Consider the following 57,020-nt stretch of genomic DNA (forward strand, 5'->3'; position numbering starts at 1 on the left):
CCAGCCGAACGCGGACCTGATCGTCGCGGAGATCGGCGACCGCTACCGGCTGGAATGGGTCGACATCCCCGATCCCGACCTCGACACCGTCGCCGCGCCGACGGGCTTCCCGGACATCGGCGATGGCGAAACGCTCAGCGGCCCGTTCGCCCAGGCCTGGGCCGAGGGTGGCCTGCGCATGAGCCGCGGCGAGGGCATCTGGTACGCCCATGGCAAGATGTTCATCGTCGACACCGCTACCGGCGTGGACGGGCAGGGCCGGCCGGGTCGCGGCAAGGGGGCTGTCTGGGTCCTCGACCTGTACAGCCAGCAGCTGACGGCCTTGTACGTCAGCGGCAACCAGTTGGCCGGCAACAACGCCGACAACATCACCGTAAGTCCGCGCGGGGGCGTGGTGCTGTGCGAGGACGGCGGCGAGAGCCCGGACGCATACGGACCGGGCGCGCGCCTGCTCGGCCTGACCCGTCGCGGCGAGGCCTTCTACCTGTGCAAGAACAACGTGGAACTCAGCGATACGCAGATCGCCGGCGCCGGCAAGGTGATCCCGGAAGGCGATTACCGCGGCAGCGAGTTCTGCGGAGCGTGTTGGGACCCGATCGGACGCACCCTGTTCGTCAACATCCAGACCCCGGGCATCACCTTCGCCATCCAGGGACCCTGGTGGTGGGGCGGTCTCTGAAGCCCCCCGGGGCGGCGGGGTATACGCCCCGTCGACCCGTCGATACGGATCGGCGCCCCTGGGGCGCCGTATCCGTCCATGTCCCCGGCAGCGAAGGCTAGTCGTCGTGCGTTGCGTCCGGCTCATCCGCGGCATCACCGGGCGGCTGGTCGCCGACCGTCCACAGCCGCTCGAGGGCATAGAACTCGCGTACGCGTGGCAGCATGACGTGGACGATGACGTCGCCGAGGTCCACCAGCACCCATTCCGCTTCGCGCTCACCCTCGACGCCCAGCGGCATCACGCCAAGCGCCTTGGCGAACTTCACCACCTCGTCCGCGATGGACTTGACGTGGCGCGTGGAGGTGCCCGATACCACCACCATGTAATCCGTGACGCTGCTCTTGCCGCGCACGTCGATCTCGACACTTTCCTTGCCCTTCAGTTCATCGATGCCGGATCTGACGGCATCGAGCAGATGCTCGACGGCGGGCGGCGGATCGGGAAGGCGGGTCTTGATGACGGTGGTGGGGTTGCTCAAGGGCGCGACCTGGGCGTACGTGGAGGGATGCGTGATTATACCCGTGGATCGAGCCGGATCCGGGCCCGCCACGCCCCCGGTTCAGGCGGCCGCACCGTACAGGCCACGCTCGAGGATGTAGCGGGCGACGGCCGGCGGCACGCGCGCCTGCCACGGACGCCCGGCCGCGATATCCGCCCGGATGGCACTGGCGGATTCAGGGTGCGGCGGCTGGTTGAGGCGCAGCACGCGGCCCGCCGGCGCGTTCAGCAGATCTTCTGGACTCGCGGTCCATCGACCGTGCAGGGCCGCCGACAGTTCCGGCGGGAGCATCGCGTCCAAGGGACTGCCGGGCCGGTCGGCCACGACGAAATGCACGCTCTCCAGCAATGCCCGCCACTCGTGCCAGTTCGCCAGGCCGACAAAACTGTCGGCACCCACCAGCAGCGCCAAGGGATGCGCGGCCCCCAGTACCTGGCGCAGCGCCGCGACCGTATCGATGCTGTAGCTGGGACCGTCGCGGTCGAGCTCCCGACGGTCGACCGACAGGCCCGGCTCGCCGGCAATCCCCAGCGCCAGCATGTGCGCACGATGTTCGGCGCTGGCCCCCGGCGCCGCCCGGTGCGGCGGATCGGCCGCCGGCATCAGGCTCACCCCGGTGTCGAGCGCATCCCGTGCGATCCGGGCCATGGCCAGGTGGCCGTTGTGGAACGGGTCGAAGGTGCCGCCGTAGACGAGCCGCAGTGCCACCCGGATCAGGTCGCGGCCGTAGCGAGCAGGCGCACCGCCTTCGGATCGGCTATCGCCAGCAACAGGCGCTCCAGGCCCAACCACGGATCCCCTGCCTCGCGCCCCTTGACCATGCGGTCGACCCGGCCCGCGACGCCGATGAAGGCTTCCCAGCGGGCGGGGGGATGACGCTGCAGGGCGCGGCGATACACCGACTGCTTGGCATCCCAGATCCGTTGCGCCTTGAACTCGGCGCCGAGATTGCCGCCCCGTCCCTGGACCCGCGCGAGCGCCGCCGCTCGCTGCAGCTCCATCACCAGCATGCCCATCAGGGCCGGCACCGCGTTGCCCTCGGCGCGCAGGCCGGCCAGCATCCGCGACACCTGTGCGGGCTCGCCGTTCAGGGCGGCGTCCGTCAGGCGGAACACGTCGAAGCGGGCGGCATCGGCCACCAGCGTTTCCATCCGCGCCGCATCCAGCGGCGGGGCGCCGTCCCCAGCCAGCAGGGCCAGCTTCTCGATCTCCTGGGCCGCCGCCAGGAGGTTGCCCTCCACGCGGTCCACCAGCAACTGCACGGCGTCGCGATCCGCCACCAGGCGATGCTTGCGGAGCCGGCGCTCGACCCACTCGGACAGCTCGTGGGGTTTGATGGGCCAGGCCACTGCCACTTCGCCAACCCGGGCGATGGCCTCGCTCCACTTGCCGGCATGGCGCTTGCTCCATTCGTTGCAGGTCACCAGCAGCACCACGTCCGGGGGGGGCTGTCCACAGAACCTCTGCAGCAGTTCGGATCCCGACTTGATCGGCTTTCCCGAAGGCAGCCGGACTTCCAGCAGGCGCCGGCTGGCGAACAGGCCCGGCGCGGCGAAGGACGCTTCAAGCGCGTCCCAGTCCGCGTCGGACTGCTTGCCTTCGATCTCGAACACCTCGCGCTCACCGATGCCCTGCGCACGCGCCGCCGTCCTCACCGCGTCCGCGGCTTCGAGCACCCGCAGGGTCTCGGCGCCCGCGATCAGGTACGCAGGCTTGAGCGGCCCATCTTCAACGCGTGCAGCCAGCTGCTCCGGCTTCAGCTCCATCGATCACTGGTCATCCACGTCTTCGACGAAGACCGGCTCGCTGTCCGCGTCCGCGGGTACCCCGTCTGTGGCAGGCGTCGCCCCGGCGGGCGGCGCCTCGAGGGCCAGGGCGGCCTGGCGGCGGGTCACCGCATCCAACCGGCGAAGGATGGAGCTGGTCATCTCGCGCCGCAGCTCCTTGACCAGGATCTCGCGCTCGCCCTCGGTGCCGATCGAGTTGGTCGGCACCGAGATGTAATCGCGCGACAGTTCGATCGCCTGCCGGGGCACCATCACCGTGCCGTCCGCGGCGCGCATCTCGAAGATCGTCGCGTAGCGGAGGCTGTATTCCTGCGCGCGCCCCTGGGCATCGACGCTGATCGGCGTGTCGCCCCAGCGCTCCGCCACCAGGTCCAGCACCGCGACATCCGTGGCAGCCGCGGGCGCGATCGCCACGCCGGCCCGCGCGATCGACTGGGAGAGGTTCTCCGCCAACGGGCTGTAGCGGTCCGCCGAGACCACCTTGACCGCGCCAAGGTCCGGCGGCAGTTCCAGGGCATTGCGCAGGTGGAAGCCACAGCCCGGGAGGGCCAGCACGAGGAGGACGGCGAACAGGCGTGTGCGCATGGGCGAAGTCTGGACGAGGCGGTGGACGGCGGCAAGCCGCGGGGTTCAGCGGAGGTTGGCGACCCCCGCCGTCAGCCCACGACGATGTTGACGATCTTGCCCGGCACGACGATCACCTTGCGCACCGTCTTGCCTTCGAGGTGCGGGACGACATGCGGTTCGGACAGCGCGAGGCGCTCGGCTTCCTCCTTAGAGGCACTGGCGGGCAGCTCGATGGTGCCGCGCAGCTTGCCGTTGACCTGCACCGCCAGCGTGACCGAGTCGCGGACCAGCGCCGAGGCATCCACCGACGGGAACGGCACGTCCTCCAGCAGCGTCTCCGGATGCCCCAGCGCCTGCCACAGGGCGTGGCTGACGTGCGGGGTGACCGGATTGAGCATCAGCACCATCGCCTGCAGCACTTCGTGGCGCACCGCACGGCCCTGGTCGCTCATGTCGTCGAACTTCGCGACGTGGTTGAGCAGCTCCATCAGCGCGGCGATCGCGGTGTTGAAGCTGTGGCGGCGGCCATAGTCGTCACCGACCTTCTGGATCGTCTCGTGCAGTTGCCGGCGCAGGGCCTTCTGGCCGGCGTCCAGCGTGGCCACGTCGACCTCCGGATGGTCCGGCTGGGCGACATGGGTCAGGACTTCGCGCCAGAAGCGGCGCAGGAAGCGCGCCATGCCCTCGACGCCCGCCTCGTTCCATTCCAGCGACTGCTCCGGCGGCGCCGCGAACATCGAGAACAGGCGCACCGTGTCGGCGCCGTACTTGCCGACCATCTCGCGCGGGTCGACGCCGTTGTTCTTCGACTTCGACATCTTTTCGGTGCCGCCGACCTCGACCGGGTGGCCATCGGCCTTCAGCGTCGCACCGGTCACCCGGCCCTTGTCGTCGCGCACGACCTCGACGTCGGCGGGGTTGATCCAGTCCTTGCTGCCGTCGGGATTGGCACGGAAGTAGGTATCGGCGATCACCATGCCCTGGGTGAGCAGGTTGCGCACCGGCTCGTCGCTGTCGACCAGGCCCTGGTCGCGCATGAGCCGGTGGTAGAAGCGGAAGTACAGCAGGTGCAGGATCGCGTGCTCGATGCCACCGATGTACTGGTCGATCGGCATCCAGTAGTTCGCGCGCGCGTCCACCATGTCCGGGGCGCCCGGGCTGGTGTAGCGGTGCATGTACCAGCTCGACTCCATGAAGGTGTCGAAGGTGTCGGTCTCGCGCTCGGCCGCGCCGCCACAGGACGGGCAGGTGGTCCGGCGCCATTCCGGGTCTGACTTGATCGGCGAAGCGACGCCACTGAATTCGACATCCTCGGGCAGCAGCACCGGCAGCTGGTCCTCGGGCACCGGCACGTCGCCGCAGGACGGGCACAGGATCACCGGGATCGGGCAGCCCCAGTAGCGCTGGCGGCTGACGCCCCAGTCGCGCAGGCGGTAATTGACGCGGCGGCGGCCGATGCCGGCCGCCTCGAAGCGGCTCGCCAGCGCGTCGAGCGCCTGGTCGAAGTCCAGGCCATCGAACTCGCCGGAATTCACCAGCCAGCCACGCTCTGTGTAGGCACCTTCTTCCTGGATCGCGCGGACGAAGTCCTGCACGACCTGCACCGCGGCGCCGGTGTCGTAGACGTCTATGGCGGTGCCGCTGCCCAGCGCGGCGGCCATGGCGTCGTCGTGCTTTTCGATGTGGCGCGCGATCTCCTCCAGCGCGTCCCGCACGGCGGCCGACGCGATCACCGGGCGGATCGGCAGGCGGTAGCGCGTGGCGAACTCCCAGTCGCGCTGGTCGTGGCCCGGCACCGCCATCACCGCACCGGTGCCGTAACCCATCAGCACGAAGTTGGCGACATAGACCGGCACTTCCTCGCCGGTGACCGGGTGCACGGCGCGCAGGCCGGTGTACATGCCGCGCTTTTCCTGGGTCTCCAGCTCCGCCTCGGAGACACCCCCCTGGCGCAGCTCGGCGATGAAGTCCGCCAGCGCGGGGTTGCCCGCGGCGGCGTGCGTGGCCAGCGGATGCTCGGCGGCGACCGACAGGAAAGTCACGCCCATCAGCGTGTCCGGGCGCGTGGTGTACACCTCCACGGGCGCCACCGGCGTGCCGTCCTCGTCGACCACGTCGAAGCGGATCTCCAGGCCTTCGCTGCGGCCGATCCAGTTGCGCTGCATGGTCTTGACCGCCTCGGGCCAGCCGTCGAGCGTGTCCAGCCCGTCCAGCAGTTCCTGCGCGTAGCCGGTGATCTTCAGGAACCACTGCGGGATCTCGCGCTTCTCCACCAGCGCGCCGGTGCGCCAGCCACGGCCGTCGATCACCTGCTCGTTGGCCAGCACGGTCTGGTCGACCGGGTCCCAGTTGACGACGGAATTCCTGCGGTAGGCCAGGCCCTGCTTCATCAGGCGGACGAACATGCGCTGCTCGTGCACGTAGTAGTCCGGCTGGCAGGTGGCGAACTCGCGCGACCAGTCGATCGCGTAGCCCATCTGCTGCAGCTGCGCTTTCATGTGCGCGATGTTGGCGTAGGTCCACTTCGCCGGCGCGGTGCGGTTCTTGATCGCCGCATTTTCAGCCGGCAGGCCGAAGGCGTCCCAGCCCATCGGCTGCAGCACGTTGTGCCCGGTCATGCGCTTGTAGCGGCTGATGACGTCGCTGATGGTGTAGTTGCGGACATGGCCCATGTGCAGCGCACCCGACGGGTACGGCAGCATCGACAGGCAGTAGTACTTCGGCTTGCCGGAGGCCTCGTCGACCTCGAAGGCACGGGTTCCGGTCCAGTAGTCGCGGGCGGCGGCCTCGATGGACCCGGGCTCGTAGGGACGGATTTCGCGGACGGCTTCGCTGGACACGGTACGGACATCTGGCAGGGGACCGGAAAGCCTACCGCAGCGCCGCAGGGCCCGCCATCGCAAGGCCTCCACGGGCGACGCCTCCGCACGCCGGGAGGGCGCCCGCCCACGCCCGGACCGGCAGGCCATGGCGCCCAGGGCGGTGGGGTCCCGCTCACCGCCAGGAACTCGTGCCTCGCGGCGGCCTTCGCCAGCGCATCTGGACTTCGGGCCGGCGGCAGGGCCATGCTGCGGCGGGCCCGGCCGGAACGATCGGTGGCGGGCGAATGCCATCCATCACCGGGGAACCTGACACGATGAGACTGCCTGCCCTGCTGGCCCTGTTACCGGCGGCCCTCGCGGCGCCTGCCCTCGCGGCTGTCCCCCCTGCCGATCCAGTCGCCCTGCATTGCGGCAAGCTGTTCGACGCCCGCGGCGGCACGCTGCTGGGTCCGCATACGGTGGTCGTACGCGATGGCCGTATCGAGCGAGTCGCCGGGGGCCACGAGGACGTACCCGGGCTCGCGTCCGTGGATCTGCGCGGGCATACCTGCAGCCCGGGCTGGACCGACCTGCACGTCCACCTGGGCAGCGAATCCAGCCCCCAGAGCTATTCGGAAGGCTTCCGTCTCGATGACGTGGACTACGCCTTCCGCGCGGTCGGCTATGCCCGCAAGACCCTGATGGCAGGCTTCACCAGCGTGCGCGACCTCGGCGGCGACGTCGCCCCCCACCTTCGCGACGCGATCAACCAGGGGCGGGTGGACGGTCCGCGCATCTGGGCTGCCGGCAAGTCGATCGCGACCACCGGCGGCCACGGGGACCCGTCGAACGGATTCAACGACGCACTGTCGCATCTCATCGGGCCGCCCGGACCGACGGAGGGCGTCATCAACTCCATCGACGATGCCCGGCAGGCCGTGCGCCAGCGCTACAAGGATGGCAGCGACCTCATCAAGATCACCGCCACCGGCGGCGTGTTGTCCTACGCCGCCTCGGGCGACGCCCCGCAGTTCACCGTCGACGAAGTGCGCGCGGTGGTGGAAACCGCGAAGGACTATGGCTACCGCGTCGCCGCGCACGCCCACGGTGAGGAAGGCATGTACCGCGCCGTCGAAGGCGGCGTGACCACGATCGAACATGGCACCTACATGAGCGACCGGGTCATGTCGCTGATGAAGCAACGCGGCACCTGGTACGTGCCGACCATCGCGGCCGGACGCTTCGTCGCCGACAAGGCCAAGGTCGACGGGTACTTCCCCGAGATCGTCCGGCCCAAGGCGGCGCGGATCGGCGCACTGATCCAGGAGACGGCGGCACGCGCCTACGACAACGGCGTGAAGATCGCCTTCGGCACCGACAGTGGGGTCGGGCCGCACGGCGAGAATGCCCGCGAGTTCGTCTACATGGTCGAAGCCGGTATCCCCGCCTCCGTCGCCCTGCAGTCGGCCACGGTCCGCGCCGCCGAGGTTCTGGGCATCGCGGACCAGGGCGTGTTGGCCGCCGGCACGCGCGCCGACGTGATCGCCATGCCCGGCGACCCCCTGGAGGACATCAATGCGGTGCTGCAGGTGGATTTCGTGATGAAGGATGGCCGCATCCACCGGCGCCCCGGCGACGGCGTGGAGGGCTGACCGGATGGCCGTCCACGGCGAGTGGTTCGGCTACGCGGCGGCGACCCTGACCACGGTCGCCTTCGTCCCGCAGGCCATCAAGACGATCCGCAGCCGTGACACCTCGGGGCTGTCGCTGGGCATGTACGTGGTGTTCACCGTCGGCATCGGCTTCTGGCTGGCGTATGGCCTCCACCTGCAGTCATGGCCGATGATCCTCTGCAACACGATCACCCTCGGCCTGGCCGGCACGATCCTGGCGCTGAAGCTCCGCTACGGCTGAACGCCGGCGCGCCGGGCGACGCCCACCCAGGCCAGCCCCCAGACCAGGCATGCCAGGCTTTGTGCCAGCCCTACCGGGAGCCACCCCGCCCCCCACAACAGCAGCAGCGGCATCAGCACGCAGGCCAGCAGCAGGGCTGGCCGCCACGGACCGCGTGTCCGCGCACCGAGCGCCACGAGCAAGGCGGCGGGCGCGAAGGCGATCCACCACAGCGACCAGGCCACTGCATGCAGGCGGTGCCCCGGTCCGGGCGCACCGGAAGCATCGAGCGGGAACACACCAAGCGCCGCGTACGCCAGCGCGGACAGCAGGCCCAGCGTGATGCCGATCCGCGCCGTCCAGCCCTCGCCCACCATCCTTCCGCGCACCCCCCAGAGCGCGACGGCCAACACCAGGCCCGGCACCAAAAAGCCGAACAGGTTGAAGCCGGCGGCATGGGGCATCCCCTCCGCGCCGAGCCACGCCACGGGGTGGCGAAGGCCATCGTGCCCGCCAGAGGCCAGGCCAGCCCCCAGGCGGGCCATCACACCGCACGCCAGCGCGGCGAGCGCGAACAGGAAAGGACGGTTCCGCATGGCGTGCTCCAGCTCCGGGCGAACATTGAACCGCGTCGCTGCCGCGGATGCGAGCTGGCATCGCTTGGAAACGCCGTATCCGCCACCATAGTCGTCTGCATCGTCCACGGGAGTCCCCCATGACCGCCGCCAGCCCCCACGCCTTCGACGCCACCGCCGCGAACTTCGAGACCGAGGTCCTGCAGAAGTCGCTGCAGACCCCCGTCCTCATCGACTTCTGGGCCGAATGGTGCGGTCCGTGCAAGACGCTCGGCCCGGTGCTCGAGAAGCTCGCGTCGGACTACAACGGTGCGTTCCTGCTGGCGAAGGTCGACGTCGACAAGGAGCAGGAACTGGGCGCGGCGTTCCAGGTCCGTTCGATCCCGAGCCTGTTCCTGGTCAAGGGGGGCCAGGTCGTCGACGCCGTGCCCGGCGCACTCACCGAAGGCCAGATGCGTGAGTTCCTGGCGCACCATGGCATCCAGCCGGCGACCGCGCTGGAAGGCATCCCGGATGCCGGGGGCGAGGCTCCGGCGGAGGCCATGCCGCCCGTGGACCCGCATGCCGAGGTGATGCGACTGCGGGGTGAAGTCGCCGCCCAGCCCGACAACGCGGAACTCAAGCTCGACCTTGCACTCGCGCTGCTGAAGACCGGGGCCACCGCCGAAGCCTCGACCCTGCTCGACGGCCTGCCGGCCAACCTCGCCACCGACGACCGCACCATCAAGGCGCGCGCACGGCTCGACTTCGCCGCCCTGTTGAAGGACGCACCGCCAGCCGACGTGCTGATGCAGGCCATCGACGCGGAACCGGGCGACCTGCGCGCCCGCCACCTGCTGGGCACGCACCATCTGGTCGCCGGCGACTCGGAGGCCGCACTCGAGCAGTTCATCGAGATGTTGCGCCGGGACCGCGACTTCGACGACGGCCTGCCGCGCAAGGCACTGATCGATGCGTTCCGCGTCGTGGAGGACAGCGCGCTGGTCGGCCGCTACCGCAGGAAGATGTCCTCGCTGCTGTTCTGATCCAGCCGGGGCGCCTCCCCGCCTTGACTGTACGCATGCGTATGGCAAGCTGGCCCCCCCCTGCCGCATGCCACGTCCGATGAAGGCCCGCACTCTCCGCCACATCCTCAACTGGTGGCCGCCGTTCCTGTTCAGTGGCATCCACGTCACCCGCATCGACGAGGACTATCGCCACGCGCGGGTGGAGATGCGGCTGCGCCCCTGGAACCGCAATTACGTCGGCACCTTGTTCGGGGGCAACCTGTTCGCGATGACCGACCCGTTCTGGATGCTGCTGGCGATGCAGGCCCTGGGCAAGGACTACATCGTCTGGGACAAGGCCGGCGGCATCGAGTTCGTCAAACCGGGACGCAGCACGGTGCATGCGTGCTTCGACCTGGACGACACCCTGCTGGACGAGCTTCGTGAAGCCGCCGCCGACGGCGGGAAGGTCCTGCGGTGGTTCGAGACCGACGTCCTCGACCGCGACGGCGAAGTGGTCGCCCGCGTGCGCAAGCAGCTCTACGTGCGACGGAAACCCCGTGCGCGTCCGCAGCCCGCGACCCGCCCCTGACACCGGCCGTTCCGGGGCGCCGCCTGGCGCGCCGGCCCACTGCAGCGTCGCCGCACAGACATGACCACCATCGCAGTTTGACGTTTGACACCCGTATCGCTGAACAGGGCAACGTCCCGGTGACGCCCGATGCGCCGCGTTGACGGTATGCTCAAGGGCTCGCAACAGGGGGCGGGACATGACGTCGAAGCCATCCAGCACCACCGACAACGAGATCAGCTCGGTGCCCTACCCGGAAATCGACGGGTACGAGCTGGTGCGCGTGCTCAACCACGGCTCCGCGTCAACCGTCTACCTGGGCGAGCAGGCTTCCCTGTCGCGCGAGGTCGCGATCAAGGTGATGCTGCCGCAGGCCCTGAGCGATGAGATCAGCCGCCGCCGCTTCGAGAACGAAGTGCGCACCATCGCCCGCCTGGAACACCCGCACATCGTCAGCATCCACGAGGTCGGCCGCACCCTGGGCGGATTGCCCTATTACGCCATGCCGTACCTGCCGCGCGGCCATCTCGGGCAGCGGAGTTTCCGCAAGCAGGTCGCGGTCGGCGACGAAACCCGCGTGCTCGATATCGTCCGCGCGCTGATGTCGGCACTGGAGTACGCGCATGCGAGCGGGGTGGTGCACCGCGACGTCAAGGCCGAGAACGTCCTCTTCGACGAGACCGACAGGCCGCTGCTCGCCGACTTCGGCATCGCGCTCAGGCGCGGCTATGGCCCCCGGGTGACGGCCACCGGCATGGCGGTTGGCAGCACCGCGTACATGGCCCCGGAGCAGGCCCGTGGCGAGGAAGTCGATGGCCGCGCCGACCTCTACAGCCTGGGCGTGCTGATCTGGGAGATGCTGACCGGGGAGTTGCCGTACCAGGCCAGCGACGCGCTCTCCATGGCCGTGATGCACGCCAAGGATCCGATCCCCAAGCTGCCTTTGCGGCTCCGCCACTGGCAGCGTTTCATGAACCGGGCCCTTGCCAAGGCACCGTCGGCACGTTTCCAAGACATCGCCCAGATGCGCGAGGCGATCGAACGCCTGAACCAGCGTGGCGGCCTGCCGGGATCCGCGGGGCTGCAGGCCGCCGGCGCCTGGCTGGGCCGGCACCGCACCGCCCTGCTCACGGGCCTGGGTGGCCTCGCCGCGCTGTTGCTGGTGGTGGCCTTCCTTCGCGATGACGACGAAGGCTTCTTCACCGTTGCACCGGAAGCCCAAGCGCCGGCACCCGTCGCCGACCCCACCGAATCGATGCTGCGGCCGCTTCCGGAGGCTCCGTTGCAGGTGGCGCTGGAGAACGCGCGCCGGCAACTGGACGCGCGCAACCTGACCGCACCGGAAGGCGACAATGCACAAGCCAGCCTGCTGGCTGCGTGGCGCCTTGAGCCGGACAACGAGAACGTGCTCGCGCTGCGGAAGGAACTGGATGCGGCCCTGTCGAGCGAACTGCTGACCCATCTGCGCGCGGGACGCTTCGATCGCGCGCTGGATTACCAGCGGAGCCTGGACACGCTGGCCGCCGAAACCGGCATGCCCGGAACGGCATCGCGCGAACGCGCATCCGACGTCGTGGCAACGCTGCAGTCGCATGTCGATACCGCCGTGGCCCGCAACGACCGCGCCACGGCCCGCCGCGTCGCCGCGCTGGCCCCGGACTTCGGCATTGCCAGCGCGACGGCGAACCAGCTGGCAGCCGCGGCGGAGAGCGCGACGGTCGCCGATGCCGCCACGCCACGGGCGGCGCCTCCTCGGCTTTCGCACGAGCCGGTCAGCGTCAGCGAGTACAGCCGCTTCGCCCAGGCCACCGGACGCGAACCCAGCCTGTGCCGCGAACGCGCCTCGCTGCTTCGCGTGCTCAATCCCCGCGACTACCGCGACCCCGGCTTCAGCCAGCCCGGCAACGCGCCGGTGGTGTGCGTGTCCGTCAACGATGCCCAGGCCTATGCGATGTGGCTGGGCCAACAGGACGGGCACCGCTACCGCCTCCCCACCGCCAGCGAGTCCGCAAACCGGGCCGCGGCCCTCCCCGGCGACCGCGCGCTCTCGCTGTGGCAGCGCGATTGCGGCACGGACTGCAACCAGCGCGAGGTGCGCGGGGGCTCCTGGCGCAGCGAAGAGGCGACCCGGCTGCTGCCGTCCAATCGCGGTTACGACGACGTCGGTTTCCGGTTGATCCGCGAAGACTGAAACCCGCGCCCCGCCGTACAATCCGCGGATGCGCACCGCCTCCCTGCAACGGCTGTTCCTGACCGGACTGCTGACCCTCCTGCCGCTGTGGCTGACCTGGGTCGTGCTCCGCTTCGTGTTCGTCCTGCTCTCGGACGTCAGCCGGCCCTTCGTCGAACCCATCCTCGAACAGGCCGCGGCCAGTGCGCCGCGCACGCTCGGCTGGCTGGACGACCCGTGGGTCACCACCGCGCTCGCCATCCTCGCCACCATCGGCGTCATCCTGCTGTCGGGCCTGATGGCACGGCGGGTGGTCGGCCAGCGCCTGCTGCGCTGGCTGGAGTCCCTCATCCAGCGCGTGCCGTTCGCCAGCACGGTGTATGGCAGCGCGCGCAAGTTGCTGGACATCCTCCAGACGAAGCCCGATGGGACCCAACGCGTGGTGCTGGTGGACTTCCCGCACACGGAAATGAAGTCGATCGGCTTCGTCACCCGGACCCTGAAGGAGCACGGCACCGGCCGCGAGCTCGCCGCCGTCTACGTGCCGACGACGCCCAACCCGACCTCCGGCTACCTGGAGATCGTACCGGTCGAGAAGATCACGCCGACCGACTGGAGCGTCGACCAGGCCATGAGCTTCATCATCTCCGGCGGCGCGGTGTCGCCCGAGTCGATCCCTTTCAGCGTGCCACGCAAGGTGCCCTGACTCCGCGCCAGGGCATGACGTTAGGCCCATGCCGGCACCGGGGCATGCGACGATGCTGGGGCATTCATCCGCCCATGCACGGACGCGGGGTACCACCATCGACTCGAACCGTTCTGCTGGGAGCCCGTCATGACCCCGTCGCATCCTGCCTGCTCGCCCCTTGCCGCGGCACTCGCCTCCGCGATCCTCCTCACCGGGCTCACGTTCGCCACGCCGGCCACCGCCTCACATCCGACTGCCCTGCCGACCAGTGCCTCGATGGCGTCGGACAGCGCCAAGGCTGCGCGGCTCGACGCGCTTTACGAGCAGTACTGGGAGGAGATGCTGGAAATGAACCCCCTGGCCGCCACCTACCAGGGCGATCCGCGCTACAACGACCGCCTGCCGAACTTCCTGTCGGAGGACTACCGCGAGAAGTCGCGCGCCTTCACTGCGCGCTGGCTCGAAACCGTCGAAGGCATCGGGGCCGAAGGCCTGGAAGGCCAGGACCTGCTGAGCTACCAGATCTTCGTCCATGACGCCCGTCAGGAACTCGAAGGCGAGCAGTTCCCGGGATGGCAGCAGCCGATCAACCAGTTCTACAACCTCGCCTCCACCGTGGTGCAGCTCGGCTCGGGCACCGGTGCGCAGCCCTTCAAGACGGTCGAGGACTACGACAACTGGGTGAAGCGCGCGTCGCAGGTTCCGGTCGTGTTCGACCAGGCGATCGCCAACATGAAGGTCGGCGTTCAGAACGGGGTCGTCCAGCCGCGTGCGCTGATGGAGAAGGTGGTCCCGCAGCTCGACGCCCTGATCAAGGACGACCCGACCCAGACCCTGTTCTGGGGCCCCATCAAGAACATGCCCGAGTCCTTCTCCGAGGCCGACCGCGCGCGCCTCACCGCCGACTACACCGCCTTGATCAACGACGCACTGATGCCGGCCTACAGCGAGCTGCGGGCGTACATCGTCGACGACTACATGCCGCATGCGCGCGCCACGCCGGGCATGGACGGATTGCCGAACGGCGATGCCTGGTATGCCTACCGCGTGCGCGGCTCCACCACCACCGAGCTCAGCCCCGCGCAGATCCACCAGATCGGCCTCGACGAGGTCGCGCGCATCCACGGCGAGATCCGCGGGATCATGGCCGAGGTCGGCTTCGAGGGTTCGCTGCAGGACTTCTTCGCCTTCATGCAGGACGACCCGCGCTTCAGCTTCGAGTCCGAGGAGGCGCTGCTGACCTATTACCGTGGCCTCGAGGACAAGGTCGACGCGCACGTACCCAAGCTGTTCTCGCTGACGCCGAAGGCACCGTTCGAGATCCGCCCGGTCGAGCCGTTCCGCGCGCAATCCGCCGCCGGCGGCTCCTACATGAGCCCGAGCGAGGACGGCACGCGCCCCGGCATCTTCTACGTGAACACCTATGACCTGCCGACCCGCAAGACCTGGGACGCCGAGGACCTGTACCTGCACGAGGCCATCCCGGGCCATCACTTCCAGCTGGCCCTGCAGCAGGAGCTGACCGGCCTGCCGAAGTTCCGCCGCTTCGGCGGGCAGACGGCCTTCACCGAGGGCTGGGGGCTGTACGCCGAGTCGCTGGGCAAGGACCTGGGCCTTTACACCGATCCCTACAACTACTTCGGCTACCTGCAGAACGAGCTGTGGCGCGCGATCCGCCTGGTGGTCGACACCGGCCTGCACAGCAAGGGGTGGACCCGCGAGCAGGTGATCGCCTACATGCTGGAGAACTCGGCGGAGAGCGAGACCCAGTCGACCGCGGAGGCCGAGCGCTACATGGCGATCCCGGGCCAGGCGCTGGCGTACAAGATCGGCGAGCTCAAGATCATGGAGCTGCGCAAGCGCGCCGAGGACGCGCTGGGCAGCGACTTCGACATCCGCGAGTTCCATGCCGAGGTCCTGAAGGACGGCTCGGTCCCGCTGGACATCCTCGAGGGCAAGATCGACCGCTGGATCGCCGGGCAGAAAGCCTGATCAGACCTCCAGGCGGCACACCGCGAAAGGGCCGGCAATGCCGGCCCTTCTGCTTCGTCGATCAGCCATCCGACCTGCCGCGGTTACGGCTGCCGCCGCCTCCGCGCCGATTGCCGCCGTTGCGCTTCTTCGGACCCGCATGGGCGTGGCTCGCCGCCGGCTTGCCGTGCGGACGATGTCCCGGCCGCGGCCCGCCGCCCCCCCGCTTCGAACGGGGATTCGGCAGCGGCACGTCCAGACGCAGGGGCCGACTGGGGGCGTAGCCCGCCACCTCGACCAGCTCCACGTCGTTCTTGAGCACGCGCTGGATCTGCCGCAGCAGCCCGCCTTCCTCGTGCGAGACCAGCGAAAGCGCCTCGCCGCTCGCCCCATTGCGTCCCGTCCGGCCGATGCGGTGCACGTAGTCTTCGGCGACCATCGGCAGCTCATAGTTGATGACCAGCGGCAGGTTGGGGATGTCCAGGCCGCGCGCTGCGACATCGGTTGCCACCAGCACCCGGGCCTTCCCGGCCTTGAACGCATTGAGCGCCTTTTGCCGCTGCGCCTGGCTCTTGTTGCCATGGATGGCGACAGCGTGGATGCCCGACTTGTCGATCTGCTCGGCAAGGCGGTTGCAGCCGTGCTTGGTCCGGCCGAACACGATGACCTGGTCGGTGTGCCGCGACGCGAGGATATCGATCAACAGGTCGCGCTTGCGCTCCGCATCCACCGGATGCGCGCGGTGGGCGATGGTATCGGCGATGGTGTTGTTCGCCGCGATCTGCACCTGCCTCGGGTCGCGCATGAACTCCAGCGCGAGCGCCTTCAGCTGGGCTTCGAAGGTGGCGGAGAACAGCAGCGTCTGGCGCTGGCGGGGCAGCTTGGCGAGGATGCGCTTGATCGCCGGCAGGAAGCCCATGTCCAGCATGCGGTCGGCTTCGTCCATGACCAGCACGTCGACGCCGTCGAGGCGGGCGTTGCCCTGTTCGAGGTGGTCGATCAGGCGGCCCGGGGTCGCGATCAGCACGTCGACGCCGCGCTTGAGCGCGTCGACCTGCGGGCCCATGCCCACACCGCCGAAGATCGTGCAGCTGGCCACGCGCATGTGCCGACCGTAGCCGCGCAGGTTGTCGTGCACCTGGACCGCCAGTTCGCGGGTCGGCACCAGCACCAGCACCTTGGGCGAACGGGTGCCGCGCTGCGGTGCATGCCCGGCGAGGCGGTGCAGCAGGGGGAGGCAGAACGCCGCGGTCTTGCCGGTACCGGTCTGGGCACCGCCCAGGAGGTCGTGGCCGGCCATGACGAGCGGAATCGCTTCGGCCTGGATGGGGGTGGGCGTGGCATAGCCGTGTTCGGCAAGCGCACGCAACAACGCGGGCGCGAGCCCGAGGGATTCAAAGGACATCAATGGCTCCAATGGTGGGGCCCTGCCTCTCGGCAGGCGTAAACCCGGAGCTTTCCCTGTAGCCGCGCTGCGAGTGGGGGCGGACCGGGAGTCCCGGCCAGCGTCTGCGCGCCGGAAGATGTGCGGACCAGGCCTGCAGGCCGGTCACGGACCGGGCTGCGGCATGCATCGGGGAAACATGCCCTTGCGGGCGGCGTCCGGGCGCCGGACCGCGCGCACTTTACGCGAATGCCCGGCGCGGCGCCAGCCGGTCGCGCCCGCCCGGTTCAGCTATCGCGCTGGGTCGCGGTGCAGGCCCTGACCTGGTCCAGGACCGCGATCGCGTGGCCGAGCGCACGACGTTCCTCGGCATCCAGCCCGGGATGCCAGATATCCATGATGAGCACCGTGCGCGGGTGCTCTCCACGGTTCCACGCGCTGTGCAGGAAGGAGTCGTCGAACACGAGGAAGTCCCCGGCCTGCCAGGTCCGCGTCTCGCCATCCACGACGATGCCACAGCCCGGGGGCAGGTCCACCGGCAGGTGCGCGGTCAGCTTGATGTTCGACAATCCGTGGTGCGGCGGGAGTTCCGTGCCCGGCAACAGCCGGGACACGAACGCCTCCGGCGCATGCGGCGGGTAGTGCGCCAACGGGGCCTCGGCAAGGAACGCGGCGGTCACCGGCAGACGGGCCTTCAGCGCGTCGTCCCACAGGCCCCGGCGCACCAGGTGGCGCGCGGACCACTGCAGGCTGTCGGCAAGTCCGCGCCACCGTCCGTCCCGCTCCGCCGCCTTCTCCACGTACGGCACGAATCCCGGCGCCTCGGCCAGGAGACCCAGCAATTCATCGCGCACGGCGGCAATACCGCCCTGCAGCGGCGCCAGCTCCGGCAGTTCCCCGGTGTCGAACCAGGCCTGTGGCGCCAGTGGCGGGTAATACAGGAAGTTCGGCCGCTGGCCCGGTGCCCGGAACGCGGCCCGCCGACGGCCGAAGTACACGTCCAGCCACGCCCGGAACGCCGGATGGGTCGATACCGCCCGGAGATGCATGTACAGGGCTTCCGCCATCGCGGCGGGGAAGCCCGGGCTGCGCGGCCCACCCGCAGCCAGCAGCGTCTCGACGGATCTTGCGACGCTCGCCGTATCGGGTGCGCTGGCGAGGGCGTCGAGGAACTGCTGCTCATGCGGTGTCATGCGCCCTATTGTGGCGCGACCTGCGCGGCCGGCACACCCCGCGGCAGGCATGACCTTCTGCACCCTCACGCGACCTCCAACGGGTCTATGGTGGGCTGGCCGCCCTGTGGGCGCACCGCGCGCCATCGGAACGCCAGCCGCGCCGCCGCCGGGCAACGCGGACTTTTTCAGTAGATACGGAGCCAAGCGACCGTGAACAAACCCCAGATCCTCCTCCTTTCCCTTGCCATCGCAGCCGGCCTCGCCGCATGCGCGAAGCAGGACGACGCGCCCGCGTCGGCGAGCGCCCCCGCGGACGCGGCGGCCCCCGGTGGCATCCACCTGGACGAGTCCGCCCTGCCCCCGATGAACCGCTTCGTCTCCGCGGACCTGGATCCGTCGAAGGATGCCTGCACGGACTTCGGTGGCTACGTCAATGGCAAGTGGCTGGCAGCCAACGAGATCCCGGGCGACCGCACCTCGTGGGGCGCGTTCGAGATGCTGGCGGAGCGCTCGCTCGCGGTGCAGCGCCAGATCGCGGAGCAGGCCGCCGCGGACAGTGCCGCCACCGGCGTGGAGAAGATCGTCGGCGACTTCTGGGCAACGGGCATGGACGCGGACACGATCAACGCGCAGGGGATCGAACCGCTGAAGGGCACCCTGGCCGAGATCGACGCGCTCGACAGCCAGGACAAGATCGCCGATTACCTGCGCAGCAGTGCCGCCAAGGGCCAGTTCATCGTGTTCGGCTTCGGCCCCGAGGCTGATTTCAAGAACTCGGAAATGAACATCGCCTACGCGATGCAGGGCGGGCTCGGCCTGCCGGACAAGGGCTATTACGAAGATGCCGACAAGGCCGACAAGCTGGAGGCCTACGAGCAGCACGTCGCCAAGGTGCTCGAACTCGGCGGCGCCACCGTCGAGGATGCCGCTGCCCAGGCCGCGGACGTGGTGGCATTCGAGAAGCGGCTCGCGCGCGTCTCCAAGTCGAGCGAGGAAATGTCGCGCGACGTGTCGATCTACTACAACCCGGTGTCGCCGGCCGAGGCCGATGCGCTCGCGCCGAACTTCCCCTGGACCCGCTTCTTCGAGTCGCAGGGCCTGGAAGCGCCGGAGATGTTCTCGCTGGCGATGCCGGACTTCCACAAGGAAGTCAGCGCGATGCTGGCCGACGTACCGGCGGACCAGTGGCGTAGCTACCTGCGCTTCCACACCATCGACAGCGCGTCGCCCTACCTCTCGGATGCCTTCGTCGAAGAGAACTTCAATTTCTACAACAAGACCCTGCGCGGCCAGAAGGAACTGAAGGAGCGCGGCAAGCGTGTGCTGGGCACCCTCGAGGGTTCGGCCGGCGAAGCGCTCGGACAGCTGTACGTGGACGTCGCGTTCTCGCCCGAGTCCAAGACCCGGATGGAGACCCTGGTCAAGAACCTGAGCGACGCCCTCAAGGTCCGCATCGAGAACCTTGAGTGGATGACCGACGAGACCAAGTCCAAGGCGATGGAGAAGTGGGCGGCGTTCACGCCCAAGATCGGCTACCCGGACAAGTGGCGCGACTGGAGCGGCCTGCAGACCAACCGCGAGAGCTATATCCACAACGTGCTCGAAGCCATCGAGTTCAACTACAAGTGGGAGTTGTCGAAGATCGGCAAGCCGGTCGACAAGACCGAGTGGGGGATGAGCCCGCAGACCGTCAACGCCTACTACAACCCGCTGGCGAACGAGATCGTGTTCCCCGCCGCGATCCTGCAGCCGCCGTTCTTCGACCCTGATGCCGACGCGCCGCTCAACTATGGCGGCATCGGCGCCGTGATCGGCCACGAAATGACCCATGGCTACGATGACCAGGGCAGCCGTTTCGGGGCCGACGGCAACTTCGACAACTGGTGGAGCGAAGCGGACGCCAAGGGCTTTTCCGGCTTGACGGACAAGCTCGTCAACCAGTTCAACGGCTACAAGGCGAACGACGACGAACACGTCAACGGCACGCTGACGCTGGGCGAGAACATCGCCGACCTCGGTGGCCTGGCCACCGCCTACGACGCGATGAAGGCGGCGACGGCGGGCACCGAGGACCCGATGATCGACGGCATGACCCGCGACCAGCGCTTCTTCGCCAACTGGGCCACCGTGTGGCGCCGCAACTTCACGCCGGAAGAGCTGAAGGTGCGCCTGACCACCGACCCGCACGCGCCGGCGAACTTCCGCGCGATCGGCGCGCCGTCGAACCTGCCGGCCTTCGCCGCCGCGTTCGAGTGCACGCCGGGCCAGCCGATGGTGCGGCAGGGCGACGACCAGGTCATCATCTGGTAAGTCTCCAGCGGCCTCCAACCGCACCCGGGGCCCGGCTTGTCCGGGCCCTTTTTGTTACGTCCCCGGCCCGTCGGCACCTGTCCCATGCAGGTGGGTCGCGGTTTGACATGGCCTGCACGTGGGCGGCCCGGACCCGTTGCTACACTCGCGGCCATCCCCCGGAAGGCCTCCTCCATGCGCTCCAGAAAGCCGACGCCCCGCCCCACCGCCCTGGTCCTGTCCCTGCTCGCGGTGCTGGCCCTGCCACCCGCGTACGCCCGTGCACCCGTGGCCTGCGCCGATTTCCATGGGAACACCAACGCGGCATGGCTCGAAACGCACCCCCTCGCCCCGGGCACCGCCCAGGTGTCGGCGCTGGGCGAGTTGCAGGCGCGTGCGCGCCAGCAGCAGATCGACCTGCTGGAGGCCGCGCGGAACGCGCCGGGCGACGACGTGCAGAAGCTGCTCGGCGACTTCTGGGCGAGCGGCCTCGATGAAGCCGCGGTCGAGCGCGACGGCGCCAATGCGATCGCGCCGTTGCTCGAGCGGATCGGTGCGATCCGTCGCGACCGGGACGTCGCCCCCGCCATCGCCGCGCTCCACCAGGTCGGGATCCCTGTCGCCTTCAACTTCAGCGCGGACGTCGACCTGGCCGACCTCACGCGCCACGTCGGTTACTTCAGCCAGGGCGGCCTGGGCCTGCCGGATCCCGCCTATTACACCCGTTCCGATGCCGACACCCAGGCCCTGCTCGGACGCTATCGCGCCTACGTCGAGCAGATCCTCGCGTTGACCGGCACCCCCGCGGATGCGCTGTCGGAGCAGTCCGCACTGGTCGTCGACCTCGAAACGCGCATTGCCCGCGCGTCCCGCTCCCCGGCCGACCTGCGCGACCCGCGCAGCCGCTACGCTCTGGTGCCGGTCGACGGATTCGGCAAGCAGTACAAGAAGCTCCAGCTGGAGGATTTCCTCGAGGCCCAGGGCGTGCAGGCCCAACAGGTGTCGATGGCGGACCAGGCCCTCTTCCAGACCCTCGAGACGCTCGTCGACGACCTGCCGGTCGCTCAATGGCGCGCCTACCTGCAGTGGCGCGTGGGTGATGCCATGGCACCCTACCTCGCCCGGCCATTCCGCGACGCCAGCTTCGAGTTCCGGGGGCGCGTGCTGGAAGGGCTGACCGCGCCGCCCTCCCGGGAGCAGCAGGTGCTCGACGCGATCAACCTCGCGGCCGGCCCCATGCTCGGCCACCAGTACACGCTGCGCTACCTGGACGACGCGACCGCGGCGCGCGCCAAGGCCGTCGCATCGCAGGTGAGGGCTGTGCTGGGTGAAGCCCTTGACGCCGACACGCGCATGGGCGCGGACGCCAAGGCGGTGGCCCGCTCAAAACTGGCCGGCCTGCAGATCGAGATCGGCCGCCCCCAGCGCGACCTGGACTACAGCCTGCAACCGATGGGCCGCGGCAGCTTCGGCGGCAACATGCTGATCGCATCCACCTGGCGCCATGCCTCGGAGATGAGGCGCATCGGCCAGGCCAATGCCGGTCGCCGCTGGAGCGTACTGCCCCAGACCCCTGCCCTCGCCTACGACATCAGCCAGAACCGCCTGGTGGTCACCGCGGCGATGCTGCAGTCCCCGGTGCTCGCCCCGGGCGACAGTGAAGCGTCCGCGTACGGCGCCTATGGCGCGCTGGTCGGGCACGAGCTCACCCACGCCTTCGATGCGCGCGGCCGCTACGTGGATGACCGGCTGGAACTGCGCGACTGGTGGAGTGCAGCGGATGTCACGGCATGGAACGGCATGGCCGAGCGGATCGCACGCCAGTACAGTGCCCTCGCATGGCCGGGCCTGGAGGGCATCCAGGTCAACGGCATGCAGACGCGCGATGAGAACGTGGCCGACGTCGCGGGCGTGGAACTGGCGTGGCGGGCGTTCGGCAAGGCCCAGCCCGATGCCGCCAAGGCCGAAAAACAGGCGTTCTTCGAAGCCTGGGCCCGGCTCTGGGCGGAAAATGCCGCGCCGGCGGAAGCGACGCGCCGGGCCTCGATCGGGGTCCATGCACCCGGCCAGTGGCGCGCCAACCAGCCCCTCGCCAACCTCGACGATTTCGGTGGCCTGTATGGATGCCGGGTCGGCGCGGTGATGCGCAACAAGCCCGAAGACCGCATCAGCGTCTGGCCGGGCCTGACACCCTCGGAATAGCGGTCAAGCTCCGGCGGGTACACGGACGCCCTCGCGGGCACGCCATCCGGTACCGGCGTGGCCCGGTGCCCTTCGCGGCGAAATCAAGGAGGAGGCCGCAGGCCGGGGGACATTCGTCGCGAAGGGCACCGGGTCGCGCCGGTGCCACCCGAACGCATCGAAGGCGAGTGGACTCGAAGGCTAACGAACGATCCTCGGCCCCGGCGGCTTGCGGCCACCTCCAAACGGAGGCTGGCCGCGCCAGTAGCGGATCATCAGCCAGCCGAACAGCATGCCCCCCAGGTGCGCGAAGTGTGCGACGCCCGGCTGCTGGCCGCTGATACCCAGCAACAGTTCGATCACGCCATAGACGATCACAAGGGTGCGCGCCTTCATCGGGATCGGCGGGATCAGCAGCATCACGCGCTGGTTCGGGAACAGCATGCCGTAGGCGAGCAGCAGGCCGAACACGCCCCCCGATGCGCCCACGGTCGGATACGGCGGCGAACCGTTCGACATCGCCCAGATACCCACGCCGATCTGGCACACCGCCGCGCCCACGATGCAGACGAGGTAGTAGTTCAGGAAGCGACGATTGCCCCAGACGTGCTCCAGCGGCGCGCCGAACATCAGCAACGCGAGCATGTTGAAGAACAGGTGCGCGAGGCTCCCGTGCATGAAACCGTAGGTCAACACCTGCCAGGGCATGAAGCCGCCCATGCCACCGTAGGCACCATCACTGCCCGGCGGCCACAGCATGAAACTGCCGAACATCCGGTCGCCAAGCAGCATCTCGAGCAGGAACACCGCGCCGTTGGCGATCAACAGCGCCTTGGTGACGGGGGGAAGATTGGAAAACATCGCGGCTCCTTTCAGGAGCGCACATGGTACCGGCTGTCGCGTGCAGGCGCCCTGCACGCCATGTCCCGTCAGCCCCAGAGCTGTTCGTCGAGACTGGCCGCCGGCCGCAGTCCACGCACCCGCCCGCCCTCGACGCGCACGCCCTCCGCACGCAGCCGCTGGCACTGTTCGTCGAAGCCCTGGGACCCGGCTGGCAGCGCGATCCGTCCGTCCGATCGCACGATGCGATGCCAGGGCAGGGCCGGGTCCGCACTCCGGCCCAGCACCCGTGCCACCAGCCTCGCCCTGCCAGGCAGGCCGGCGCGGCGCGCCACTTCGCCATAGCCGGCCACTTCGCCCCGCGGGATCGCCCGGATCGCGTCCAGGATGCGCTTCACGTCCGCCTCGCCGCCCATCGCGCTAGCATAGCGACTGGACGCACGCCCCGACCGGACACTCCATGCGCAATTTCGACGCGATCCTCCGCCACCTCAAGGCCACGGGCTACCGGTTGACCGAGCACGACGTCGACGTGGTCTGCATCGAGCTTTCGCTCGCCCAGGGGCAGCGCCACCAGGCGATCTTCCTGTCCGAGCTGGACGATGACGATGGACGTCCCTACCTGCGGGTCAGCACCGCGGTCGCGCCGATCACCGGCGTCGACATGCGAAAAGCGCTGGACTTCAACTGGCACAGCCGCGTCGGCTACCTGGCGGTGGGCGACATGGAAGGCGTCCCCCACCTCCAGTTCTGCGAGAACCGGCCATACGACGGCCTGGAGCCGGCCGAAGTGGACCGTCTGGTCCTCGAGATCGGCGGCATCGGCGACCGCATGGAGCGCATGCTTTCGGCAGGCGGCGACCTGTACTGAGCCCGGAGCCACCCGCCGGCACGGGAGGCGATGCCTATGGCTGCCTGCGAGGGCAGGCCCCTTCCGCCGCGACGCGCGTCCTCAGGCCCAGCCCATCATCCGCATCAGCTCGAACAGCAGATAGGCGATCCCTCCGGCCGCCGGGATCGTCAGGATCCACGCCCAGATCATCTTCTCGACCACGGTCCACTTGATCGCGTTGAGCCGCTTGGCCGTGCCCACGCCCATGATCGCCGAGGAGATGTTGTGGGTGGTCGACACCGGGATGCCCAGCGAGGACGCCGCCAGGATCACCGAGGCCGCACTGGTCTCGGCCGCGAAGCCGTGGATCGGGTGCAGCTTGACCAGCTTGTGGCCCAGCGTCTTGATGATCCGCCAGCCACCGGCCGCGGTGCCGGCCGCCATCACTACCGCGCAGGTGATCTTGATCCACAGGTCGATGTCCTGGGTCGCCATTGCGTTGTCGGACGGATGCAGGAACCCCAGCCAGGCCGGCAGGTTGTCCAGCGTGCCCACGGACTGCGCACTGAACAGCGTCAGGGCGATGATGCCCATGGTCTTCTGCGCATCGTTCATGCCGTGCGCGAAGCCCATGCCCGCGGCGCTGACCAGCTGCGCCTTGCCGAAGAAGCTGTTGACCCAGCGCGGCCGCGCCAGGCGCGCCAGCCAGCCGCCGCTGCGGGCCATCATCGAGATGATGAAGAACAGCACGCCCATGACCAGGAAGCCCGCGGCGAAGCCCAGCACCGGTGACGACACCATCGGCACGATGACCTTCCACAGCACGCCGGCGCTCTTGTAGATGGGGTCGGCCGGCTCGGACCAGATGATCGCGTCGAAGTTGTTGGACGCCGCCGCCAGCGCCGCGCCGCACAGGCCGCCGATCAGCGCATGGGACGACGACGACGGCAGGCCCAGCCACCAGGTGATCAGGTTCCAGACGATGCCGCCCAGCAGGGCGCACAGGATCAGCTGCGACCCGACCTCGACCACGCCGACATCGATCAGGCCCGACGCGATGGTCTTGGCCACCGCGGTGCCCGCCAGCGCGCCGATCAGGTTCATGCCCGCGGCGAGGCCCACCGCCTGCATCGGCGACAGGACCTTGGTCGCGACCACGGTGGCGATCGAGTTCGCCGTGTCGTGGAAGCCGTTGATGTACTCGAAGATGAGCGCCGCCAGCACGACGACGATGACGAGCGTGAGCATCGTCGAGCCCCCTTACGAATTCTTCAGGACGATCTGGTAGGCGACCACGCCCGCCTCGCGGCAGCGGTCGATCGCCTTCTCGAGGATCTCGAAGAACTCCTTCAGCAGGAACATCTGCAGGTGGTCGAGCTTGCCGGAGTAGATGTCCCGGTACAGCTCCAGCATCAGCCGGTCGGCGTCGTTCTCCAGCGCGCGCAACTCGTCGCTCAGGGCCTTCATAGGCTCGAGCTTGAGGTTGCGCAGCTGGCGGACCATCTTGACCACCACCGAGGCGGCCTGCTCCAGCATCGCCGCGCGCGGCGCGAAGTCGATGTGCTCCAGGTGCTGGGTGGCCAGCGCGTAGCGGTCCGCGAACTTCTCGATCTGCTTGGGGATCTTGTGCAGGGCCGAGGCCAGCGACTCGATGTCCTCGCGCTCGATCGGGGTGATGAAGCTGTCGACCAGCTCCTGGCTGAGCTTCAGCGACACCTCGCGCTCGCGTTGCCGGGCCAGCTTGAAGGCATCAAGGGCGGGCTGGCGGTCGGCTTCGCGCAGCATTGCATGCAGGGCCTTGGCGCTGTCGTAGGCGGCGTCCGCGGCCTCCTCCAGCAGGGTGTAGAACTGGTTGCCTTGGCCGAAGATGGTTTGCAGGGAGAACATTGCGCGCTGAGCCTCGTCTGGGGTGGACCGGGTCCGCCGGGGTGCGGGCGGCATTATGACGGTTTCGAGACAGCCGCGCAGTCGGGGGCCCTTGCGGGCCGGCCCGCCCGTCCCCACGTGGTGTCGGCAGGCGGCCTGCTACCATCGGGCCGCAGTCCCGACCCCCGGGACGCTCCCCTTCCCTGAAACCGCTGACCGATGGACGACGACCCGGACCCTTCCAGTCCTGAACGGCCCTGCCGCCGACCCCGCCCCCACGCCCTCCCAGCACCGGAGGCGCCGCCGTGCTGGAACTGACGATCGTCCTCGCCCTGATCGCGTTGAACGGCTTCTTCGCGATGTCGGAGATGGCCCTGGTCACCTCGCGCAAGCTGCGCCTGAAGCAGATGGCGGACCAGCCCGGACGTACCCGGCGGGGCGCCGAGGTCGCGCTGGCGCTGGCCGAACACCCCGACAACCTGCTCTCCACGGTCCAGGTCGGCATCACCCTGATCGGCGTGCTCACCGGCCTGCTCGGCGGCGAGGCCATCGGCGTGATGATCGCCGACGCGCTGCGTGGGGTTTGGCCGGGCGCTGCGGAATATGCGCGCACCATCGGCATCGGCACCGCGGTCGGCCTGATCACCGCCAGCCAGGTGATCTTCGGCGAACTGATTCCCAAGCGGCTTGCGCTGACCAATCCGGAGGCCATCGCCAGCATCGTCGCGATCCCGCTCGACCTGCTGTCCCGGTTCGCCCGTCCCGTGGTCGCGACGCTCGGCTCGATCAACCGGGGCGTGCTCCGGCTGCTGGGCATCCGCGACGACGCCCGCAGCGCGATCAGCGAGGAGGAAATCCGCCTGCTGGTCAGCGAAAGCCACGAACAGGGCGTCATCGACGCCGACGAGCGCAAGATGGTCTACCGGGTCCTCAACCTGGGCGACCGTACCGCCGAGAGCCTCATGACGCCGCGCACGCGGGTCACCTGGCTGGATACCGAGCTCTCCTTCGACGAGAACATGGCCGTGATGCGCGAGACCCCGTTCTCCCGCTATCCGGTCTACAAGGGCGACGACAACGAAGTGGTGGGCATCCTGGAAGCCAAGTCGCTGCTGGACGGGTTGGGCGTGCCGGGCGCGCCGCGGATCTTCGACCGGCTGCGCGACGCGCTGTTCGTGTCCGAGTCCACCCATGCGTTCAAGCTGCTGGAGATCTTCCGGGAAGAGCAGCAGTCGATCGCGCTGGTGGTCGACGAGTACGGTGACGTGACCGGCCTGATCACCGTCAACGACCTGCTCGGCGCGGTGATCGGCCGCGTCCAGACCGCGGAGTCCGACGACGAGGCGGCACCGGTGGTGCAACGCGCCGACGGCTCCTGGCTGCTGGACGGCAGCCTGCCGCTGGAGGACCTGCGCGACCTGATCGACGGCGGCCGCCTGCCGGTCGAGGACGAGCCCGACTTCCACACCGCGGCGGGCATGGTCATCAACCATTTCGGCCGGATCCCGCACGTGGGCGAGCACCTGGACTGGGAGCAGTGGCGGATCGAGGTGGTGGACCTGGACGGACCGCGCATCGACAAACTGCTCCTGCAGGCGCTGCCGGACCCGGACAGCGGCAGCGATGAGCTCACCGCCTGATCCACCGCCCCGCCGACCCGTCGAGGAAGCGGGCACGCGCGCGCTCCTCGATGCGTTCGCGATGGGCGACCCGGACGACACCTTGCGGCTGGGCGACGTGTTCGCCGGCCTGGGCAAGCGCTCGTTCGGGATGCTGCTGTTCATCGCCACCCTGCCGTCCTTCATCCCGATACCGGGGATGGGCGGTGCCATCAGCGGCCCTCTGGTCATCCTGATCGGGGCGCAGCTGCTGGTCGGCTTGCGCACGCCCTGGCTGCCGGCCTTCGTCGCGCGGCGAGGCCCCAGCCGGGCCCTGATGGTGCGGTTCCGCAACCTGCTGTCGCCCTGGCTGGGGCGACTCGAGCGCGTGGTCAGGCCGCGCGCCGCCGGGGTACTCGACCACCGCCTCGCCAGCGCGTTCACGGGCCTGTTGCTGGTGCTGCTCGGCGTCCTGCTCTCGCTGCCGATCCCCTTCACCAATTTCCTGTTCGGCGCGCTGATGCTGCTGTTCGCGTTCGCCCTCCTCGAACGCGATGGCCGGCTCATGCTGGTCGCATGGGCCGCGGCGCTACTGGCCATGGGGGCGGTCGGCGGCCTGTCCGGGGGAATCGCGGCGCTGGTCGCCGAGACCCTGGCGCGCTTCCGGAGCTAGCGCCCCTCTTCCTTCAGAAGGGCCAGGAACTCCGGGCCGGGCATCGGTGAGCCCAGCCAGTAGCCCTGGGCCTGGTCGCAGCCACGCTCCCTCAACAAGGCGTACTGGCCGGCCTTCTCCACGCCTTCCGCGATCACCGTGATGCCCAGCGAATGGGCCATCGCGATGATGGCGCTGGTCAGGGCGAGGTCGTCGGGGTCGCGGAGGATGTCCGCGATGAAGCTGCGATCGATCTTGACCCCGTCCACCGGCACCCGGCGCAGGTGGCTCAGGCCCGAGAAGCCTGTGCCGAAGTCGTCCAGCAACACCTTGACGCCGGTTTCGCGCAGGCGCGCCAGTTCCTCGCCCACGTGGGCTTCGTCGCCGATGACCGCGGTTTCGGTGAGTTCAAGGTGCAGCCGCCCGGCCTCCAGGCCGGTCTCCTTCAGGCAGGAAGCGACCACCTCGGCGAGCGCCCCGCCCCCGCGCAACTGCCGGGGAGACACATTGACCGCCACGGTCAGGGGCTCGCGGCCGGGCAGCATCTGCTGCCACCGCACCGCCTCCGAGCACGCGGCGTGCAGCACCCGCGGGCCCAGCGACTCGATCAGCCCGCTCTGCTCCGCCACGTCGATGAACACCGAAGGCGCCACCTGGCCGTGCTTGGGGTGGTTCCAGCGCAACAACGCCTCGGCGCCGACCATGGTGCGGTCGGACAGGCGGTAGACCGGCTGGTAGACCAGGCTGAGCTCGCCCCGCTCCCAGGCACCCCGCAGCTCGTGCTCGAGGTTGACGCGACGCTCCACCGCCAGGTCCATCGCACGGCTGTAGAAACGGAAGCAGTTCTTCCCGGCAACCTTGGCCTGGTACATCGCGATGTCGCCGTTCTTCATCAGCGACGCCGCCGTGGAGGCATCATCCGGGAACAGCGTGATGCCGATCGACGTCCCGAGGAACACCTGGCGATCCTGCACGATCAGGGGCTGTCCGAGTTCGACGACCAGCCGCTCGGCGAGCTGGGTCGCGATCTCGCGCACCCCAGGTCCGTCGTCGCGCGGCAGCGCGCGTACGAGGATCACGAACTCGTCGCCACCGAAACGCGCGAGCAGGGCGTCGTCCCCGGCCTCGCGCGCGATCACGTCGCGGATGCGCGCGGAACACTGCACCAGCACGTCATCGCCGGCATCGTGGCCCAGGGTGTCGTTGACGCGCTTGAAATCATCGATGTCAGCGAACAGCAGGGCCAGTTGCTGGCCCTCGCCGCGCATCTGCAGCAGCTGCTCGTCGAGCGCCTCCCGGAACGCCAGGCGGTTGGACAGCCCCGTCAACGCATCGGTGTAGGCCATCCGGCGGATGTCGCGATCGTGCCGGGCCACGCTTTCGCTCATGCGGCTGAACGCACGCAACAGTTCGCCGACCTCGTCGCGCCTCCGGCTGGTCGGGAGGTCCAGGTCGAAGCGACCGGCTTCGATCTGCCGGGCGGAGTCGGCGAGGTGGCGGATGGGACGCACCAGCCAGCGCTGCACCAGCCAGAGCATGCCGATCCCCATCAGCAGCAGGCAGCCCGCCACCAGGCCCACCCCGACCACCTGCCGATGCCCGAGCACCGCCAGGCGCTCGCGCATGTCCTGCACGGCACGTTCCTGGAAGCCCTGCGAGACCTCGAGGTCGAAGCCCATCCGCACGCCCCCGAGGCGCTCGTCGCCGATCATGATCGGTGTCGAGACATCCATCAGGCTGTCGTCGAAGAGCGTGAGGAGTCCATCCGACATGATCACGTCGTTCGCGAAGCCATCGTCCATCCGCTTGCCGTAGCTGGAGATCGCTTCGCTGCCATCGTGGATGATCACCCCGTCCTCGTCGTACACCAGCACGTACCGGGCATCGGGTTGCCGCAGCGCCGACGCGGTCAGCTCGCCCATCGCATCGAGGTCGAAGTAATAGAGCGGGTTGGTCAGCGATTCGGCGAGCTGGTTGACCATGCCTTCGCCACGCCGGTTCAGGCTGTTGTCGATCACCCCCGCCATCGCGTCCCGGGTGATCTCCACCACTTCGCCCTGCATCTGCTCCTGCCGCTTGAGCATCAACGCCATCGTCAGCAGCAGCACCACGAGCGCCAGCGTCATCAGCAGCAGGAACTTGGTGCGCAGGCCACTGCGAAGCTTCATTCGACCTCCGCCTTGACCCGCAGCACGCCCTGCCCGACCTTGTCCAGCGCGTGCAGGGATGTTTCGTCCACGGGCAGGAAGCGCGTGGTGCCGAAGAACTCGTCCAGCGCGGGGCCCGCATCCGGGTCGTTGCCGGCTTCGATCAGCACCGCCTCCAGTCGCTCGCGCACGCGGGGGTCCAGGCCCGGCCGCACGAGCTCCAGGGCGCGCGGGAACTCGGGGGTCTCGGCGATGATGGCCATGTCGGGCTTGAAGGCCAGCGGCATCCGCCTCGGATTGTCCCAGTCGAGGTTGCTCATCACGCCGACGTCGACGAGGCCCTTGTGGACCCAGGTGGCGATGTTGAGTTCGGAGCGCGCGAACAGGTAGCCGACCGTGTCGCCGGCGGGCCGGTCCATCGGCGAGAGCAGCACGTCCAGCTGCACCCCCTGCGCCAGCAGCATCGAAGCCGGTACGAAGTACGCGCTCGTGGAAGACGGGCGCTGGAACGCGACACTGTGGCCCAGGATGCCGGCAAGATCGGTGATGCCGCTGTCTTTCCGGGCGAAGAACACGGTGTGGTAATGGCTGACCCCGTTACGCTCGGTCAGCAGCAGGGGCACGGCCCCCGCCCGCTCCCGCATGAGCAGCGCCGTCCCCGTGGTTTCGGTGATCCAGTCGACCCGCCCCCTGCGCAGGTAACTGGCCATCTGCTGGGAGTCCTTGGCCATCAGGATGCGGCCTTCGCGGATGCCGACGTCCGCCAGGCGCGGGACCACGTAGTCGAGCAGCGGCTTGAGCTGCTCGTAATGGGACTTCGGGTCATCGCTGATGCGGCCGAGGACCAGCACGTGCGCGTCGTCGCCGGGCGGCGGATTGGCCCCCTGCGCACACGCATCCCCGGCGATCGCCAGGCCGAACACGAGCGTGGATATGACGAAACGGCGCAGGCACGCGATCAAGGGATGGGGTCGCTCCGGGGTTCCCGCCATCCAGACTAATCTAAAGCCCGCAGGCCGGCCATCGGTCCGCATCCGCGGTCATTCGGCCCCGCGACCGCCACGGCCGCCGCGTTCGGCGGCGATCGAGGCGATGCGCTGCATGTCGGCCAGCACGCCGCGCAGCAGGCGCACCTCGCGGGTGTCCAGGTCGGCCTTCAGGAACAGCCGGCGGAACTTGCGCAACGCCGACTCCGGGGTACGCCCCTTGTGGAAGTCGATGGCGTCGAGGGTGTCGCCGAGCTGTCCGAAGAAGCCCTCCAGCTCCGCGTGGGACGCCGGCGACCCGGTGCCCGGCGGCGCGGGCGCAGGCGCGGGGACGGCCTCGCCCCCGCTGGCGAGCACGGCCAACCGCAGCTCGTAAGCCAGCACCTGCACGGCCGCGGCGAGGTTGAGGGAGCTGTACTCCGGGTTGGCCGGGATGTGGACGGCCGCGTGGCACAGTTGCAGCTCCTCGTTGTCCAGCCCGGTACGCTCGCGCCCGAAGACCAGCGCCACCTCGCCTCCTTGCGCGGCGCTCTCCAGTGCACGCGTGGCCGCGCTTCGCGGCGAAAGCTCCTCCAGTGCGATCCGGCGGCTCCTGGCGGTGCAGCCCAGCACCAGCCGGCAGTCGGCCACGGCCTCGGCCAGGGTGTCGTGGAACGTCGCACCCGCGAGCAGGTCGTCCGCCCCCGCGGCCAGCGCCTCCGAGTCGCGGTCCGGCCGTTTCTCCGGCGCGACCAGGACCAGCCGGGCCAGGCCCATGGTCTTCATGGCGCGCGCGGCCGAGCCGATGTTGCCGGGGTGCTGCGTACCCACCAGCACGATGCGCAGGCGGTTGGCGGTCGATTCAGTCTGGGAATGGGTGGTCATCGTCGCCAATGGTAAACTCCGCGCCCCGGCCTGTGCGCCGGCATGTTCTTTCACCTTCCGCCATCCGCGCCGGCCCCAGGGGACCGGTCCGTGTCCGCCCGAGGCCGCCCGCATGCAGAAACCCGCCGTCACCCTCATGGTCAAGGCCGCCCGCGCCGCCGGCAACGTGCTGCTGCGGCACATGCACCGCCTGGATGCCCTGAACGTGGTCGAGAAGGACCGCCAGGACTATGCCAGCGAAGTCGACGAGGAGGCCGAGAAGGTGGTGATCCGCGAGCTCAGGCGCGCGCACCCGGACTACGGTTTCCTGGGCGAGGAAAGCGGCGCCGCCGCAGGCACGGGCCGCGACCAGCGCTTCACCTGGGTGATCGACCCGCTCGACGGGACCAGCAACTACCTGCGCGGCTTCCCTCACTTCTGTGTTTCGATCGGCCTGGTCGAGAACGGCGAGCCGATCCATGGCGTCATCTTCGACCCCCTGCGCAACGATCTGTTCACCGCCAGCAAGGGCAGCGGGGCGCAGCTCAACGGCAAGCGCATCCGCGTGGCCGACCGCAAGGACCTGACCGGCACCGTCGTCGTCACCGGCTTCCCGCCGCGCGAGCGCAGCCGCGCCAGCGCCCAGCTGAAGACCCTCGACAACCTGCTGCTCGACGCGGAGGACATCCGCCGTACCGGCTCCGCCGCGCTCGACCTGGCCTACGTGGCCAGCGGCCGTGCCGACGCCTACTTCGAGGCAGGGGTGAAGCCCTGGGACATCGCCGCGGGCGTGCTGATGGTGCGCGAGGCCGGCGGCAAGGTCTGCGACTTCCAGGGTCGCTCGACGGGTCCGATGGACGTGCGTGGGGTCGATCCGCGTCCGCTGGTGGCCGCCAACCTCAAGGTCTGCGAACTCCTGCAGAAGCGCATCGTCGAGACCGGCTACGCGGCGGCCTTCAAGTAACCGCGCGCCCCGGCGCCGGCGCCGGCGTACCCGCCACGACGAAAAAGGCCGCGCTCTTCCGGGCGCGGCCTTTTTCGTGCCTGATGCCGTGGATCAGGGGCGTCGGGCGAGTGCCTCCTCGTCGCGCGCCTTCGGCATCAGGTCCTGCTTGGTGACCTTCAGCGGCCCGATCGTCAGCAGCGTGCTGGCGACGAAGATCGACGAGAGCGTGCCGATCACCGCACCGATCAGCATCGACTCGGCAAGGCCCCGCAGCGACCCACCGCCGTACAGGTACAGCGCCAGCATGGTCAGGATCGCCACGAACGAGGTGATCACCGTACGCGACAGGGTCTGGTTGATCGCCGCGTTGATGATCGAGATCGGGTCGCCGCGCATCGAACGGAAATTCTCGCGGATGCGGTCGAAGACGACGATCGTGTCATTGATGGAGAAACCCATGACCGACAGGATGCCCGCCAGTACCGTCAGGTCGAACTCGTGCCCGGTCAGCGCGAACCAGCCGGTGACCACCACCACGTCGTGCAGGGTGGTCAGCGTGGCGGCAACGGCGAACTTCTTCTCGAACCGGAACGAGATGTAGATCATGAAGCCGACGACGACGAAGATCAGCGCCCAGATGCCGTTGACGGCGATTTCCTTGCCGACCTGGGGCCCGACGTAATCGCTCTTCAGCACCGTACCCGGGTTGCCTTCGAAGGCCAGCGCCTGCTGGATCTCGCGGGCGGTGTTCTGGTCCGCGCCGCCCTCGGACCCGTCGGTCTTCGGCTGGACGCGGATCAGCAGGTCGTTGCCGTTGCCGAACGTCTGCACCTGCGCGTTGCCGTAACCGGCGCTGGACATGCGTGCGCGGACGTCGTCCACGTCGACGGGTTGTTCGAAGCGGATCTCGGTGACCGTGCCTCCGGTGAAATCCAGCGCGAAGTTGAAGCCCTTGACGGCCATCGCGCCGACGGATGCGACCAGCAGCAGGGCCGCGATCGCCAGCGAGACCCAGCGCAGGCGCATGAAATCGATGCGGCTGTCATAGGGGAACAGGTTGAAAGGTTTCATGGCGTTCTATCCGTTCCGCGGGTCAGATGGCGATGGACTTGAGCTTGCGACGCCCGCCGTAGATCAGCGTGGCGACCGCGCGCGAAGCCGAGACCGCGGTGTACATGGACGTGGCGATGCCGACGATCAGGGCAACGGCGAAGCCCTTGACCGGACCGGTGCCGAAGGCGAACAGCGCCAGTCCGGCGAGCACGGCGGTGATGTTGGCGTCGGCGATCGTCCCGACGGCGCGGTCGTAGCCGGCGGCGATCGCCGCCTTGGCGGGCATGCCCGCCCGCAGTTCCTCTCGTATTCGTTCGTTGATGAGGACGTTCGCGTCGACGGAGAAACCCACGGTCAATGCGATACCGGCCATGCCAGGCAGGGTCATCGTGGCACCGAACAGCGACATCACCGCGACCAGCATCAGCAGGTTCAGCAGCAGTGCGATGCAGGTGATCACGCCGAACATGCGGTAGTAGAAGAGGAAGAACAGCAGGATGAAGCCGAAGGAGTACGTGATCGCCGTCATGCCGCGCTCGACGTTCTCGCGCCCGAGGCTGGGGCCCACGATGCGCTCTTCGATGAAGTCCATCGGCGCGGCGAGCGAGCCGGAACGCAGCAGCAGGGCCAGGTCCGCCGCTTCCTTCGGGCTGTCGAGGCCGGTGGTCTGGAACTCCTTGCCGAACACGCCCTGGATCGTGGCGACCGAGATGATCTCTTCGTCGATCCGCGTGCTGCGGACCTCCTCGCCGTCCACCACGCGGACCTCGGGCACACGTTCGATGTACACCACGGCCATCGGCTTGCCGACGTTCTCGCTGGTGAAGTCGAACATGCGCTGGCCGCCGGCACCGTTCAGGCGCACGTTGACCGACGGGGTGCCCGACTGCGGGTCGCGGCCCGAGGACGCGGTCACCATCTGGTCGCCCGAGGCGATCACGCGCTTGCTGAGGATGTAAGGAATCGGCTCGCCATCGATGCCCACGTCCTTGCTGTAGTAGAGCTTGCCTTCCGGCGGCACGATGCCGGTGTCGCGGGCGCTATAGGCATCGGCGTCAAGCACGGCGCGCCACTCGAGGGTGGCGGTAGCGCCCAGCACCCGCTTCGCCTGAGCCGTGTCCTGCACGCCCGGCAACTGGACCACGATGCGGTCATCGCCCTGGCGCTGGATGATCGGCTCGGCCACGCCCAGTGCGTTGACGCGGTTGCGCAGCGTGCCGATGTTCTGGTCGATCGCGTCTACGGCGAGGCGCCGCAGCTCGTCGTCGCTCATGCGGACGGTAACGCGGCTGCCATCGGTGCTGACCTGCAGCGTCGGCTGGGAAATGATGATCGCGTCGCGCGCCGCATCCGCCGCCGCCTCGTCGGGCAGCTGGGCCACGACGGTATTGCCCGGACGGCGCTCCACCGACTGGTAGCGGATCCGCTTGTCGCGCAGCAGCACGCGGACGTCCTCGGCAGTCGCCTCCAGCCGCTTCTCGAGCGCCGCGGCCTGGTCGACCTGCATGGTGAAGTGGACGCCACCCTGCAGGTCGAGGCCGAGCAGCATCGCCTTGCCGCCCAGTTCCTCAAGCCACTCCGGCACCGTGGACGCGAGGTTCAGCGCAACGATGTAGTCACTGCCCAGCTCGGGACGCAGCGCGTCGGCGGCCTTGACCTGGGCGTCCGGGTCGGAGAGCCGGACCAGCAGGTTGTCGCCCTCGACCGCCACGGAGCGGGGTTGGATGCCGGCCTCCTCCAGCTCACCCTCCACCCGCCCCTTCAGGCCTTCGTCGACGGTCGCGCCACGGTTGGCGCTGACCTGGACGGAGGGGTCCTGCGGGAAGATGTTGGGCAGGGCATAGAGGGTGCTGAACACGAGGATCAGCAGCAGGACGACATATTTCCAGCGGGCGTAGGTGAGCATCGAAAGCTTCCTGCGGCAGCTCCCCGGCCGCCGTGACTAGCGTGTGTGGCGGCGGATCAGGCCGACTTCAAGGTGCCCTTGGGCAGGACATTGGCGATGGCGCCCTTCTGCACGCGGACCTGGACGGTGTCGGCGATCTGGACCGTGATGAAGCTCTCGCCCACCTCGGTGATGGTGCCGGCGATGCCGCCGTTGGTGACGACCTCGTCGCCCTTGCCGAGCTTCTCGATCATGGCCCGATGCTCCTTCTGCCGCTTCATCTGCGGGCGGATCATCAGGAAGTACATGATGGCGATCAGGGCGATCGGGAAGAGCAGCTGCATGCCCATGCCGGGGGCGGCCGGCGCGGCGGCCACGGTGGCGTGGGCGGGGGCGATCAGGAGGTCGAGCAGGTTCATCGGGATGTCCTGGGGCGAAATAACGGGGGATTATGCCATCTTTCCGGGGGCGGCCCCGGGGGCTGGACGGTTGGAGTGCGGCTCGGCGCTGGAGTTCCCCCCCTCCCCCGACAGGACCTGATCAGTGGGCGCATCTCGGCCCGGCGCCGGGGCTACGGGGGCTTGGCTCTACCCTCGGTCGGGGCTTTCCTGCCCCGACTCGGGCGCGCGCCATCCATGGCGCGCTCGGACGCCAAGCCCCCGCATCCCCGTCACCTCGGCGATGTCACTGGAGCTTGATTCGCTGGTTGGCGCAACACGGCCATCTCGCCGGAGAGCGCTTTCCAGACCGATACGGTGTCAGAGGAAGCGGACCGGCCGGGGTCCCGCGGCAGAGCCGGCCATGGATGGCCGGCGCCCGAGTCAGGGCAGGAAAGCCCTGACCGAGGGAAGAGCGGGATACCGGCCGGGCCGATTCCGGTCCGATCGGGCTGCGGGGATTCCTCAGCCCGGGGCCCCGGCGCCGGGCCGACGTAGCACCGGCAGGGCCGCGCAGATTCTCCGCCCCACGGCCCTGATACAAGGCCGACGTAGCACCGGAAATTGCCCCTCGGCGGAGAGTGCGGCTGGATCAGCCCGCCCGCTTCGCGTGGAACGCCTCGCGGAATGACGCGAAGGTGCCGGCCTCGATCGCCGCGCGCATTTCGGCCATCAGGCGCTGGTAGTAGCGCAGGTTATGCAGCGTCCCCAGCATCGGCGCGAGCATCTCGTTGCAGCGGTCCAGATGGCGCAGGTAGGCGCGGCTGAAGCCATTGGCGCAGGCGTGGCAGTCGCAGCCCTCCTCGATCGGACGCAAATCGTGCTCGAACTTCGCGTTGCGCACTCGGATGGTGCCGGTCGAGGTGAAATAGTGGCCGTTGCGCGCGTTGCGGGTCGGCATCACGCAGTCGAACATGTCCACGCCCCGTGCCACCGCCTCGACCAGGTCCTCCGGCCGGCCCACGCCCATCAGGTAGCGCGGCCGGTCGCCCGGCAGCTGCGGGCAGGTGTGGTCGAGCATGGCGTTGCGCTCGTGCTCGGTCTCGCCGACGGCCAAGCCGCCGATCGCGTAGCCGTCGAAGCCGATCGCCTTCAGGCCCTCGGCCGAACGCGTCCGCAGGTCGTGGTGGACGCCGCCCTGCACGATGCCGAACAGCGCGGCGTCGTTGCCCTCATGCGCCCGCTTCGAACGCTCGGCCCAGCGCAGCGACAGCTCCATCGAACGCCGAATCACCTCCGGCGCGACCGGCTGCCCATCCACGTGCACCGGCGGGCACTCGTCGAAGATCATGACGATGTCCGAGCTCAGCACCTTCTGGATGTGCATGCTCTCTTCCGGCCCGAGGAACACCTTGCGGCCGTCGGTCGGTGCAGCGAAGTGCACGCCGGCCTCGGTGATCTTGCGTTTGTGCGCGAGCGAGAACACCTGGAACCCGCCGGAGTCGGTCAGGATCGGGCCGTCCCAGCGCGCGAAACCGTGCAGCCCGCCGTGCTCGCCGATGACCTCGAGCCCGGGCCGCAGGAACAGGTGGAAGGTATTGCCGAGGATGATCTCGGCCCCGAACTCGCGGATCTGGTGCGGCAGCACGCCCTTGACCGTGCCATAGGTGCCCACCGGCATGAACGCCGGGGTCTCGATGGTGCCGCGCGGGAACGTGATCCGGCCGCGGCGGGCTCCGCCGTCTTCGCCAAGCAGATCGAAGGCCATCCGGCTCATGCGCCCGCTCCCGGCCACAACAGCATCGCGTCGCCATAGCTGAAGAAACGATAGCGCTCGCGGATCGCGTGGGCGTAGGCCTCGAACACGCGGTCCTTGCCCGCGAACGCCGAGATCATCATCAGCAGCGTGCTCTCGGGGAGGTGGAAATTGGTGATGAGCGCATCGACCGACCGGATCCGGTAGCCCGGCAGGATGAACAGGCGCGTCTCGCCGGCAAAGGGCCGCAGCTCGCGCCCGCCCTCGCCGTCGTCGCGCATCGCCGACTCCAGGGCGCGCACGACCGTGGTACCGACGCCGATCACGCGGCCACCCGCGGCGCGCGTGCGCCGCACCTGTTCGACCAGCTCGGCACCGACGTTGAGCCATTCGCTGTGCATCACGTGCTGGTCCAGGTGTTCGACCCGGACCGGCTGGAACGTGCCGGCGCCGACATGCAGGGTGACGTGGCCGGTGGACACACCACGCGCCGCGAGCGCATCGAGCAGTCCTTGGTCGAAATGCAGGCCCGCCGTCGGGGCGGCGACCGCTCCCGTCTGGCGTGCGAATACGGTCTGGTAGCGTTCGGCGTCCTCGGCGCCCGGTTCGCGGTCGATGTAGGGCGGCAGCGGCAGGCGGCCGGCCTTGACCAGCCAGCTCTCGAGCGCCTCGCCGACATGGAAGCGCAGGCGGTAGAACTCGCCATCGCGGCCCAGCACCTCGGCCTCGCCCCCGGCATCGAGCGCGATGACCGCGCCCGGCTTCGGCGACTTGCTGACTCCGAGCTGCGCGCGCACCTCGGCACCGCCGAGCAGGCGCTCGATCAGCACCTCCACGCGGCCACCGGTCGCTTTCTGTCCGAACAGCCGCGCCGGGATCACCCGGGTGTCGTTGAACACCAGCAGATCACCCGGCTGCAGCAGGTCGGGCAACTCGCGGAACGCGCGATCGCCAAGCTCGGCGGGCGCCGGCGGGACCAGCAGCAGCCGGCTCGCGGACCGCTCGGCCAGTGGCGCCTGGGCGATCAGCTCCGGTGGCAGGTCGTAATGGAAATCGGATTTCTTCAAGGACGGGCGGCACGTCGACGGCCGTCCATTGTAGGGTTTCAGCGCTCGAACCGGGTCGAAAGGACGATCGACGACGTCGTGCGCTCCACGCCCTCGAGGGCGCCGATGCGGTCGGTCAATTCATCCATCTCGACCACCGTCGGCACCATGCCCATCGCGACCAGGTCGAAGGGCCCGCTGACCGAGTGCAGGGATCGCACCTCCGGCATCGCGCGCAGGGCCTCGACCACGGCCTGCATCTGCTTCGGCAACACGGTGATCATGATGTGCGCGCGGATGTGGCCGTGCTCCACCTGGTCATGAACCCGGACGGTATAGCCTGCGATGATGCCGTTGCGCTCCAGGCGCTCGATCCGGCTCTGCACGGTGGTGCGCGACAGCCTCAGCCGCCGTGCGATGTCGGCCACTGAAGCGCGCGCGTCTTCGCGCAGGAGCGAAAGCAGTTGCTGGTCCGAGGCAGTGATCTTCACTTCGAGATCCCTTTGTCGTCATTTAGACGAAAACATGTTCAATTTCGTCTGAAGTTACACTATCTATCGACGAAATTATCCACATAATGAGGCATTCGCGTCCAGGAAAGGAGGAAACATGAGCATCATCGACACCCTTGCCCCGCTCCGAGCCCATGGCGGCACGCGCCGTACGGTCGGCCTGGACGACGCCACCCTGCAACGTTTCGAAACGGCCCATCCGTCTCTGGTTGAAGCCGTCGAAGCGGCCGCCTCCGAGCATGCACGCCTGAAGGCCGAGTTCCCCGAGGTCCTCGACATGGACGAGGACGCGCAGGTCCACGCCGTGCAGGGCGCCTACATCAATTTCTACCCCGACGACGCGGTCAACCCGTACGTCGCCCTCGCCGCCCGCGGCCCATGGATCGTCACCCTGAAGGGTGCGGTGCTGCACGACTCCGGCGGCTACGGGATGCTCGGTTTCGGCCATGCACCGCAGAAGGTCATCGACGCGATGGCCCGTCCGCAGGCCATGGCCAACATCATGACGCCGAACCTGTCGCAGCTGCGCTTCGAGCGCCGCCTGCGCGACGCAGTCGGGCTCGGCCGCGAGTGCCCCTATGCGCGCTTCATGTGCCTCAACTCCGGTTCGGAGTCGGTGACCCTGGCCGCCCGCATCGCGGACGCGAATGCCAAGTCGCTCACCGATGCCGGTGCACGCCACGCCGGGCGCTCAATCAAGCGCGTGGTGGTCAAGGGCGCATTCCACGGCCGCACCGACCGTCCGGCGCTCTATTCGGACTCCAGCCGCAAGACCTACGTACAGCACCTTGCGAGTTACCGCGGCGAGGACTCGGTGATCGCCATCGCGCCCTACGACATCGACGCGCTGGAGCAGGTCTTCGCCGATGCCGATGCGAACGGCTGGTTCATCGAGGCGATGTTCCTCGAGCCGGTGATGGGCGAAGGCGACCCGGGCCGCAGCGTGCCGGTCGACTTCTACCGCGCTGCCCGCGCCCTGACGAAAGCACACGGCGCGCTGCTGCTGGTGGACTCGATCCAGGCAGGCCTGCGTGCCCATGGCGTGCTGTCGATCGTCGACTACCCCGGATTCGAGGGCGAGGAAGCGCCCGACATGGAGACCTACTCCAAGGCGCTCAATGCCGGCCAGTACCCGCTGTCGGTTCTGGCGGTGAACGAACGCGCGGCCGGCCTCTACCGCAAGGGCCTGTACGGCAACACCATGACCACCAATCCGCGCGCGCTGGACGTCGCCAGCACGGTGCTGTCGATGGTCACGCCGGAGCTGCGCGACAACATCCGCGCGCGGGGCCGCGAAGCGCTGGAGAAGCTCGAGGCGCTCCGTTCGCGCAGCGGCGGCGCGATCACCAAGGTGCAGGGCACCGGGCTGCTGTTCTCCTGCGAACTGTCGACGGACTACAAGTGCTATGGGGCCGGTTCCACCGAGGAGTGGCTGCGCGAACATGGCATCGGCGTGATCCACGGCGGGGTCAATTCGCTGCGCTTCACCCCGACCTTCGGCATCGAAAGCGACGAGATCGACCTGCTCGTCGGGATGATCGCCCGCGCCCTGGAGGAAGGCCCGCGCGCCAGCAAGGCCGCGGCGGCCTGATCCGCCGGCGGCCCCTGCAGCCAGTCGAGAAGGCGGCCTCAGGGCCGCCTTCTCCGTCCCGGGTCAGCCGCCGGCCCTGCGTTCGAAACCCTGCATGGCCTCCATGATCCGCTCGCGTGCTTCCGCCGCGCTCCCGAAGCCCTGGAGTTCGACGGCCGCCTCGCCTGCCGGCAGGTCCTTGTAGATGCGGAAGAACGCCTCGATGCGCTGGCGTTCGACCGCCGGCAGGTCCTCGATCCCCTGCACGCCCGACCAGGCAGGATCGAGGCGATCGGTCGGCACGCCGATGATCTTCTCGTCGGCTTCGCCGCGGTCGGTCATGCGCAGGACCCCGATCGGCCGGACGCCACCAGCACCCCGGGATGCAGGGGTTCGCGGGTCAGCACCAGCGAGTCCAGCGGATCCCCGTCGCCCGCCAACGTGCGAGGCATCGAGCCATAGTTCGCGGGGTAGGCCACCGGCATCGACAGGAAGCGGTCGACCCGCGGCAGGCCATCCTCGCCAATTTCGTACTTGGTGAAGCTCCCCGCCGGAATCTCGACTGCCAGCAGGGCTTCCGCCGGCGCCTCGCGTGGCTGCGGGACGGACAGGGGGTCGCGGACGAAATCGGCCGCACGTGGCCCGGTCGGGAACGCGACGCAAACGGCCAGCAGCACACCCACCCGGCAGGAGCGCATCACCCTACTCCCAGCACCGGTCCGCACGCCCCTTGAGGGTCTGTGCACGTGGACACAGGCGTTCACCGATCCGGCCTTCGGTCAACTCCTGGCGCTGCTTTCCACCCGTGCCGCCGTCGATCAGCTCGAACGCGTCATAGAGCCGCCCCGTGGCGGTGCGCGCCTCGTAGCGCAGCCGGTCGCCGTCGATGCGGATGACCTGGAACAGCTGGGTGTCCTCGGCAACCGGCGCCATCGTCTCCTTCGCGTCCGGGGACAGGCGGTACTGCTTGGCACCCGCGACCGAGACCACGTACACCGGGGTCGCGCCACCGTCATCCGCACCCCGGCGGCCATAGGTGTGGTCGTGCCCCTGCAGGACCAGGTCGACGCCGTGGCGCTCGATCACCGGCTGCAGCTCGACCTGCAGGGGCACGTTGTCGCGGTCGGCGCGCGGCGAGTAGAACGGCTGGTGCAGCAGCACGATGCTCCAGCGGTGCGGATTGGCGGCAAGCACGCCGTCCAGCCACCGGGCCTGGGCCGTGGCGGTCCCCAGGTCCAGCGCCGAGGTGCCATCGATGACCACCACCCGCAGGTCCTGGTAGTCGAACCAGTAGGTCGTGGGCGCACCCGGGGTTTCGATGCCGTTGGACGGCAACGCGAACTGCAATGGCCAGTGCGCGCCGAGCACGCGCCGCTCCCGCGGGGTGTCCTCGAACTCCTCGAAGTACTCGTGGTTGCCCGGTGCGGGCGCGCTCATCATCGTGGTCGACAGCGCGTCGGTGGCCTCGAACCATTCGCCCCACTCGGTGTCGTCCTCGCCGTCGCCCCCGCTGACCAGGTCGCCGGCATACAGGACGAGCCGCGCATCAGGCGCGTGGCGCAGGGCCTCGCGGACGACGCGCGTGGTCAGGCTGGCGTTCTTGTTTTGGGTGTCGCCGAAGTACAGCAGCTCGAGCGGCTCGGTGGCATCACCGGCCGTGCGGATCTGCATCCACGGGCTCCAGGTGCGGTCGCCCTGCACGCGGTAGGCATACAGGGTGCCCGGCTCGAGGCCCTCCACCTGCACCCGATGGTGGTGCGCGCGGCCGTTCTCGGTCTCCAGCGCCTGCGTGGCCGCTGTGAGGCGTCGCGGCGTGCCCATGTCGGGCGAATCGCCGGCCACGACGATCTCAAGCACGGGGGCGTCGACGCGGACATCGGTACGCCACGCGACCGCGAACCCGCGGGCGGCATCCTCGGCCGGCGTCGCGACGATGCGATCCGGGAACCCGGTGGCGGCATGGTGCCGCACGCCCGCCGGAACGAGGGTGTTGGGCTCCGGGTCGCGGGCGTCCCCTGCTTCGGCCATGCAGGGCATGGCGCTGGCGAGGCCCAGCAGGCCCGCCAGGATCATCGGGATCCTCATGTCAGCCGGCGCATCCTTTCAGCGAAAGGGCACGTGCGATGTCGCGCCAGTCGAATGCCGACACCCCCTGGTCGTCATCGACCGCATAGAACACGCCTTCCGGGAAGCGGGCATCGGCCGACATGTCGAGCCACACGCCGTCGGTATTCGCCGTGCGCTGGCCGGCGAAGGCCCCCACGTGGGCGAGGTTCACGCGGTCGAACACGTGGAACAGGCTGCGGTCCTTGAACTGGTCGGTCGCCAGCCAGTAGCCGCTGCCATCGTCGCAGGCGAACAGCGCCATGCCCTCGGCCTGGGCCTTGAACAGCCCGGCGCCCACGTCGCGACCGCGGTAGCGGCCGTCGAGGCCGTACTCGCGCAGGCGGGTACCGACGGCGACGTCCTCCTCCGACAGCAACAGGCGATCGTGCGCCTCGTCGCCGAACACCGACTCGGCGATGCGGACAGCGCCGGCGGCATCGGTCGCGCCGAAGGTGCCGGACAGCCGCGCCGTCCAGCGCCCGCCCTGCGGTTCCAGCGCATAGCGGCGGAAGCGATGGTCGAGCTGCGCCAGCGGCGGCGGCAGGTCCTCGTCCTCGGGCGACATGTAGTTGTCGCTGACGATCACTTCGTAGCCGTCACCGAGGCGGCGCACCCACAGGCCATAGGGCTGCTGCAGCTCGGCGTCACCGAAGGTCGCCAGGGACTCCAGCCCCGGCAGCCCGAACACCTGCACGCGGCGGTTGTCGCGCTCGACCACCATCACCAGGTCGTCGATCACCGCGATGCCGTTCGGGCGGTCCATCTTCCCCGGCCCGGTGCCAGGGCCGCCGAAGGTGCGCAGGCGTTCGCCGGTCGCGCCGTCATAGAGGACCAGGGCATCGGTCGTCTTTGCCGTCGCCAGCAACCAGCGCGACCCGTCGGGCGCGCGCCAGCTCGCGGGGGAATCGATGTTGTCCTCCGGCGCCGGCAGTGTGGTGAAGGCCTCGGCGACCACGACGTGCGGGATGTCCTCGTCCGCCAGGAGGGGATCGATCTCGGCGACTTCATCGGGTTCGCGCTCCGCGTCGACGGTCGGCGAGGACGCGCAGGCAGCGAGCAGGACGGTGGCGAAGAGGGGATTCAGCAATCGAAGGGACACGGGGGATCCTGGGTCAAGGGTTGTCAACAAACCGCAATGTTCTACCTCCGGTTCATGACAGTGGAGTTTCAGTCCCGCCAGCGCCGCCGCACCCGTGCACGAGGCCTGAGGATCACGGGCGCGAGGCGTTCATGGTGGCGCCACGCAAGTGTCACGGATCTGCCATCGAACCGCCGTACAAATGCCGCTTTTACCGAACGCGGATCTTCACTGCATGAAGCGCAACCCCCTCGCCTCCGGCCTGTCCCGGGCCCTCTTCTGTGCCGCGCTGCTGCCGGCCAGCCTGCCTGCCATCGCACAGGACGTGCCCGGCGACACCGCCACTGCCAGCGCCACCACCGGTGCGATGGCCGCCAAGGACCTGGACGCCGTGGTCGTGCAGGGCCAGATCGCCTACCGCGATCGCACCAACGACATCGAACCGGTGCTGGTCTACGACCTGGAGTACTTCCAGCGCTTCGAACCTTCCACCGTCGGCGACATGCTCAAGCGCGTGCCCAGCGCCGTGTTCGTGTCCGACGTGCTGGAGTACGACGCGGTGCAGCTGCGCGGCCTCAGCGCCGCCTACACCCAGGTCCTGATCAACGGCAAGAAGGTGCCGGGCGCCGGTGACGACCGCTCGTTCTGGGTCGACCGCATCCCGGCCGAACTGGTCGAGCGCGTGGAGATCCTGCGCAGCAACAGCGCCAACCGGTCCGGCGACGCGGTGGCCGGCGCGCTCAACATCATCCTGCGCGACGCCTATGACTTCGACGGCAGCTATATCCGCGTGGGCGCCATGCATTACGACGACGGCGAGATCCAGCCGACCGTCGCGGCGGTCACCTCGGGCGAAGTGCTCGGCGGCCGCCTGCTCGCCGGTATCAACGTGCAGGACCGCTACAACCCCAAGCTCAAGCGCAGCGACCGCTTCGAGGAACCCAACGGTGATTTCGTCGATGCCGAGGACCAGACCGACACGCGCGACGGCCAGGACTACTCGGGCAACGTGTCCTACACCGCAGACATCGGTGACACCGGTCGACTTTCGCTCGACGGCTTCTATGTGCGCACCGATCGCGACCAGGTCGAGGTCTCGACCGAGTACAACGCACGCCGTCCGGAGGACGCGACCGAGATCGCCAACGTCCCGGGCCTGACCCACGTCGACCAGGAGAACTGGGGTATCGGCGCGGGCTACCGCTTCGACATGGCCGGCGGCACCACCTCGTTCGACCTTGACCACGCCCGCTTCGAGGACAAGAGCACCGAGAGCGAGGAAGAGATCAAATACGAGGACGGCAACTGGGACAGCCACGAAGCCGAAGCCCTCGATATCGATGCTTCCGACAGCGAGACCGCGTTCAAGCTCGCCCACTCGCGTCCCGTCGGCAATGCCGGCATGGAATTCGGCGTCGACTACCGCACCAAGGAGCGCGAGTCGACGCACACCTACTACGCGTTCGAGGCCGACGACGAGGGCGACACCGTCGTCTATGAACTCGACGCCGTGGTCGACAGCCACATCGAGGAAACCCGGCTCGACCCCTACCTGATGTTCACCGGCAATGCCGGTGCCCTGGCCTGGGAAGCCGGCCTGCGCTACGAGACGACCGAGTCGGAGATCAGGGGCGAGGACGGCACCTTCTCGAACGATTACAACGAGCTCCTGCCGTCGGTGCACCTGAAGTGGGACATCGGCGAAGCCAACCGCATCCAGCTCTCGCTGGCGCGCAGCCTGCGTCGCCCGGCGTTCAACGAGCTCACGCCGGCCCTGCTGCAGGAGGAATTCGGCGACAACGACTTCCTCGGCAATCCCCGCCTCGATCCGGAGACGGCGAACGGCATCGACCTGGGCTTCGAGCACCGCCTCGGCCGTCGTGGCGTGGTCGGCGTGAACCTGTTCTACCGCGACGTGCAGGACCTCATCGAGATGGTCAACACGGGCGAGCCGAACGAGACCGCCTACGACGACTATGCCGACGACATCGAAGACTACATGGCGGACAACGGCGTCACCGAGGACGAGGCGATCGCCGCGGTGCCGTTCGACCCAAACAGTTTCATCTACACCGTCGAGAACGTCGGGGACGGCAAGGTGTGGGGCATCGAGCTCGACATGTCCACGCCGCTGACCGCGATCGGCCTGCCGAACACCGGCGTGTTCGTCAACTACTCCTGGCTGGACAGCGAGGTCGAGGACGAACTGGGCACGCGCCGCTTCAACAACCAGGCCGAATATGTCTACAACGTCGGTTTCATCCAGGACCTGCCGGACTGGAAGGCCTCGTTCGGCGCCAGCTACCGCAAGCAGGGCGACGCTTACATGCGCGTGCTCGCCGAGGAAGTCCGCACGACGTATGACGGCGACCTCGAAGTCTTCGTCGAGAAGCGCTTCGGCGAGAACATCTCCGTGCGCCTGAGCGGCACCAATCTGCTGGACGCCTACAAGCGCGAGTACTTCGACAAGTTCGACAACCTCGCCGACCAGATCGACCGCGATTACGACGAGTACGAACTGGAAGCCGAGCACGCCGGTCCGCGCTACCAGCTGGTGATGCGCTGGGCGTTCTGATCCCCGCGTGATGCACCTGGACGAAGGCCGGCCCTGCGCCGGCCTTCTCCTTTTCCGGTGCGCCCCGACGTCAGCCGGCGAGCGCGGCGCGGACGCTGGCCAGCTTCACGCAGGTGACGAAGACCTGCATCGCGACTTCGAGCTCGGGCAGGGTCGGCACGGACGGAGCGATGCGGATGTTGCGGTCCAGCGGGTCATGGCCATGCGGGAAGGTCGCGCCCGCCGGGGTGAGCTTGACGCCCGCCGCGGCAGCCAGCGCCACCGCGGCCGATGCGACGCCCGGTCGCGTGTCGAACGAGACGAAGTAGCCGCCGTCCGGACGCTCCCAGCGTCCCAGGTCGCTGTCGGCGAAGTGCGCGTCCAGCGTGTCCAGCACGACCTTGAAGCGCGGCGCGAGCACCTCGGCATGGCGCTGCATGTGGGCCATCAGGGCGTCGCGATCCGGCAGCAGGCGCACCGTGCGGAGCTGGTTCACCTTGTCCGGACCGATCGTGCAGGCATTGAGGAAGCGCTTGAACCCGCCCAGGTTGAGCGCGCTGGCGGCCATGAACGCGACGCCGGACCCGGCATGGGTGATCTTCGAGGTCGAGCCGAACTGGAGCACGGAGTCCTGCGTGCCCTGTCGCGCGCAGGCCTCGCTGATCGACGCCAGCGGGCGGAAGCCGCGCAGGTCGTGGACCGCGTAGGCGTTGTCCCAGAACACCCGGAAGCCCTCGCCCGCGATGCGGCCCAGGCCGGCAATGCGCTCGACGGTCGCATCCGAGTAGACGACGCCGGTCGGGTTCGAGTACTTCGGCACGCACCACATCGCCTTGATCGACGGATCGGCGGCCAGCAGGGCTTCGACCCGGTCCATGTCCGGACCGCCGGCCGTCATGTCGACGGTCACCATCTCGATGCCCAGCTGCTCGCAGACGGTGAAATGGCGGTCATAGCCCGGCACCGGGCACAGCACCTTCACCGTCCCCTGCCGCGACCAGGCGCTGTCCGGGCCGGCCAGCCCGAAGCGGTGCGCGACCAGCATCGCCTGGTACATCAGGGTCAGGCTGGAGTTGCCGCCCACCAGCACGTCGCCGGCATCGACGCCCATCAGCGCCGCGCCCAGGCGCCTGGCCTCGGGCAGGCCGTCGAGCCCGCCGTAGTTGCGCGTATCCGTGCCATCCCCGGCGCGATAGTCGCCCTGCAGGATCCCGTCCAGCGCATCCGACAGGGTCAACTGTTCGGCCGACGGTTTGCCCCGCGTCAGGTCGAGCGCGAGCCCGCGATCGACGAAGGCCTGGTGGTCGGCGGCAAGCCGGGCCTCGAGGGCCTGCAGTTGGTCGGGGGTCGCATCATCGAGCTGCATCGGGGTCTCCGGTGGGGACGGATCGGAACCGTCCTCGCCGGACGGCCGCGCAAGGATGCGCGATCCGGGCCGGGATGCAACCCTGCCTTGGTCGAGGCCGGCCAAGCGGGCACACTGGACGCCACCGCCCGGGAGCCCGCCATGAAGGTCGTCGAAGTCGCCCACCCGCTGGTCCAGCACAAACTGGGCCTGATGCGCGCCGCCGGCAACAGCACCAAGACCTTCCGCGAGCTGGCCGGCGAGGTCGCCACCCTGCTCACCTACGAGGCCACCGCCGACCTCGAGACCGAAGAAGCCAGCGTCGACGGCTGGGCCGGGCCCGTCACGACCCGGCGCATCAAGGGCGCCAAGATCACCCTGGTGCCGATCCTGCGCGCCGGACTGGGCATGCTGCCCGGCGTGCTGGCGCTCATTCCCGCCGCCAAGGTCGGCGTCGTCGGCCTGCAACGCGACGAGGAGACCCTCGCGCCGGTCGGCTACTACGAGAAGCTGACGGGCCGTATGGACGAACGCACCGCGCTGATCCTCGACCCGATGCTGGCCACCGGCGGCACCCTGGTCGCCACGGTGGACATGCTGAAGGCCGCCGGCTGCACGCGCATCAAGGGCCTGTTCCTGGTGGCTGCTCCCGAAGGCATTGCCGCCCTGGAAGCCCGCCATCCGGACGTCGAGGTCTACACCGCGGCGATCGACGCGCGCCTCAACGAGGTCGGCTACATCCTGCCCGGCCTGGGCGACGCGGGTGATCGCATCTTCGGCACGCGTGGTTGAGACGCGCCCCGCTCCGGGGGCACGATCAGGCGAGGCGGAACAGCACCACCCAGAGTCCGAGCAGCGACGCCACCAGCAGCACGCCCCAGCTCAGCAGGGTCCCGACGGCCCGCCCGAACGAATAGCCGGCCGTCCGCGAAAGCCCGACGGCGTGCAACACCCGGCCCAACAGCAGCGCGGCGCCGAGCCCCCACAGCCAGCCCGGCGCGAGGCCCGACAGCTCCAGCACGGCCATCAGCAACAGCGCCAACGGCACCTGTTCGATGAAGTTCGCGTGGACGCGGATACGCCGCTGCAGGGCGGGATTGCCCCCGCTGCCGATACCGATCTGCGCCTGGCGCCGCGACAACGACACGCGTGCCAGCAGCACCAGGTTGAGCAGGACGAGCAGCGAAGCGAACAGCAGGGTCACCAGGGGCATGGTCATGATCGGCCTCCACGATTGCGGCGGGTCAACAGCAGCAGCGCACCGAGCAGAATGACACCTGCCAGCAGCCACCAGCCTTGCGAAAGCGGCCGCTCGGCCGGCGACGGTGCCGACGCGACCGGTCGAGGATCGGCGTCTTCCGCCGTCCGCGGCCCGGACGACGACGCCAGGTGCCAGCGGCCATCGCGGAACGCCACCCGGTCGTGCAGGGCCGGCAGCACCAGCTCGCGCCAACGGATCCGGAGGTCCCCGACCTGCGGCTGGAGCGGATTTTCGGCGCTGCCCAGCCCATCTCCGTCGGGCTGGAACGTGGCCGCCATGTTGAGGGGCAAGCGGGAGAAGGCCGGACGGAACACACGCCATTCGCCCAGCTCGCGCAGCACGGTGGCGTCCAGGGGATACCCGGCCAGCTGGGGTGAAGAGGCCCACCAGCGCTCGCCCTGCAGGGCCATGGAGGGATTCTGGTGGTCCGCGTCGAAGCCCGTCGACTCGATCAGCGCACTGTTCCAGACGCGCTCGTAGCCATCGCCCTGCCGACGCCACTGGTACATCTCGACGACCCGATCGAGGCCCAGCGCCTCACGACGCACGCCGAAATCCGGGTCTTCGAGCACCTGCGCCGAACGGGCCTCGGCGCCATCGTCCAGGGTCGGCGGAAGGCCGGCCTCAGGAAGAAGCGGCACCGCCCCGGCCGCGGGCATCGCCAGGCACAGCCACAGGGCCAGCCCCCACGGGCGCGTCATGCGCGCAGCATCCGGGCCTGCAGGCTGGCCACTTCGTGGACGGTATGGAACCGCCCCTTGTCGTCGCGCGCCACCTGCGCCAGCGCACACTCCGGATCATGGGTAAAAAACAGGTGCACGTTGCGCGCGAGCTTGTCGGCCAGGAACGCCTTCTTCTCGTCGATCAGCAGCTCCGCGTTGCGGTCGTAGCCCATCGTGATCGGCACGTGCACCCAGGGCCGGCCCGGGATCAGGTCGGCGCAGAACACCACCCCGCCGTGCGCCTCGCCGTCGACGCGCTCCGGACCGACGATCTCCGCCAGCATCAGGCCCGGCGTGTGCCCGTCGCTGAAATGGAAGCGCACCGCATCGCCGAGGGTGCGGCTGTACTCACCCTCGACCAGCTCCAGGCGGCCGGTATCGGCCAGCAATTCAGGCAACTCCGGGATGAAGCTCGCGCGGTCGCGGGGGTGCGGCTCACGCGCACGGTCGAAATGTTCGCGCCCGACCACGTAGGTGGCGTTCGGGAACACCAGCTGCGGCGGCTCGCCGTCCTGCCAGGCGCGCAGCAGCCCGCCGGCATGGTCGAAATGCAGGTGGGACAGCACCACGACGTCGATGTCGGAGGGGCTGAAACCGGCGTCCGCGAGTGAGTCCAGCAGGACGTGGTGCGGCTCGACCACGCCGAAGCGTTCGCGCATCCGTGGCTCGAAGAAGGCGCCGATCCCGGCCTCGAACAACACGGTCTTGCCGGCGAGCGGCGTCGCCAGCAGCGCGCGGCAGGCCAGGTCGATGCGGTTGGCGTCGTCCGGCGTCGCCCAGCGCTCCCACAGCGCGCGCGGGGCGTTGCCGAACATCGCGCCGCCGTCGAGTTTCTGGCTGTTGCCGAGCACCGACCAGAGCTTCATCGCGCGATCCTCAGGGCAGGGCGCCCAGTCCGTCCATCAAGCCGACCTTGCCCACCGGATTGCGGGGGTCGGTGCCGCCTTCGAGGGTATTGTCCACCCGATTCCAGCTGACCGTCTGAAGATTGCCCCAACTGTCGCTGGAACGCCGGCCGTCGCCCGCCTCGCCCGGCACGTTGACCACGTGCCCCATGCCGCGCAGGGTCTCGACGACGTCCGGCGGCAACGCATCCTTCTCGATCGACACCGCGTCCGGCAACCACTGGTGGTGGTAGCGCGGCAGCGCGGCGACCGCCTGCGCGTCCAGCCCGTCCGCGTAACCGAGCACGCCTAGCAGGACCATCGTGATGATGCGCGTGCCGCCCGGCGTGCCGAGCACCGCGACCTTGTCCGGCGAGACCATGAAGGTCGGCGTCATCGAGCTGAGCATGCGCTTGCCCGGTTCCGGCGCGTTGGCATCGAAGCCCATCACCCCGAACGCATTCGGCGTGCCCGGCTTGAGCGCGAAGTCGTCCATCTCGTTGTTGAGCAGCACGCCGGTGCCGGGCGCGACCAGTCCCGAACCGAACAGCAGGTTGACCGTCTGGGTGGCGCCGACGCGGTTGCCGTCCGAATCGATGATGGAGAAGTGCGTGGTTTCCTCGTCCTCCAGCGGCGTCGCCTGGCCGGACAGCAGGTCGCTCGGGGTCGCCCGCGAGGGATGGATGGTCGCGCGCAGTCCGGCCGCATAGGCCGGGTCGGTGAGCAGCGCCATGGGCACGTCGACGAAATCCGGGTCACCCAGGTAGAAGGTGCGGTCGCGATAGGCGCGCCGCATCGCCTCGACGACCAGGTGCACGCGCTCCGCCTCCGGCAGCGCGGCCAGGTCCCAGGGCTCAAGGATCTGCAGCATCTGCGCCAGCGCGACGCCACCCGACGACGACGGCGGCGCGGTGACGATCTCCCAGCCGTCGTACCCGAAACGCACCGGTTCGCGCTCGCGCACCCGGTAGCCGGCGACCTCCTCCAGCGTCCACTGGCCGCCCTCGGCATTCACGCCGTCGACCAGCCTCTGCGCGGTCTCGCCCTTGTAGAACCCGTCGAAGCCCCCTTCCGCCAGCTTCTCCAGCGTGCGGGCCAGGTCGGGTTGCTGGAACAGCTCGCCCTCCTCCACCGTGTCGCCATCGGCCAGGAAGACGGCGCGACTGCCGGGATAGCGCTCCATCACCTCGCGCCGCGCTGCGTAACCGCGGGCCATCCGGCCATAGACCGGGAAGCCCTCGCGGGCGATGCGGATCGCCGGCGCCAGCGACTCCGACAACGGCAGGCGTCCGTAGGTCTGGGCCACGTGCACGAGTGCCGCGGGCAGGCCCGGGATGCCGGCCGACCACGGACCATTGACCGAGCGGTCGCGGTCCAGGTTGCCATCCTTGTCGAGGTAGATCTCTGGCGTCGCCGCGGCCGGCGCGGTCTCGCGCGCATCGACGAAGACGTCGCGACCGGTCTTCGCGTCGTGCAGCAGGAAGAAGCCACCGCCGCCCAGGCCCGAACTGATCGGCTCGACGACCGACAGCGTGGCCGACACCGCGACCGCTGCGTCGAAGGCATTGCCGCCGTCGGCGATCACCTCCAGGCCCGCGTCGGTGGCGAGCGCGTGCGCGCTGGCGATGGCGACCGCGGGGCGTGATGTCGCGCCCGCCGCGGGCGTGGCGCGCGCCGGGACCTCCTGCGCGGCACAGGCCGCGATGGGCAGCCACGATGCAAGCAGGGCGGAAAGGGCCAGGGTTCGCAACGTCGGTCGCATGCGGGTTCCTTCGGGTTCGCGGGTCATTCCTGCTGGAGCCGGACCAGCTTGGCCAGCAGTTGCGCCTCGGTTTCGGGGAATTCGGGGTCGGGATCGATGCATTCCACCGGACAGACGACGACGCACTGCGGCTCGTCGTGGTGACCCACGCACTCGGTGCAGCGCGCAGGGTCGATCACGTAGATGGTCTCGCCCTGCGAGATCGCCTGGTTGGGACAGGCCGGCTCGCAGACGTCGCAGTTGACGCAGAGCTCGTTGATCTTCAGGGACATGCGGATCGCGATACGCGTGGGGAGGCGGAACGCCGCGGAGGCCCCGGCGGGGGCGGCGCTCGCCTTCGACTGTGCTCGGCCAGTGGCGCGAGGGCAAGCCACGGGCGCTCGCCGTGGCAGGACAGTGTGTTGCAGGCCTCCCGGCGAGCGGCGCGGGAGGCCTGCACGAAGCCACCCACGCCTTGGCGCGGGCGCTCGGGCACTTACTTCGCTTCGACGAACTGGAACGTCGCGCCCGACGGCTCGACGGTGGTCTTGACGCGGGCGAAGTCGGCGTTGTCACCGATGAACAGCACGCGCACCCCCTTCATCGAACCTTCCTGCGCCACCTCGAAAGCTTCCACCGCCAGGTCGGCGCTCTTGCTGGAATCCGGCGAACCGTAGGCCAGCAGCGTGCCTTCCACGCCGCCACGCATCACGTCGGTCTGCGCTTTCTCCAGCTGGCGCTCGTACTCGCCTTCGTAATCGGCCGAATCCGGCGACGGCAGCGTGTACAGGTAGACGCTCGTCGCGGTGCCGACATTGCGCTTGACCACGTCGGTCAGGTACTCGGCCCAGGCGTTCTCGTCGCTGCCGGCGGGCTTGGCGACAGGCGGGGCCTCGACGACCTCGGCCTGCTCGTCCTTCTGGCATGCCGCCAGCATCGGCAGCGTCAGGGCGGCGGCAAGGAGCATGCGGATGGACATCTTCATCTGGAAATTCCCTTGGTTTGCATCGGTTGGATTATGGCGCCTGGCGCGCGTCTTGCCACTCCGCCTTCAGGGCGGCGGCCACCGGGGTCGGCACGAAGCCAGAGACGTCGCCGCCCAGTCGGGCGACTTCGCGCACCAGCGACGAGGAAATGAAGCCGTACTGCTCGGCCGGCGTCAGGAACAGGGTTTCGACATCGGGGATCAGGTGACGGTTCATCGAGGCGAGCTGGAACTCGTACTCGAAGTCGGACACCGCCCGCAGCCCGCGCAACAGCACGCCGGCGCCGACGTCGGACACGAAATGCGCCAGCAGGCAATCGAAACCGCGGACTTCGACGTTGGGATGGCGCGCCACCGCCTCGCGTGCGAGGTCCACGCGCAGCGCCAGCGGCAGGGCCGGCCCCTTGCCCGGGCTCTCGGCCACGCCGATGACCAGCTTCTCGAACAGCGGGGCCGCCCGGTCGACCAGATCGACATGGCCGTTGGTGATCGGGTCGAAAGTGCCGGGATAGACGGCAATGCGTTGTCGGGCCGCGGTCATCGGTGGGCTGTGGTTCCGTTCACTGGCGTTCGGCGACGCCGGGGGGACCGGCATCGTCCCCGGTCGCGCCCGGCTCCGGCAGGGCTTGGGCGCCAAGTCTAGCAGCGGGGCCGCCCTTGAACAGCGGCAGCCGGCGGTACACCGCATAGTGGGCCTCGCGGGTCCGCCCTTCGCGATGCAGGCCCCAACCGGGCGGCACGCGTGCAGGCACGTCGGCCGGGGACTCGACGTAGAGCCATGCCTCCGGCGCCATCGCGGGTGCCAGCGCCTCCAGCGCGGGCGCCCACAGCCCCGCGTCGAAAGGCGGGTCGACGAAGGCAATGTCGAAGCCGGCCACGGGCGCCTGGCCCAGCCAAGCCACCGCATCGGCCTGGACGACGGTGACCGCCCCGGCCCCTTCCAGACGCGCAACGGTCTCGCGCAGCCCGCGGGCCAGGGCGGGGTCGCGTTCGACCAGAAGGGCCGACGCCGCGCCTCGCGACACGGCCTCCAGCCCGAGCGCGCCGCTGCCGGCGAACAGGTCAAGCACGCGCGCGCCGGGCAGCACCGGCATCAGCCAGTTGAACAGCGTCTCGCGCACGCGATCGCCGGTCGGGCGCAGCCCTTCGGCATCGGCCACCGGCAAGCGGGTGCCACGCCAGCGTCCGCCGATCAGCCGCACCCGGCCCGGTGCCGGCCCCGTCCTGTCGCGGGAGGGGCGATCGCGGCTGCGTTTGTTCATCGGGGCTTGGCGAGGGCCGGTGATAGCATGGGCCCCATTCTCCCACGCCCCTGTTCGATGGTCAGTTTCTTCCGCCGCAAGAAGCCCGAAAAGCCCACCGACGCCGAAACCGAGCGCCGCATTTCCGAGCTGGCCGCGGCCTTCCCCGACCCGGTCGCGCCTTCGCCGCGTGCCGAGGAAGCGCCCTCGGAGGCGCCCGCCGGGGCCACCCCGGATGCCACCCAAGAGGCCGTTGCCGACCTCCCGCCGGCAGATGCCCTGCCGGTCCCGGAGGAGATCGTCGCCGCGGCGATGGATGCCGAACCCCTGGCCGAGCGCTACCCGGACGAGCCGATGGCCCCGGACGAACCGGCGCCGAGCGCCGCGCCGGAATCCGCTGCGCCCGAAGCTGTCGTGCCCGTCGAACCTGTCGAACCCACCCCCGACGCCCCTGCCACCGACGAGCCGGTCCGCAAGGCCAGCTGGCGCGAGCGCCTGGGCGGCAGCGCGATCGCGCGCAGCCTCGGCGGCCTGTTCTCGCGCAACCCGCGCCTGGACGACGACCTGCTCGACGAGATCGAGACCGCGCTGATCACCGCCGACGTCGGCGTCACCGCCACCACCGAACTGGTGGAGAACCTGCGCAAGCGAATGAAGGCGCGCGAGTTCGCCGATGCCAAAGCCCTGCTGGCCGCCCTGCGCACGGACCTCGTCGGCCTGCTGCGCCCGGTCGCCGTGCCCTTGCAGATCGACCGCGACGCCCGCCCCTTCGTGGTGCTGACCGTCGGCGTCAACGGCGTCGGCAAGACCACCACCATCGGCAAGCTGGCCAAGCGCTACAAGGACGAAGGCCGCCCGCTGATGCTGGCCGCCGGCGACACCTTCCGCGCCGCCGCCGTCGCCCAGCTGCAGGCCTGGGGCGAGCGCAACGGCGTGACCGTGATCGCGCAGGGCCAGAACGCCGACGCCGCCTCGGTCGCGTTCGATGCCCTGCAGGCCGCGAAGGCACGCGGCACCGAGGTCCTGATCGCCGACACCGCCGGCCGCCTGCACACCCAGCAGGGCCTGATGGCCGAGCTCGGCAAGATCAAGCGCGTGCTGCAGAAGCTCGACGCCGCCGCGCCGCACGAAGTGCTGATGGTGATCGACGGCACGACCGGCCAGAACGCCCTCAGCCAGCTGCGCCAGTTCCACGCCGCGGTCGGCGTGACCGGCCTGGTGGTGACCAAGCTCGACGGCACCGCCAAGGGCGGCGTGGTGTTCGCCCTCGCCCGCGAATTCGGCATCCCGATCCGCTATGCCGGCATCGGCGAGCGTCCGGAGGACCTGCGCGTGTTCGACGCCGAGGCCTTCGTCGACGCCCTGCTGCCGGAGGCGCTCGGCGCCTGATCGCCGGGCCACGCCTGGGGTGGGTCGCACGCGCCGCATCACGCTGGTCCTGGCCGGCCTGCTGGCCGTGCTGGTCATCGCGCTGTTCTGGCTGTCCCGGCCGCCCCAGCTCGCGGGCCTCGTGCTCGGTCGCGCCGGCGCAGCGCTCGGCCTCGAGATCGGCTTCAGCGGCGAGGCCCGCTACCGCCTGCGCGGCGTGCCGATGCTTGAAGTGCGCCAGCTGGTCGTCCGCGAACCCGGCCAGGCCGACCCGCTGCTGACCGCCGAACGCGCCTACCTCGCGTTGCCCTGGGACACGCTGCGCGGGCGCGGCACGGCACTTGAAGTCCAGCGCATCGAACTGGACGCGCCACGGCTGGACCTGCCGGCCCTGCGCCACTGGCTTGCCGGGCGGCCGCCCTCCGAGGGCCTGGAACTGCCGGTGCTTGCCGATGGCCTGGCGATCCAGGATGGCGTCGTCGCCGGCATCGGCTGGCAGTTCGAGCGGCTGGACCTCGACAGCCCGCGCGTCCATCCCGACGAACCCGCCGCCGTCACCGCTTCGGGC

49 protein-coding genes and 4 pseudogenes (2 of these 53 cut by a window edge) are annotated in these 57,020 nt (G+C 69.2%); 19 read left to right on the forward strand and 34 right to left on the reverse strand.

Features of this window, described 5'->3' with window-relative positions; translation table 11 throughout:
• Nucleotides 1-679, forward strand: the final stretch of a protein-coding gene (locus H4F99_RS13070; protein WP_182670186.1) for an alkaline phosphatase PhoX. It extends 890 nt beyond the left edge of the window; only the last 679 of its 1,569 coding nucleotides appear in the window; the start codon falls outside the window, past its left edge; its stop codon occupies nt 677-679.
• Between the two features lie 97 nt (nt 680-776).
• Here H4F99_RS13070 and rsfS read toward each other — a convergent pair whose 3' ends face one another.
• The 5 genes from rsfS to leuS all read right to left on the reverse strand — a co-directional run bounded on the left by rsfS (nt 777) and on the right by leuS (nt 6,390).
• Complete coding sequence (gene rsfS / locus H4F99_RS13075) at nt 777-1,199, reverse strand: ribosome silencing factor (protein ID WP_182670187.1); 423 nt, start codon at nt 1,197-1,199, stop codon at nt 777-779.
• 81 nt (nt 1,200-1,280) lie between these two features.
• Nucleotides 1,281-1,928 carry a nicotinate-nucleotide adenylyltransferase gene (nadD, locus tag H4F99_RS13080; RefSeq protein ID WP_182670189.1) on the reverse strand — a complete coding sequence of 216 codons (648 nt, stop codon included), beginning with the start codon at nt 1,926-1,928 and terminating at the stop codon, nt 1,281-1,283.
• 5 nt (nt 1,929-1,933) lie between these two features.
• Entirely contained in the window at nt 1,934-2,986 is a 1,053-nt protein-coding gene (holA, locus tag H4F99_RS13085; RefSeq protein ID WP_182670191.1) for a DNA polymerase III subunit delta, read from the reverse strand.
• A gap of 3 nt (nt 2,987-2,989) precedes the next feature.
• Nucleotides 2,990-3,592 (reverse strand): LPS-assembly lipoprotein LptE, encoded by a 603-nt coding sequence (locus H4F99_RS13090; RefSeq protein ID WP_182670193.1) that lies wholly within the window; start codon nt 3,590-3,592, stop codon nt 2,990-2,992.
• Between the two features lie 71 nt (nt 3,593-3,663).
• Nucleotides 3,664-6,390 (reverse strand): leucine--tRNA ligase, encoded by a 2,727-nt coding sequence (gene leuS / locus H4F99_RS14710; RefSeq protein WP_425488027.1) that lies wholly within the window; start codon nt 6,388-6,390, stop codon nt 3,664-3,666.
• A 320-nt stretch (nt 6,391-6,710) separates the two neighbouring features.
• Here leuS and H4F99_RS13100 point away from each other — a divergent pair, with 320 nt between their 5' ends.
• Entirely contained in the window at nt 6,711-8,027 is a 1,317-nt protein-coding gene (locus H4F99_RS13100; RefSeq protein WP_182670196.1) for a metal-dependent hydrolase family protein, read from the forward strand.
• Nucleotides 8,028-8,031: 4 nt separating this feature from the next.
• Nucleotides 8,032-8,289, forward strand: coding sequence for a SemiSWEET transporter (locus H4F99_RS13105; protein ID WP_182670198.1), 258 nt, complete (start codon nt 8,032-8,034; stop codon nt 8,287-8,289).
• On the opposite strand, the gene H4F99_RS13110 is transcribed toward H4F99_RS13105, so the two are convergent.
• Nucleotides 8,280-8,864, reverse strand: a complete 585-nt coding sequence (locus H4F99_RS13110; RefSeq protein WP_182670200.1) for a DUF998 domain-containing protein — start codon at nt 8,862-8,864, stop codon at nt 8,280-8,282. The genes H4F99_RS13105 and H4F99_RS13110 overlap by 10 nt on opposite strands.
• Nucleotides 8,865-8,911: 47 nt before the next feature.
• On the opposite strand from H4F99_RS13110, the gene trxA reads away from it, so the two are divergent.
• From trxA to H4F99_RS13135, 5 genes are all read left to right on the forward strand, one after another.
• The gene (gene trxA / locus H4F99_RS13115) at nt 8,912-9,868 is read left to right on the forward strand and encodes a thioredoxin (protein ID WP_182670202.1); all 957 of its coding nucleotides are present in this window, start codon (nt 8,912-8,914) and stop codon (nt 9,866-9,868) included.
• A 79-nt stretch (nt 9,869-9,947) separates the two neighbouring features.
• Nucleotides 9,948-10,421, forward strand: coding sequence for a DUF4442 domain-containing protein (locus tag H4F99_RS13120; protein WP_182670204.1), 474 nt, complete (start codon nt 9,948-9,950; stop codon nt 10,419-10,421).
• 178 nt (nt 10,422-10,599) lie between these two features.
• Nucleotides 10,600-12,591 carry a bifunctional serine/threonine-protein kinase/formylglycine-generating enzyme family protein gene (locus H4F99_RS13125; protein ID WP_182670207.1) on the forward strand — a complete coding sequence of 664 codons (1,992 nt, stop codon included), beginning with the start codon at nt 10,600-10,602 and terminating at the stop codon, nt 12,589-12,591.
• Between the two features lie 28 nt (nt 12,592-12,619).
• Nucleotides 12,620-13,276, forward strand: a complete 657-nt coding sequence (locus H4F99_RS13130; protein ID WP_182670209.1) for a DUF502 domain-containing protein — start codon at nt 12,620-12,622, stop codon at nt 13,274-13,276.
• Nucleotides 13,277-13,405: 129 nt separating this feature from the next.
• Nucleotides 13,406-15,250, forward strand: a complete 1,845-nt coding sequence (locus H4F99_RS13135; protein ID WP_182670211.1) for a DUF885 domain-containing protein — start codon at nt 13,406-13,408, stop codon at nt 15,248-15,250.
• A 61-nt stretch (nt 15,251-15,311) separates the two neighbouring features.
• On the opposite strand, the gene H4F99_RS13140 is transcribed toward H4F99_RS13135, so the two are convergent.
• Nucleotides 15,312-16,634 carry a DEAD/DEAH box helicase gene (locus tag H4F99_RS13140; protein WP_182670213.1) on the reverse strand — a complete coding sequence of 441 codons (1,323 nt, stop codon included), beginning with the start codon at nt 16,632-16,634 and terminating at the stop codon, nt 15,312-15,314.
• A 266-nt stretch (nt 16,635-16,900) separates the two neighbouring features.
• Entirely contained in the window at nt 16,901-17,806 is a 906-nt protein-coding gene (locus H4F99_RS13145) for an aspartyl/asparaginyl beta-hydroxylase domain-containing protein (protein WP_182670215.1), read from the reverse strand.
• Between the two features lie 192 nt (nt 17,807-17,998).
• Here H4F99_RS13145 and H4F99_RS13150 point away from each other — a divergent pair, with 192 nt between their 5' ends.
• Together H4F99_RS13150 and H4F99_RS13155 are read left to right on the forward strand one after the other, a co-directional pair.
• On the forward strand, nt 17,999-20,098 hold the full coding sequence (locus tag H4F99_RS13150; protein WP_182670217.1) for a M13-type metalloendopeptidase: 2,100 nt from the start codon (nt 17,999-18,001) through the stop codon (nt 20,096-20,098).
• Nucleotides 20,099-20,272: 174 nt separating this feature from the next.
• Nucleotides 20,273-22,279: a M13-type metalloendopeptidase gene (locus tag H4F99_RS13155; protein WP_182670219.1), complete on the forward strand. Its 2,007-nt coding sequence runs from the start codon at nt 20,273-20,275 to the stop codon at nt 22,277-22,279.
• A 180-nt stretch (nt 22,280-22,459) separates the two neighbouring features.
• Here H4F99_RS13155 and H4F99_RS13160 read toward each other — a convergent pair whose 3' ends face one another.
• Both H4F99_RS13160 and H4F99_RS13165 read right to left on the reverse strand, forming a co-directional pair.
• Nucleotides 22,460-23,119, reverse strand: coding sequence for a rhomboid family intramembrane serine protease (locus tag H4F99_RS13160; protein WP_182670221.1), 660 nt, complete (start codon nt 23,117-23,119; stop codon nt 22,460-22,462).
• A gap of 68 nt (nt 23,120-23,187) precedes the next feature.
• Nucleotides 23,188-23,514 (reverse strand): MGMT family protein, encoded by a 327-nt coding sequence (locus H4F99_RS13165; protein ID WP_182670223.1) that lies wholly within the window; start codon nt 23,512-23,514, stop codon nt 23,188-23,190.
• 44 nt (nt 23,515-23,558) lie between these two features.
• Here H4F99_RS13165 and H4F99_RS13170 point away from each other — a divergent pair, with 44 nt between their 5' ends.
• A complete protein-coding gene (locus H4F99_RS13170; RefSeq protein ID WP_182670225.1) occupies nt 23,559-23,969 on the forward strand; it encodes a hypothetical protein in 411 nt (136 codons plus the stop codon).
• Between the two features lie 81 nt (nt 23,970-24,050).
• Here the strand turns inward: H4F99_RS13170 and H4F99_RS13175 are convergent, their stop codons facing one another.
• Both H4F99_RS13175 and H4F99_RS13180 read right to left on the reverse strand, forming a co-directional pair.
• Nucleotides 24,051-25,178: an inorganic phosphate transporter gene (locus H4F99_RS13175; RefSeq protein WP_182670227.1), complete on the reverse strand. Its 1,128-nt coding sequence runs from the start codon at nt 25,176-25,178 to the stop codon at nt 24,051-24,053.
• A gap of 12 nt (nt 25,179-25,190) precedes the next feature.
• Nucleotides 25,191-25,817 carry a DUF47 domain-containing protein gene (locus H4F99_RS13180; RefSeq protein WP_182670229.1) on the reverse strand — a complete coding sequence of 209 codons (627 nt, stop codon included), beginning with the start codon at nt 25,815-25,817 and terminating at the stop codon, nt 25,191-25,193.
• 284 nt (nt 25,818-26,101) lie between these two features.
• Between H4F99_RS13180 and H4F99_RS13185 the strand changes: the two genes are divergently transcribed.
• A complete protein-coding gene (locus H4F99_RS13185; protein ID WP_182670231.1) occupies nt 26,102-27,436 on the forward strand; it encodes a CNNM domain-containing protein in 1,335 nt (444 codons plus the stop codon).
• A complete protein-coding gene (locus H4F99_RS13190) occupies nt 27,420-28,067 on the forward strand; it encodes an exopolysaccharide biosynthesis protein (RefSeq protein ID WP_182670232.1) in 648 nt (215 codons plus the stop codon). The genes H4F99_RS13185 and H4F99_RS13190 overlap by 17 nt, the downstream gene beginning before the upstream one ends.
• Here the strand turns inward: H4F99_RS13190 and H4F99_RS14715 are convergent.
• From H4F99_RS14715 to H4F99_RS13205, 4 genes and pseudogenes are all read right to left on the reverse strand, one after another.
• Nucleotides 28,064-28,822 (reverse strand): annotated as a pseudogene (locus tag H4F99_RS14715) (putative bifunctional diguanylate cyclase/phosphodiesterase); the annotation flags it as partial. The gene H4F99_RS13190 and the pseudogene H4F99_RS14715 overlap by 4 nt on opposite strands.
• A 72-nt stretch (nt 28,823-28,894) precedes the next feature.
• Nucleotides 28,895-30,214, reverse strand: a pseudogene (locus H4F99_RS14720) (diguanylate cyclase domain-containing protein); the annotation flags it as partial.
• Entirely contained in the window at nt 30,211-31,185 is a 975-nt protein-coding gene (locus H4F99_RS13200; RefSeq protein WP_182670236.1) for a phosphate/phosphite/phosphonate ABC transporter substrate-binding protein, read from the reverse strand. The pseudogene H4F99_RS14720 and the gene H4F99_RS13200, both read right to left, overlap by 4 nt.
• Nucleotides 31,186-31,233: 48 nt before the next feature.
• The gene (locus H4F99_RS13205; RefSeq protein ID WP_182670238.1) at nt 31,234-32,043 is read right to left on the reverse strand and encodes an RNA methyltransferase; all 810 of its coding nucleotides are present in this window, start codon (nt 32,041-32,043) and stop codon (nt 31,234-31,236) included.
• A 112-nt stretch (nt 32,044-32,155) separates the two neighbouring features.
• Between H4F99_RS13205 and H4F99_RS13210 the strand changes: the two genes are divergently transcribed.
• Nucleotides 32,156-32,986 carry an inositol monophosphatase family protein gene (locus H4F99_RS13210; RefSeq protein ID WP_182670240.1) on the forward strand — a complete coding sequence of 277 codons (831 nt, stop codon included), beginning with the start codon at nt 32,156-32,158 and terminating at the stop codon, nt 32,984-32,986.
• Between the two features lie 93 nt (nt 32,987-33,079).
• On the opposite strand, the gene secF is transcribed toward H4F99_RS13210, so the two are convergent.
• From secF to H4F99_RS13240, 6 genes are all read right to left on the reverse strand, one after another.
• Nucleotides 33,080-34,039 carry a protein translocase subunit SecF gene (gene secF / locus H4F99_RS13215; RefSeq protein ID WP_182670242.1) on the reverse strand — a complete coding sequence of 320 codons (960 nt, stop codon included), beginning with the start codon at nt 34,037-34,039 and terminating at the stop codon, nt 33,080-33,082.
• Nucleotides 34,040-34,061: 22 nt separating this feature from the next.
• On the reverse strand, nt 34,062-35,927 hold the full coding sequence (gene secD, locus H4F99_RS13220; protein ID WP_182670244.1) for a protein translocase subunit SecD: 1,866 nt from the start codon (nt 35,925-35,927) through the stop codon (nt 34,062-34,064).
• A 56-nt stretch (nt 35,928-35,983) separates the two neighbouring features.
• Nucleotides 35,984-36,325, reverse strand: a complete 342-nt coding sequence (gene yajC / locus H4F99_RS13225; protein WP_182670247.1) for a preprotein translocase subunit YajC — start codon at nt 36,323-36,325, stop codon at nt 35,984-35,986.
• Between the two features lie 610 nt (nt 36,326-36,935).
• On the reverse strand, nt 36,936-38,060 hold the full coding sequence (gene tgt, locus H4F99_RS13230) for a tRNA guanosine(34) transglycosylase Tgt (protein WP_182670249.1): 1,125 nt from the start codon (nt 38,058-38,060) through the stop codon (nt 36,936-36,938).
• Nucleotides 38,057-39,106: a tRNA preQ1(34) S-adenosylmethionine ribosyltransferase-isomerase QueA gene (gene queA / locus H4F99_RS13235; protein WP_182670251.1), complete on the reverse strand. Its 1,050-nt coding sequence runs from the start codon at nt 39,104-39,106 to the stop codon at nt 38,057-38,059. Before queA ends, tgt begins: the two co-directional genes overlap by 4 nt.
• A gap of 38 nt (nt 39,107-39,144) precedes the next feature.
• Nucleotides 39,145-39,576, reverse strand: coding sequence for an Lrp/AsnC ligand binding domain-containing protein (locus H4F99_RS13240; RefSeq protein ID WP_182670253.1), 432 nt, complete (start codon nt 39,574-39,576; stop codon nt 39,145-39,147).
• A gap of 118 nt (nt 39,577-39,694) precedes the next feature.
• On the opposite strand from H4F99_RS13240, the gene H4F99_RS13245 reads away from it, so the two are divergent.
• The gene (locus tag H4F99_RS13245) at nt 39,695-41,188 is read left to right on the forward strand and encodes an aminotransferase class III-fold pyridoxal phosphate-dependent enzyme (RefSeq protein WP_182670255.1); all 1,494 of its coding nucleotides are present in this window, start codon (nt 39,695-39,697) and stop codon (nt 41,186-41,188) included.
• Nucleotides 41,189-41,251: 63 nt separating this feature from the next.
• On the opposite strand, the pseudogene H4F99_RS13250 reads toward H4F99_RS13245, so the two are convergent.
• The 3 genes and pseudogenes from H4F99_RS13250 to H4F99_RS13260 all read right to left on the reverse strand — a co-directional run bounded on the left by H4F99_RS13250 (nt 41,252) and on the right by H4F99_RS13260 (nt 44,372).
• Nucleotides 41,252-41,865: pseudogene (locus tag H4F99_RS13250) on the reverse strand (inorganic diphosphatase).
• A gap of 4 nt (nt 41,866-41,869) precedes the next feature.
• Nucleotides 41,870-43,237 carry a purple acid phosphatase family protein gene (locus H4F99_RS13255; RefSeq protein ID WP_425488028.1) on the reverse strand — a complete coding sequence of 456 codons (1,368 nt, stop codon included), beginning with the start codon at nt 43,235-43,237 and terminating at the stop codon, nt 41,870-41,872.
• A gap of 16 nt (nt 43,238-43,253) precedes the next feature.
• Complete coding sequence (locus H4F99_RS13260; protein WP_182670258.1) at nt 43,254-44,372, reverse strand: phytase; 1,119 nt, start codon at nt 44,370-44,372, stop codon at nt 43,254-43,256.
• A gap of 214 nt (nt 44,373-44,586) precedes the next feature.
• On the opposite strand from H4F99_RS13260, the gene H4F99_RS13265 reads away from it, so the two are divergent.
• Nucleotides 44,587-46,926: a TonB-dependent receptor plug domain-containing protein gene (locus H4F99_RS13265; protein WP_182670260.1), complete on the forward strand. Its 2,340-nt coding sequence runs from the start codon at nt 44,587-44,589 to the stop codon at nt 46,924-46,926.
• Nucleotides 46,927-46,996: 70 nt separating this feature from the next.
• On the opposite strand, the gene H4F99_RS13270 is transcribed toward H4F99_RS13265, so the two are convergent.
• Entirely contained in the window at nt 46,997-48,271 is a 1,275-nt protein-coding gene (locus H4F99_RS13270; RefSeq protein WP_182670262.1) for an aspartate aminotransferase type Ic, read from the reverse strand.
• 141 nt (nt 48,272-48,412) lie between these two features.
• On the opposite strand from H4F99_RS13270, the gene upp reads away from it, so the two are divergent.
• Nucleotides 48,413-49,042 (forward strand): uracil phosphoribosyltransferase, encoded by a 630-nt coding sequence (upp, locus tag H4F99_RS13275; protein ID WP_182670263.1) that lies wholly within the window; start codon nt 48,413-48,415, stop codon nt 49,040-49,042.
• A gap of 25 nt (nt 49,043-49,067) precedes the next feature.
• On the opposite strand, the gene H4F99_RS13280 is transcribed toward upp, so the two are convergent.
• The 8 genes and pseudogenes from H4F99_RS13280 to rsmD all read right to left on the reverse strand — a co-directional run.
• The gene (locus tag H4F99_RS13280; protein WP_220481175.1) at nt 49,068-49,469 is read right to left on the reverse strand and encodes an MAPEG family protein; all 402 of its coding nucleotides are present in this window, start codon (nt 49,467-49,469) and stop codon (nt 49,068-49,070) included.
• Nucleotides 49,466-50,212 carry a TMEM43 family protein gene (locus tag H4F99_RS13285; RefSeq protein ID WP_182670266.1) on the reverse strand — a complete coding sequence of 249 codons (747 nt, stop codon included), beginning with the start codon at nt 50,210-50,212 and terminating at the stop codon, nt 49,466-49,468. The genes H4F99_RS13280 and H4F99_RS13285 overlap by 4 nt, the downstream gene beginning before the upstream one ends.
• Nucleotides 50,209-51,099 (reverse strand): MBL fold metallo-hydrolase, encoded by an 891-nt coding sequence (locus H4F99_RS13290; protein WP_182670268.1) that lies wholly within the window; start codon nt 51,097-51,099, stop codon nt 50,209-50,211. Before H4F99_RS13290 ends, H4F99_RS13285 begins: the two co-directional genes overlap by 4 nt.
• Before the next feature lie 10 nt (nt 51,100-51,109).
• Nucleotides 51,110-52,879 carry a gamma-glutamyltransferase gene (ggt, locus tag H4F99_RS13295; RefSeq protein ID WP_182670269.1) on the reverse strand — a complete coding sequence of 590 codons (1,770 nt, stop codon included), beginning with the start codon at nt 52,877-52,879 and terminating at the stop codon, nt 51,110-51,112.
• A gap of 23 nt (nt 52,880-52,902) precedes the next feature.
• Nucleotides 52,903-53,151, reverse strand: a complete 249-nt coding sequence (locus H4F99_RS13300) for a YfhL family 4Fe-4S dicluster ferredoxin (RefSeq protein ID WP_182670271.1) — start codon at nt 53,149-53,151, stop codon at nt 52,903-52,905.
• Nucleotides 53,152-53,354: 203 nt separating this feature from the next.
• Nucleotides 53,355-53,843 (reverse strand): hypothetical protein, encoded by a 489-nt coding sequence (locus H4F99_RS13305; protein ID WP_182670273.1) that lies wholly within the window; start codon nt 53,841-53,843, stop codon nt 53,355-53,357.
• 31 nt (nt 53,844-53,874) lie between these two features.
• Nucleotides 53,875-54,384, reverse strand: coding sequence for a pantetheine-phosphate adenylyltransferase (gene coaD, locus H4F99_RS13310; RefSeq protein ID WP_182670275.1), 510 nt, complete (start codon nt 54,382-54,384; stop codon nt 53,875-53,877).
• A gap of 130 nt (nt 54,385-54,514) precedes the next feature.
• A pseudogene (rsmD, locus tag H4F99_RS13315) lies at nt 54,515-55,105 on the reverse strand (16S rRNA (guanine(966)-N(2))-methyltransferase RsmD); the annotation flags it as partial.
• A gap of 57 nt (nt 55,106-55,162) precedes the next feature.
• On the opposite strand from rsmD, the gene ftsY reads away from it, so the two are divergent.
• Both ftsY and H4F99_RS13325 read left to right on the forward strand, forming a co-directional pair.
• Nucleotides 55,163-56,473 carry a signal recognition particle-docking protein FtsY gene (gene ftsY / locus H4F99_RS13320; protein ID WP_182670322.1) on the forward strand — a complete coding sequence of 437 codons (1,311 nt, stop codon included), beginning with the start codon at nt 55,163-55,165 and terminating at the stop codon, nt 56,471-56,473.
• 19 nt (nt 56,474-56,492) lie between these two features.
• Nucleotides 56,493-57,020: the beginning of an AsmA family protein gene (locus H4F99_RS13325; RefSeq protein ID WP_182670278.1), read on the forward strand. 744 nt of this gene lie beyond the right edge of the window; the window shows 528 of its 1,272 coding nt (coding positions 1-528); its start codon is at nt 56,493-56,495; its stop codon lies off the right edge, out of view.

It is taken from the genome of Marilutibacter penaei, assembly GCF_014145395.1.
Classification (GTDB): domain Bacteria; phylum Pseudomonadota; class Gammaproteobacteria; order Xanthomonadales; family Xanthomonadaceae; genus Marilutibacter; species Marilutibacter penaei.

Coding starts and splice junctions, on each gene's coding strand:
- H4F99_RS13120 (WP_182670204.1), top strand. CDS start 9,948: ATGAAGGCCCGCACTCTCCGCCACATCCTCAACTGGTGGCCGCCGTTC.
- yajC (WP_182670247.1), bottom strand. CDS start 36,325: ATGAACCTGCTCGACCTCCTGATCGCCCCCGCCCACGCCACCGTGGCC.
- H4F99_RS13170 (WP_182670225.1), top strand. CDS start 23,559: ATGCGCAATTTCGACGCGATCCTCCGCCACCTCAAGGCCACGGGCTAC.
- tgt (WP_182670249.1), bottom strand. CDS start 38,060: ATGAGCCGGATGGCCTTCGATCTGCTTGGCGAAGACGGCGGAGCCCGC.
- secF (WP_182670242.1), bottom strand. CDS start 34,039: ATGAAACCTTTCAACCTGTTCCCCTATGACAGCCGCATCGATTTCATG.
- upp (WP_182670263.1), top strand. CDS start 48,413: ATGAAGGTCGTCGAAGTCGCCCACCCGCTGGTCCAGCACAAACTGGGC.
- H4F99_RS13125 (WP_182670207.1), top strand. CDS start 10,600: ATGACGTCGAAGCCATCCAGCACCACCGACAACGAGATCAGCTCGGTG.
- H4F99_RS13130 (WP_182670209.1), top strand. CDS start 12,620: ATGCGCACCGCCTCCCTGCAACGGCTGTTCCTGACCGGACTGCTGACC.
- H4F99_RS13155 (WP_182670219.1), top strand. CDS start 20,273: ATGCGCTCCAGAAAGCCGACGCCCCGCCCCACCGCCCTGGTCCTGTCC.
- H4F99_RS13210 (WP_182670240.1), top strand. CDS start 32,156: ATGCAGAAACCCGCCGTCACCCTCATGGTCAAGGCCGCCCGCGCCGCC.
- H4F99_RS13200 (WP_182670236.1), bottom strand. CDS start 31,185: ATGGCGGGAACCCCGGAGCGACCCCATCCCTTGATCGCGTGCCTGCGC.
- H4F99_RS13245 (WP_182670255.1), top strand. CDS start 39,695: ATGAGCATCATCGACACCCTTGCCCCGCTCCGAGCCCATGGCGGCACG.
- secD (WP_182670244.1), bottom strand. CDS start 35,927: ATGCTCACCTACGCCCGCTGGAAATATGTCGTCCTGCTGCTGATCCTC.
- H4F99_RS13280 (WP_220481175.1), bottom strand. CDS start 49,469: ATGACCATGCCCCTGGTGACCCTGCTGTTCGCTTCGCTGCTCGTCCTG.
- coaD (WP_182670275.1), bottom strand. CDS start 54,384: ATGACCGCGGCCCGACAACGCATTGCCGTCTATCCCGGCACTTTCGAC.
- H4F99_RS13165 (WP_182670223.1), bottom strand. CDS start 23,514: ATGGGCGGCGAGGCGGACGTGAAGCGCATCCTGGACGCGATCCGGGCG.
- H4F99_RS13110 (WP_182670200.1), bottom strand. CDS start 8,864: ATGCGGAACCGTCCTTTCCTGTTCGCGCTCGCCGCGCTGGCGTGCGGT.
- H4F99_RS13305 (WP_182670273.1), bottom strand. CDS start 53,843: ATGAAGATGTCCATCCGCATGCTCCTTGCCGCCGCCCTGACGCTGCCG.
- H4F99_RS13135 (WP_182670211.1), top strand. CDS start 13,406: ATGACCCCGTCGCATCCTGCCTGCTCGCCCCTTGCCGCGGCACTCGCC.
- holA (WP_182670191.1), bottom strand. CDS start 2,986: ATGGAGCTGAAGCCGGAGCAGCTGGCTGCACGCGTTGAAGATGGGCCG.
- H4F99_RS13105 (WP_182670198.1), top strand. CDS start 8,032: ATGGCCGTCCACGGCGAGTGGTTCGGCTACGCGGCGGCGACCCTGACC.
- H4F99_RS13270 (WP_182670262.1), bottom strand. CDS start 48,271: ATGCAGCTCGATGATGCGACCCCCGACCAACTGCAGGCCCTCGAGGCC.
- H4F99_RS13265 (WP_182670260.1), top strand. CDS start 44,587: ATGAAGCGCAACCCCCTCGCCTCCGGCCTGTCCCGGGCCCTCTTCTGT.
- ftsY (WP_182670322.1), top strand. CDS start 55,163: ATGGTCAGTTTCTTCCGCCGCAAGAAGCCCGAAAAGCCCACCGACGCC.
- ggt (WP_182670269.1), bottom strand. CDS start 52,879: ATGCGACCGACGTTGCGAACCCTGGCCCTTTCCGCCCTGCTTGCATCG.
- H4F99_RS13300 (WP_182670271.1), bottom strand. CDS start 53,151: ATGTCCCTGAAGATCAACGAGCTCTGCGTCAACTGCGACGTCTGCGAG.
- H4F99_RS13180 (WP_182670229.1), bottom strand. CDS start 25,817: ATGTTCTCCCTGCAAACCATCTTCGGCCAAGGCAACCAGTTCTACACC.
- H4F99_RS13285 (WP_182670266.1), bottom strand. CDS start 50,212: ATGACGCGCCCGTGGGGGCTGGCCCTGTGGCTGTGCCTGGCGATGCCC.
- H4F99_RS13145 (WP_182670215.1), bottom strand. CDS start 17,806: ATGACACCGCATGAGCAGCAGTTCCTCGACGCCCTCGCCAGCGCACCC.
- H4F99_RS13190 (WP_182670232.1), top strand. CDS start 27,420: ATGAGCTCACCGCCTGATCCACCGCCCCGCCGACCCGTCGAGGAAGCG.
- H4F99_RS13175 (WP_182670227.1), bottom strand. CDS start 25,178: ATGCTCACGCTCGTCATCGTCGTCGTGCTGGCGGCGCTCATCTTCGAG.
- H4F99_RS13100 (WP_182670196.1), top strand. CDS start 6,711: ATGAGACTGCCTGCCCTGCTGGCCCTGTTACCGGCGGCCCTCGCGGCG.
- H4F99_RS13290 (WP_182670268.1), bottom strand. CDS start 51,099: ATGAAGCTCTGGTCGGTGCTCGGCAACAGCCAGAAACTCGACGGCGGC.
- H4F99_RS13090 (WP_182670193.1), bottom strand. CDS start 3,592: ATGCGCACACGCCTGTTCGCCGTCCTCCTCGTGCTGGCCCTCCCGGGC.
- trxA (WP_182670202.1), top strand. CDS start 8,912: ATGCGAGCTGGCATCGCTTGGAAACGCCGTATCCGCCACCATAGTCGT.
- H4F99_RS13205 (WP_182670238.1), bottom strand. CDS start 32,043: ATGACCACCCATTCCCAGACTGAATCGACCGCCAACCGCCTGCGCATC.
- H4F99_RS13160 (WP_182670221.1), bottom strand. CDS start 23,119: ATGTTTTCCAATCTTCCCCCCGTCACCAAGGCGCTGTTGATCGCCAAC.
- H4F99_RS13140 (WP_182670213.1), bottom strand. CDS start 16,634: ATGTCCTTTGAATCCCTCGGGCTCGCGCCCGCGTTGTTGCGTGCGCTT.